General features: G+C 71.9%; 59 protein-coding genes (1 of these 59 running past the window's edge). 24 read left to right on the top strand and 35 right to left on the bottom strand.

What is annotated here, in order from left to right; genetic code table 11:
* A protein-coding gene (locus ACFYSC_RS32490; protein WP_389969232.1) for a sensor domain-containing protein crosses the window boundary here: on the bottom strand, window positions 1-1045 show its 5' portion. 188 nt of this gene lie to the left of the window's left edge; the window shows 1045 of its 1233 coding nt (coding positions 1-1045); it begins with the start codon at window positions 1043-1045; its stop codon lies beyond the left edge, outside the window.
* A 218-nt stretch (window positions 1046-1263) separates the two neighbouring features.
* Between ACFYSC_RS32490 and ACFYSC_RS32485 the strand changes: the two genes are divergently transcribed.
* Together ACFYSC_RS32485 and ACFYSC_RS32480 are read left to right on the top strand one after the other, a co-directional pair.
* Entirely contained in the window at window positions 1264-2733 is a 1470-nt protein-coding gene (locus tag ACFYSC_RS32485) for an alpha/beta fold hydrolase (RefSeq protein ID WP_389969230.1), read from the top strand.
* Between the two features lie 241 nt (window positions 2734-2974).
* A complete protein-coding gene (locus ACFYSC_RS32480) occupies window positions 2975-3304 on the top strand; it encodes a hypothetical protein (protein WP_389969228.1) in 330 nt (109 codons plus the stop codon).
* Between the two features lie 118 nt (window positions 3305-3422).
* Here ACFYSC_RS32480 and ACFYSC_RS32475 read toward each other — a convergent pair whose 3' ends face one another.
* The 4 genes from ACFYSC_RS32475 to ACFYSC_RS32460 all read right to left on the bottom strand — a co-directional run bounded on the left by ACFYSC_RS32475 (window position 3423) and on the right by ACFYSC_RS32460 (window position 6272).
* Window positions 3423-3884, bottom strand: a complete 462-nt coding sequence (locus ACFYSC_RS32475) for a GbsR/MarR family transcriptional regulator (RefSeq protein ID WP_389969226.1) — start codon at window positions 3882-3884, stop codon at window positions 3423-3425.
* Entirely contained in the window at window positions 3881-4690 is an 810-nt protein-coding gene (locus tag ACFYSC_RS32470) for an alpha/beta fold hydrolase (RefSeq protein ID WP_389969224.1), read from the bottom strand. The genes ACFYSC_RS32475 and ACFYSC_RS32470 overlap by 4 nt, the downstream gene beginning before the upstream one ends.
* Window positions 4691-4891: 201 nt before the next feature.
* A complete protein-coding gene (locus tag ACFYSC_RS32465; RefSeq protein WP_389969222.1) occupies window positions 4892-5614 on the bottom strand; it encodes a hypothetical protein in 723 nt (240 codons plus the stop codon).
* Between the two features lie 82 nt (window positions 5615-5696).
* Window positions 5697-6272 (bottom strand): TetR/AcrR family transcriptional regulator, encoded by a 576-nt coding sequence (locus ACFYSC_RS32460; RefSeq protein ID WP_362931742.1) that lies wholly within the window; start codon window positions 6270-6272, stop codon window positions 5697-5699.
* 136 nt (window positions 6273-6408) lie between these two features.
* Between ACFYSC_RS32460 and ACFYSC_RS32455 the strand changes: the two genes are divergently transcribed.
* Window positions 6409-6849 carry a VOC family protein gene (locus ACFYSC_RS32455; RefSeq protein ID WP_389969220.1) on the top strand — a complete coding sequence of 147 codons (441 nt, stop codon included), beginning with the start codon at window positions 6409-6411 and terminating at the stop codon, window positions 6847-6849.
* Window positions 6850-6953: 104 nt separating this feature from the next.
* Here ACFYSC_RS32455 and ACFYSC_RS32450 read toward each other — a convergent pair whose 3' ends face one another.
* The 4 genes from ACFYSC_RS32450 to ACFYSC_RS32435 form a co-directional block, all read right to left on the bottom strand.
* Window positions 6954-8186, bottom strand: coding sequence for a hypothetical protein (locus ACFYSC_RS32450; RefSeq protein WP_389969218.1), 1233 nt, complete (start codon window positions 8184-8186; stop codon window positions 6954-6956).
* Window positions 8187-8315: 129 nt separating this feature from the next.
* A complete protein-coding gene (locus ACFYSC_RS32445) occupies window positions 8316-8993 on the bottom strand; it encodes a DivIVA domain-containing protein (protein WP_389969217.1) in 678 nt (225 codons plus the stop codon).
* 182 nt (window positions 8994-9175) lie between these two features.
* Entirely contained in the window at window positions 9176-9361 is a 186-nt protein-coding gene (locus ACFYSC_RS32440) for a hypothetical protein (protein ID WP_389969216.1), read from the bottom strand.
* Between the two features lie 247 nt (window positions 9362-9608).
* On the bottom strand, window positions 9609-10016 hold the full coding sequence (locus tag ACFYSC_RS32435) for a hypothetical protein (RefSeq protein ID WP_389969215.1): 408 nt from the start codon (window positions 10014-10016) through the stop codon (window positions 9609-9611).
* 264 nt (window positions 10017-10280) lie between these two features.
* Here ACFYSC_RS32435 and ACFYSC_RS32430 point away from each other — a divergent pair, with 264 nt between their 5' ends.
* The 3 genes from ACFYSC_RS32430 to ACFYSC_RS32420 all read left to right on the top strand — a co-directional run bounded on the left by ACFYSC_RS32430 (window position 10281) and on the right by ACFYSC_RS32420 (window position 12413).
* On the top strand, window positions 10281-10658 hold the full coding sequence (locus tag ACFYSC_RS32430) for an ArsR/SmtB family transcription factor (RefSeq protein WP_389969213.1): 378 nt from the start codon (window positions 10281-10283) through the stop codon (window positions 10656-10658).
* The gene (locus tag ACFYSC_RS32425; protein WP_389969211.1) at window positions 10651-11727 is read left to right on the top strand and encodes a cation diffusion facilitator family transporter; all 1077 of its coding nucleotides are present in this window, start codon (window positions 10651-10653) and stop codon (window positions 11725-11727) included. Before ACFYSC_RS32430 ends, ACFYSC_RS32425 begins: the two co-directional genes overlap by 8 nt.
* 209 nt (window positions 11728-11936) lie before the next feature.
* Window positions 11937-12413 carry a hypothetical protein gene (locus tag ACFYSC_RS32420; RefSeq protein WP_389969209.1) on the top strand — a complete coding sequence of 159 codons (477 nt, stop codon included), beginning with the start codon at window positions 11937-11939 and terminating at the stop codon, window positions 12411-12413.
* A 69-nt stretch (window positions 12414-12482) separates the two neighbouring features.
* Here the strand turns inward: ACFYSC_RS32420 and ACFYSC_RS32415 are convergent, their stop codons facing one another.
* Both ACFYSC_RS32415 and ACFYSC_RS32410 read right to left on the bottom strand, forming a co-directional pair.
* A complete protein-coding gene (locus ACFYSC_RS32415) occupies window positions 12483-13040 on the bottom strand; it encodes an NADPH-dependent FMN reductase (RefSeq protein WP_389969207.1) in 558 nt (185 codons plus the stop codon).
* On the bottom strand, window positions 13037-13957 hold the full coding sequence (locus ACFYSC_RS32410) for an NADP-dependent oxidoreductase (RefSeq protein ID WP_389969205.1): 921 nt from the start codon (window positions 13955-13957) through the stop codon (window positions 13037-13039). Before ACFYSC_RS32410 ends, ACFYSC_RS32415 begins: the two co-directional genes overlap by 4 nt.
* A 167-nt stretch (window positions 13958-14124) precedes the next feature.
* Between ACFYSC_RS32410 and ACFYSC_RS32405 the strand changes: the two genes are divergently transcribed.
* Window positions 14125-15063 (top strand): AraC family transcriptional regulator, encoded by a 939-nt coding sequence (locus ACFYSC_RS32405; protein ID WP_389969203.1) that lies wholly within the window; start codon window positions 14125-14127, stop codon window positions 15061-15063.
* Between the two features lie 61 nt (window positions 15064-15124).
* Here the strand turns inward: ACFYSC_RS32405 and ACFYSC_RS32400 are convergent, their stop codons facing one another.
* Genes ACFYSC_RS32400 through ACFYSC_RS32385 form a run of 4 tightly spaced genes read right to left on the bottom strand, consistent with a single transcriptional unit; the run spans window position 15125 to window position 18016 of the window.
* Window positions 15125-15496, bottom strand: coding sequence for a DoxX family protein (locus tag ACFYSC_RS32400; RefSeq protein WP_389969201.1), 372 nt, complete (start codon window positions 15494-15496; stop codon window positions 15125-15127).
* A 51-nt stretch (window positions 15497-15547) separates the two neighbouring features.
* The gene (locus tag ACFYSC_RS32395) at window positions 15548-16345 is read right to left on the bottom strand and encodes an ABC transporter permease (RefSeq protein ID WP_389969199.1); all 798 of its coding nucleotides are present in this window, start codon (window positions 16343-16345) and stop codon (window positions 15548-15550) included.
* Complete coding sequence (locus tag ACFYSC_RS32390; RefSeq protein WP_389969197.1) at window positions 16342-17109, bottom strand: ABC transporter permease; 768 nt, start codon at window positions 17107-17109, stop codon at window positions 16342-16344. Before ACFYSC_RS32390 ends, ACFYSC_RS32395 begins: the two co-directional genes overlap by 4 nt.
* Window positions 17099-18016 carry an ATP-binding cassette domain-containing protein gene (locus tag ACFYSC_RS32385; RefSeq protein WP_389969195.1) on the bottom strand — a complete coding sequence of 306 codons (918 nt, stop codon included), beginning with the start codon at window positions 18014-18016 and terminating at the stop codon, window positions 17099-17101. Before ACFYSC_RS32385 ends, ACFYSC_RS32390 begins: the two co-directional genes overlap by 11 nt.
* Before the next feature lie 90 nt (window positions 18017-18106).
* Between ACFYSC_RS32385 and ACFYSC_RS32380 the strand changes: the two genes are divergently transcribed.
* A complete protein-coding gene (locus tag ACFYSC_RS32380) occupies window positions 18107-18748 on the top strand; it encodes a helix-turn-helix domain-containing protein (RefSeq protein ID WP_362931708.1) in 642 nt (213 codons plus the stop codon).
* Window positions 18749-18877: 129 nt separating this feature from the next.
* On the opposite strand, the gene ACFYSC_RS32375 is transcribed toward ACFYSC_RS32380, so the two are convergent.
* Window positions 18878-19621 (bottom strand): VOC family protein, encoded by a 744-nt coding sequence (locus tag ACFYSC_RS32375; protein ID WP_389969193.1) that lies wholly within the window; start codon window positions 19619-19621, stop codon window positions 18878-18880.
* A gap of 338 nt (window positions 19622-19959) precedes the next feature.
* On the opposite strand from ACFYSC_RS32375, the gene ACFYSC_RS32370 reads away from it, so the two are divergent.
* From ACFYSC_RS32370 to ACFYSC_RS32350, 5 genes are all read left to right on the top strand, one after another.
* Entirely contained in the window at window positions 19960-20307 is a 348-nt protein-coding gene (locus ACFYSC_RS32370) for a hypothetical protein (protein WP_389969191.1), read from the top strand.
* Window positions 20308-20324: 17 nt separating this feature from the next.
* Window positions 20325-20696: a rhodanese-like domain-containing protein gene (locus tag ACFYSC_RS32365; protein ID WP_389969189.1), complete on the top strand. Its 372-nt coding sequence runs from the start codon at window positions 20325-20327 to the stop codon at window positions 20694-20696.
* Window positions 20693-21163 carry a MerR family transcriptional regulator gene (locus tag ACFYSC_RS32360; RefSeq protein WP_389969187.1) on the top strand — a complete coding sequence of 157 codons (471 nt, stop codon included), beginning with the start codon at window positions 20693-20695 and terminating at the stop codon, window positions 21161-21163. Before ACFYSC_RS32365 ends, ACFYSC_RS32360 begins: the two co-directional genes overlap by 4 nt.
* Before the next feature lie 4 nt (window positions 21164-21167).
* Window positions 21168-21509, top strand: coding sequence for a hypothetical protein (locus ACFYSC_RS32355; RefSeq protein ID WP_389969185.1), 342 nt, complete (start codon window positions 21168-21170; stop codon window positions 21507-21509).
* An 85-nt stretch (window positions 21510-21594) separates the two neighbouring features.
* Complete coding sequence (locus ACFYSC_RS32350; RefSeq protein ID WP_389969183.1) at window positions 21595-21927, top strand: YnfA family protein; 333 nt, start codon at window positions 21595-21597, stop codon at window positions 21925-21927.
* A gap of 220 nt (window positions 21928-22147) precedes the next feature.
* On the opposite strand, the gene ACFYSC_RS32345 is transcribed toward ACFYSC_RS32350, so the two are convergent.
* Window positions 22148-23077 carry a tyrosine-type recombinase/integrase gene (locus ACFYSC_RS32345; protein ID WP_389969181.1) on the bottom strand — a complete coding sequence of 310 codons (930 nt, stop codon included), beginning with the start codon at window positions 23075-23077 and terminating at the stop codon, window positions 22148-22150.
* 278 nt (window positions 23078-23355) lie between these two features.
* Between ACFYSC_RS32345 and ACFYSC_RS32340 the strand changes: the two genes are divergently transcribed.
* Together ACFYSC_RS32340 and ACFYSC_RS32335 are read left to right on the top strand one after the other, a co-directional pair.
* Window positions 23356-23958: a superoxide dismutase gene (locus ACFYSC_RS32340; RefSeq protein ID WP_389969179.1), complete on the top strand. Its 603-nt coding sequence runs from the start codon at window positions 23356-23358 to the stop codon at window positions 23956-23958.
* A gap of 124 nt (window positions 23959-24082) precedes the next feature.
* Window positions 24083-24523, top strand: coding sequence for a GNAT family N-acetyltransferase (locus ACFYSC_RS32335; protein WP_389969177.1), 441 nt, complete (start codon window positions 24083-24085; stop codon window positions 24521-24523).
* Window positions 24524-24664: 141 nt separating this feature from the next.
* Here ACFYSC_RS32335 and ACFYSC_RS32330 read toward each other — a convergent pair whose 3' ends face one another.
* Window positions 24665-27763 (bottom strand): Tn3 family transposase, encoded by a 3099-nt coding sequence (locus tag ACFYSC_RS32330; RefSeq protein ID WP_389969175.1) that lies wholly within the window; start codon window positions 27761-27763, stop codon window positions 24665-24667.
* Between the two features lie 382 nt (window positions 27764-28145).
* On the opposite strand from ACFYSC_RS32330, the gene ACFYSC_RS32325 reads away from it, so the two are divergent.
* Window positions 28146-28577: an enediyne antibiotic chromoprotein gene (locus ACFYSC_RS32325; RefSeq protein ID WP_389969173.1), complete on the top strand. Its 432-nt coding sequence runs from the start codon at window positions 28146-28148 to the stop codon at window positions 28575-28577.
* 270 nt (window positions 28578-28847) lie between these two features.
* On the opposite strand, the gene ACFYSC_RS32320 is transcribed toward ACFYSC_RS32325, so the two are convergent.
* From ACFYSC_RS32320 to ACFYSC_RS32300, 5 genes are all read right to left on the bottom strand, one after another.
* Window positions 28848-29132 carry a hypothetical protein gene (locus tag ACFYSC_RS32320; protein ID WP_389969171.1) on the bottom strand — a complete coding sequence of 95 codons (285 nt, stop codon included), beginning with the start codon at window positions 29130-29132 and terminating at the stop codon, window positions 28848-28850.
* 129 nt (window positions 29133-29261) lie between these two features.
* Window positions 29262-30029 carry an NUDIX hydrolase gene (locus tag ACFYSC_RS32315; protein WP_389969169.1) on the bottom strand — a complete coding sequence of 256 codons (768 nt, stop codon included), beginning with the start codon at window positions 30027-30029 and terminating at the stop codon, window positions 29262-29264.
* Window positions 30030-30249: 220 nt separating this feature from the next.
* Entirely contained in the window at window positions 30250-31608 is a 1359-nt protein-coding gene (locus tag ACFYSC_RS32310; protein ID WP_389969167.1) for a serine hydrolase domain-containing protein, read from the bottom strand.
* Between the two features lie 114 nt (window positions 31609-31722).
* Window positions 31723-32709: a helix-turn-helix transcriptional regulator gene (locus tag ACFYSC_RS32305; RefSeq protein WP_389969165.1), complete on the bottom strand. Its 987-nt coding sequence runs from the start codon at window positions 32707-32709 to the stop codon at window positions 31723-31725.
* Window positions 32710-32838: 129 nt separating this feature from the next.
* Window positions 32839-33825 carry a GlxA family transcriptional regulator gene (locus ACFYSC_RS32300; protein WP_389969163.1) on the bottom strand — a complete coding sequence of 329 codons (987 nt, stop codon included), beginning with the start codon at window positions 33823-33825 and terminating at the stop codon, window positions 32839-32841.
* Window positions 33826-33877: 52 nt separating this feature from the next.
* On the opposite strand from ACFYSC_RS32300, the gene ACFYSC_RS32295 reads away from it, so the two are divergent.
* Window positions 33878-34372 carry a cupin domain-containing protein gene (locus ACFYSC_RS32295; RefSeq protein ID WP_389969161.1) on the top strand — a complete coding sequence of 165 codons (495 nt, stop codon included), beginning with the start codon at window positions 33878-33880 and terminating at the stop codon, window positions 34370-34372.
* Window positions 34373-34468: 96 nt separating this feature from the next.
* On the opposite strand, the gene ACFYSC_RS32290 is transcribed toward ACFYSC_RS32295, so the two are convergent.
* Window positions 34469-35038 (bottom strand): TetR/AcrR family transcriptional regulator, encoded by a 570-nt coding sequence (locus ACFYSC_RS32290; protein ID WP_389969159.1) that lies wholly within the window; start codon window positions 35036-35038, stop codon window positions 34469-34471.
* A gap of 75 nt (window positions 35039-35113) precedes the next feature.
* Here ACFYSC_RS32290 and ACFYSC_RS32285 point away from each other — a divergent pair, with 75 nt between their 5' ends.
* Entirely contained in the window at window positions 35114-36550 is a 1437-nt protein-coding gene (locus ACFYSC_RS32285) for a DHA2 family efflux MFS transporter permease subunit (protein WP_389969157.1), read from the top strand.
* Between the two features lie 118 nt (window positions 36551-36668).
* On the opposite strand, the gene ACFYSC_RS32280 is transcribed toward ACFYSC_RS32285, so the two are convergent.
* Window positions 36669-38966, bottom strand: a complete 2298-nt coding sequence (locus ACFYSC_RS32280; protein ID WP_389969155.1) for a HelD family protein — start codon at window positions 38964-38966, stop codon at window positions 36669-36671.
* Window positions 38967-39277: 311 nt separating this feature from the next.
* On the opposite strand from ACFYSC_RS32280, the gene ACFYSC_RS32275 reads away from it, so the two are divergent.
* On the top strand, window positions 39278-39685 hold the full coding sequence (locus tag ACFYSC_RS32275) for a PPOX class F420-dependent oxidoreductase (protein WP_389969153.1): 408 nt from the start codon (window positions 39278-39280) through the stop codon (window positions 39683-39685).
* Window positions 39686-39739: 54 nt separating this feature from the next.
* Here the strand turns inward: ACFYSC_RS32275 and ACFYSC_RS32270 are convergent, their stop codons facing one another.
* Window positions 39740-39982 (bottom strand): hypothetical protein, encoded by a 243-nt coding sequence (locus ACFYSC_RS32270; RefSeq protein ID WP_389969152.1) that lies wholly within the window; start codon window positions 39980-39982, stop codon window positions 39740-39742.
* A gap of 320 nt (window positions 39983-40302) precedes the next feature.
* Here ACFYSC_RS32270 and ACFYSC_RS32265 point away from each other — a divergent pair, with 320 nt between their 5' ends.
* A complete protein-coding gene (locus ACFYSC_RS32265; protein ID WP_389969150.1) occupies window positions 40303-41127 on the top strand; it encodes an SDR family oxidoreductase in 825 nt (274 codons plus the stop codon).
* Window positions 41128-41644: 517 nt separating this feature from the next.
* Window positions 41645-42490, top strand: coding sequence for an aldo/keto reductase (locus ACFYSC_RS32260; protein WP_389969148.1), 846 nt, complete (start codon window positions 41645-41647; stop codon window positions 42488-42490).
* 195 nt (window positions 42491-42685) lie between these two features.
* On the opposite strand, the gene ACFYSC_RS32255 is transcribed toward ACFYSC_RS32260, so the two are convergent.
* The 3 genes from ACFYSC_RS32255 to ACFYSC_RS32245 all read right to left on the bottom strand — a co-directional run bounded on the left by ACFYSC_RS32255 (window position 42686) and on the right by ACFYSC_RS32245 (window position 44886).
* Entirely contained in the window at window positions 42686-43576 is an 891-nt protein-coding gene (locus ACFYSC_RS32255) for a hypothetical protein (protein WP_389969146.1), read from the bottom strand.
* Between the two features lie 115 nt (window positions 43577-43691).
* Complete coding sequence (locus tag ACFYSC_RS32250) at window positions 43692-44381, bottom strand: helix-turn-helix domain-containing protein (RefSeq protein WP_389969144.1); 690 nt, start codon at window positions 44379-44381, stop codon at window positions 43692-43694.
* Window positions 44382-44541: 160 nt separating this feature from the next.
* Entirely contained in the window at window positions 44542-44886 is a 345-nt protein-coding gene (locus ACFYSC_RS32245) for a hypothetical protein (protein ID WP_389969142.1), read from the bottom strand.
* A gap of 150 nt (window positions 44887-45036) precedes the next feature.
* On the opposite strand from ACFYSC_RS32245, the gene ACFYSC_RS32240 reads away from it, so the two are divergent.
* Window positions 45037-45948: an aldo/keto reductase gene (locus ACFYSC_RS32240; RefSeq protein ID WP_389969140.1), complete on the top strand. Its 912-nt coding sequence runs from the start codon at window positions 45037-45039 to the stop codon at window positions 45946-45948.
* A 123-nt stretch (window positions 45949-46071) separates the two neighbouring features.
* Here the strand turns inward: ACFYSC_RS32240 and ACFYSC_RS32235 are convergent, their stop codons facing one another.
* The 4 genes from ACFYSC_RS32235 to ACFYSC_RS32220 all read right to left on the bottom strand — a co-directional run bounded on the left by ACFYSC_RS32235 (window position 46072) and on the right by ACFYSC_RS32220 (window position 49835).
* Complete coding sequence (locus tag ACFYSC_RS32235) at window positions 46072-46632, bottom strand: hypothetical protein (protein WP_389969138.1); 561 nt, start codon at window positions 46630-46632, stop codon at window positions 46072-46074.
* A 2-nt stretch (window positions 46633-46634) separates the two neighbouring features.
* Window positions 46635-48434, bottom strand: coding sequence for a DEAD/DEAH box helicase (locus ACFYSC_RS32230; RefSeq protein ID WP_389969136.1), 1800 nt, complete (start codon window positions 48432-48434; stop codon window positions 46635-46637).
* A gap of 4 nt (window positions 48435-48438) precedes the next feature.
* Entirely contained in the window at window positions 48439-48612 is a 174-nt protein-coding gene (locus tag ACFYSC_RS32225; RefSeq protein WP_389969134.1) for a hypothetical protein, read from the bottom strand.
* A 572-nt stretch (window positions 48613-49184) separates the two neighbouring features.
* On the bottom strand, window positions 49185-49835 hold the full coding sequence (locus ACFYSC_RS32220; RefSeq protein ID WP_389969132.1) for a DUF998 domain-containing protein: 651 nt from the start codon (window positions 49833-49835) through the stop codon (window positions 49185-49187).
* A 161-nt stretch (window positions 49836-49996) separates the two neighbouring features.
* Here ACFYSC_RS32220 and ACFYSC_RS32215 point away from each other — a divergent pair, with 161 nt between their 5' ends.
* Window positions 49997-50431 (top strand): hypothetical protein, encoded by a 435-nt coding sequence (locus ACFYSC_RS32215; RefSeq protein ID WP_389969130.1) that lies wholly within the window; start codon window positions 49997-49999, stop codon window positions 50429-50431.
* A gap of 245 nt (window positions 50432-50676) precedes the next feature.
* Here the strand turns inward: ACFYSC_RS32215 and ACFYSC_RS32210 are convergent, their stop codons facing one another.
* Both ACFYSC_RS32210 and ACFYSC_RS32205 read right to left on the bottom strand, forming a co-directional pair.
* Entirely contained in the window at window positions 50677-51216 is a 540-nt protein-coding gene (locus tag ACFYSC_RS32210) for a DUF1062 domain-containing protein (protein ID WP_389969128.1), read from the bottom strand.
* A 331-nt stretch (window positions 51217-51547) separates the two neighbouring features.
* Window positions 51548-52534, bottom strand: coding sequence for an ArsR/SmtB family transcription factor (locus ACFYSC_RS32205; protein ID WP_389969126.1), 987 nt, complete (start codon window positions 52532-52534; stop codon window positions 51548-51550).
* 136 nt (window positions 52535-52670) lie between these two features.
* Here ACFYSC_RS32205 and ACFYSC_RS32200 point away from each other — a divergent pair, with 136 nt between their 5' ends.
* Window positions 52671-53054, top strand: coding sequence for a YybH family protein (locus tag ACFYSC_RS32200; protein WP_389969124.1), 384 nt, complete (start codon window positions 52671-52673; stop codon window positions 53052-53054).
* Window positions 53055-53270 lie beyond the last annotated feature (216 nt).

Below are 53270 nucleotides of genomic sequence, written 5' to 3'. Positions count from 1 at the left end.
CGCCGAGTACGGCATGCCGGGCTCCGCTGTGCCTGGCCACGTTGGCGAGCAGTTCCGCGGCGCAGAAGTAGGCGACGGCCTCGATCGCCGGGTCGGGCCGTTCCGGCAGGTCGGCGTCGAACCGGACGGGGACCGGGCTGCGCGCGGCGAGCGTGGCCAGGGCGGTCTCCAGCCCCTCGCCGAGCGCGGACGGGTGGATGCCGCGGATCAGGTCGCGTAGCTCGGCCAGGGTCTCCTTGGCGTCGCGGTGCGCGTCCCCGACCAGGGCGCGGGCGCGGGCCGGACGCTCCGGCCGGTCGGCGCGCTCCAGCTCCTCCAGGGCCATGCCCAGCCTCATGGCCAGCGTGACCAGCCGCGCGGCCGTGCCGTCGTGCAGGTCGCGTTCGATCCGGCGCAGCTCGGCGGCCGCGCCGTCCACCGCCATCGCCCGCGCCCGCTCCAGCCTCCGGGTCCTGGCCTCGCCCGGAGCCGGTCCCAGCAGCGTCCGGGCGAGCAGCCGCTCGGGGGCCAGCGCGAGATGGACGCCCCACGGAGCCGACAGCAGCAGCGCCGCCCCGGCGGCACTCGCCGTCACCGCACCCGGCGGGCCGTCCGGAAGGACCGGCAGGGCGCCGGAGTGCCACAGGGGGTGGCAGAGCAGGGCCAGGCCGCCTCCCCACAGCCCGGCGGCCACGGCGAGGGCCAACAGGGCCGACGGCAGCCGGACCAGGCCGTGGATGACGGCGCGCCATCCCGTCAGGTCGCCGAGCGCTGCCACGAGCCGGTCCGCCAGGCCCGGACCGGACCGGAACGGGGCCGGATCGGCCACCCGCACCCCGGCCAGCGCGCGGGCCAGCCATCTGTTGGCCGTGCCGAGACGCCTGGCCGCCGGGACGCCCAGCGCCAGCAGCGGCACGCCGACGACGCCGGCCGCCGAGGCGACGCCCAACGCCACCACCACGGCGTAGACCAGGCCGATCACGGCCATCAGCGGCGCCACCAGCGCGTAGGCGAGCTCACGCCACGCCCGCGCCCACACCGGAGCCGCGACCATCGCGCGCCGCATGTCCGGGAGCCCATCTCCTGCCCGGCTCCCCATGCCCCTCGTCACCGTTCCTCCTCACCGCGCGGCGCCGCCGGCGGCCTCTTCGCGGTGGCGACGCCGTACAGCCTGGCGGACGTGCGGGCGCGGGCCCAGCCGGACGGCACCCGGGGGACATCCCGAACCCGGTACGGAGGACATCCCCGTGGCGGGCGCCCGCCCGGCCCGGCCACGGTGGAGTCATGACGACGACGAAGCGGCGACATTCCTTCGGCAAAACCGGATGGCTGGTCATCGGCATGGCCGCGGCGGCGCTGGCCGGGATGACCCCGGCGGCGTCGGCCGCCCGGGACGACGGGCCGACGTGGGGCGACTGCGCCGGGAAGGACGCGCCCCAGGACATGCGGTGCGCCGCGATCGAGGTGCCGGTGGACTGGTCCCGGACGGACGGGGCGAAGATCACGCTGAAGCTGGCCCGGCTGGCGGCCACCGAGCCCGCGCAGCGGATCGGCAGCGTGCTGGGCATCCCCGGCGGGCCCGGCAACAGCGGGATCGACGACCTGAAGCGCGCCGCCGCCGACCTCACCGACCTGCGGCGCAGGTTCGACATCGTCGCCTACGCCCCCAGGGTCACCGTGTGGCTCGGTCAGATGCCGCCGGTCTGCGGGCGCCCTGGGACGACGCTGCGCGAGCCCCGCGACCGCAAGGACTACACCGCGCTGACCACGGCGATGACCAAGGCGTTCAAGGCGTGCCGGGACGCGGACCGCACCGGGCTGTTCGAGCACCTGGACTCCCTGTCGGTGGCCAGGGACATGGAGGCGATCCGGAAGGCCCTGGGGGAGGAGCGGCTGAGTTTCATGGCCAATTCCTACGGCGGGGTCCCCGCCGCCGCCTACGCCCGGCTGTTCCCGCGGCGCATCCGGGCCATGTATCTCGACGGCACGATCAACCATATGAACGGCTGGACCGACCAGGCACTGCGGACATATCCCGTCGTAGAGAAGAAGTTCGCCGAGTTCACCCGCTGGTGCGCGGAGACCCCCGCCTGCGCGCTGCACGGGCAGGACGCCGGGAAGGTCTGGCGCCGGCTGGTCCGCGACGCCGACCGCAGGCCCATCCAGGTCACCTCCGCACAGTTCGGGAAGGGCGAGCTGACCGGCTGGCACCTGAAGATCTTCGGCTTCAGCGCAGACCCCGGGCCGGGGAACTCCCGCTGGCTGGCCTTCGCCGAAGCGGTGGACAAGGCCCGGCGCGGGGACGGGTCCGGCTTCGCCGACGTCGCCCTGGGCAACGCGCAGGTCTGGGCCATGCCCGGGGTGCCGGCGATGAGTTGCGGGGACGGCCGGGGATACGCCGGGTACACCGAGCTCCAGGCGCACCTCCGGAAGGTGCGGAAGGCCTCGCCGAACTTCGGGGCGGCCGGGTTCGACGAGCTGGCCTGCGCCGGGTGGCCGTTGCCGGTGGCCAACCCGTCCCGCCCGCTGCCGGTCCGCGGCCTGCCGCCGTTCCTGGGAGCGGGCAGCACGTGGGGCGACTACGCGTGGACCGAGAGCTTCACCCGGCTGGTGCCGGGGTCGGTCACCGTCGCCTACGACGGGCCCGGTCACGCCCTCTACCTGTCGGGGAAGAAGTGCCCGATCCGGCACGCCACCCGGTACCTGACCGACCTCACGCTGCCCGCGCCGGGCACGGTCTGCCCCGCGGAGTGACTCGTCCGGTGTCCGCCGGGCCACGGTGGGGGAGCGGGGCGCGGACCGGCACACCCGGCTTTTAATGAAATTTCCGAATATTTCGTCTCTCATCTAATATTTCCTTATTCGGGAAATTTTAGATGAGAGGGGGATGGAAAAAATCGAAGAAACGCCGAACCTCGGGAGCCGGAAGGCCATCTAAAAGGCCGTAGAGCGGAAGGGCGAGGCCCTTCCCCGGATTTACCGGAAAGGACGGCGAATGACTCACCGAAGGATTCGCAACGGCGCACTGGCCCTGTCCGCGGCGGCACTGCTGACCGTCGCCGCCGCAGGTCAGGCCGGCGCCGGCACCGCCGCGTCCACGTCCGTCGCGTCCGCGCGCGCCGCGAACTGCGTGCACGTCAGCCACTCGTCCGGCTACGTCACCCAGACCGTGAAGGTCACCAACGACTGCGCCTCCACCATCTCCTTCTCCGTCCGGCGGGTCGGGCCGGACAGTCCCTGCTTCATCGTCGGCCCGAACCGCTGGCGGTCGTACAAGTGGGGCAACGGGCTGAACTACCAGGGCATCAGGTGGAACTGCTCCTGAGCTCCGCTTGGCGGGCGTCCGCCGCCGCGGGCGCCCGCCACGCCGGAACGAGGCGGGCGCGAGAGGAGAGCCGTACGCGGGCCGGCCGGAGACCGGATGCGTCCTCGCCGGATCCGGGTCAGGTCCGGGCGGGCCCCGTCCCCCGGCGACGGTGTTCGGCGAGCATCCGGCCTCCGAGGTCGACATAGCCGGCGAAAAGGCCGATCACATCATGAAGCCGTTCCTGCGCCGGACCGCTCCGCACCAGTGACTCACCCTCCCGCAAGGCGGCGATCAGAGTCCTGGCCCGCGCCTGGCTGGCCTCAAGCAGCGACTCGATCCCTCCCGTGGCCTCGACCAGGAGCCGCCGGCTGCCAGGCTGCGGGATCACCCTGGCCAGCCCCCAGGAATCCAGCTGCCGTACCGCGGTGCTCACCGCCCCCTTGCTCAGTTCCAGCTCGGCGGCGATCATGTCGAGAGAGATCGGCTCCTCGCTGAGGAGCAGCAGGCCGTAGGCGCGCCCGGTCGCGTGCGGCAGGTTCCAGGAGGCCAGCAGGTCACCCACCGAGGTGATGAACGCCCGGCGCCCGTCCGCGCTCATCGCCGTGCTCCCTTCTCCGCCGGGACCGTACGCAGGAACGCGCCGATCGCCGCGTTGACCGCGTGGGGGTCGTCCTGGCCGGCGATGTGACCCGCGCCGGGGATGACGATCTCCTCGATCCCTTCGGCCTCGGCCCACCGGGGCATGGCCGAGGCGATGTTGCCGGTGCGGTCCCGCTCGCCACGGATCAGGCACAGGGGAACCGGCGTGCGATAGCCGGGGTCCGGGATGAGAAACCCGACGGTCGCCCGCCACACCTGGACGAACTCCTTCTTCGACAACTGGCCGAAGGCCCGCCGGGCATCCGCTCGCGCGGCCGGGGTGACCGCGGAGGCATCGGCCATCACCCGCGGGAAGGCCCTGGCCGGGATCATCGACAACATCGGCGCGGCCGACCGCAGCAGCAGGCGTTCGTTCCAGGACAGCGGCGCCGTGTTCGGCGTCGCGCCGATGACGACCAGGGCGCGGGCGAGATCGGGATGCCGCCGGACGACGGCCTGGCTGAGGTTGCCGCCGAGGGAGTGCCCCACGAGCACCGGCCGGTCCACCCTCAGGTGCCCGATCAGCGCGCACAGGTCCGCGATCGCCTCCTCGGCGGTGAACCGCACTTCGGAGGGGCGGGAGAGGCCGTGACCCCGCAGGTCCCAGGTGACGACGCGATGCCCCCGCTCCCGCAGGTACTCCCGCTGGGCGTCGAACATCACGTGGTCGGCTCCGGCCCCGTGGGTGAGCACCACCGGCACGCCGTCACCGCCGCTGTCGGCGTAACGCAGGTCGCAGCCGCGGAGGGGGAGGACGGACGTCATATTCACCATGGTCTAAATATAGTGAATATGGACCTCGTCCTTCGCCGCTCGCGCGAGTCGCGCGGGATCGGTCCCGTCCACCGGGATGCGCCTCATGCCCGTCCGGCTGAGCGGCCGTGGCGGCGCGCTCCTGGCGGAGCCCGCGCTCGAGCCCCTCGCCGCCCGCTGTGCCGGCGAGGCGTCACGAGGCGTTATGAGGTCTTATGAGACTCCACCGGATATCGGCCGCACCGCCGGGACGCCGCGCCCGCTGTCACCCGGCGGTCCCGCGGCGGGCTCGATCTCCGGCGGGGTGGCGGCGCCGCCGGAGACCTCGCGCAGCCGGGTGAGGGTGCGGTCGAGCTGGCTCGCCAGGTGGGGGATGGTCGCCGGCGGCAGGTACGCCTCCGCGCCGGCGTCCAGCATGCGCCGTACCGGGCCGTGGTAGTTGACCCCGAGTTCGTCGTCCTCGATCTCGGTGATGACGACGCGAGCCTTCGGATACATCGACCTGAGGCATGCGATCAGCTGGGGGCTGGACGGCGGCGCCAGCAGCACGTCGGTCGTCTTGGGGGCGGCGTGCATGTCGAGCACGACGTAGTCGGGGCCGAGCCGGTCGGACAGTGCCATCCGGGCCGACGCCGACAGCTTCATCGCCGTGGCGACGACCGTCACGCCGTCGTAGTCGGCCGCGGGCTCTTCACCCGCGTCCTCGACGGCCTCCTCCGCGGCGGGATCGACGACGGCGCCGTCGAGCACGCGCAGGGTGCTGGAGATCACCGCGATCGTCTCGCCGTCCCGTGTGACGGCCAGTTCCTCCCCGGGTTCGAGGGCGTCGACGAGCGCCAGGACGTCCTCGGGAAGGCGGGTGACGTCGATCGACCGGGCGGCCCGCGCGGCGCGCCTGCCCGCCATCAGGGCGGTGATGGACGGAAGCGTGGCCATGGCCCGGGATTCTTCCACATCGACCGGACGCTCTCCCGGATCCCGGACGGAAGGCGCGCCGCGCGCCCTCGCCGCAGCGGACCTAAGCGCGGAGGCCGCGCAGGACCCTTTCCACCGTGCGGGCGCAGAGCGCTCTGAAGTCCTTCTCGTCCATGCCGACGCGTCCGCCGAGATACAGCTGGACGAGGCCCTGGACGGACGAGGTCAGGGCCAGGGCGGTCTCCAGCGGGTCGTCGGGACGCAGCAGGCCCAGGCGCATACCCTCCTCGGCCAGTTCGACGACGCGGGCGAACGCCGGTGACCCGTTCCGCCGGAAGTCGTCGGGGAAGCGCCTGACCCTGTCGCGCCGATCGGTCATCAGGAACGTGTACAGATGTGGGCGGCCGAGGGCGAAGTCCAGGAAGTCCTCCAGCAGGCACCTCACGCGGGTCTCCCAGTCGCCGTCCGGGACCCTCGTTCCCCAGCCTTCGCCCAGTTCGTCGAAGGTACGGTCCGCCACCACGGCGAGGAGGGCCTCGCGGCTGGGGTAGTGCTTGTAGATCGCCATGGCGGTGACACCGACCATCTCCGCCACTCTGCGCATGGTGACCGCGTCGGCTCCTTCGCCGGCGAGGATCGTCCGCGCGGCCTCGGCGACCCGCTCCCTTGTCGCGTTCACGGTGTACAACATAAACGACGTGCGCCTTCGGAAGGTTCTCGAAGAGGCCGTCGCGGAGGATGTCGAGAACGGCTCGGCGGCTCCGTCCCAGGAGTGCACGCGGCCACCGTGGCCGTACCGGACCGGGGAGACCCGCATGACCATTCAGCGGATGGACAACGTCCTCATCGTCGTCGAAGACCTCGACGCCGTCATCGCGTTCTTCGTCGAACTCGGCATGGAACTGGAGGGCAGGGGGCCGATCGAGGGACGCTGGGTGGAGCGCGTCATCGGGATCGACGACGTCCGGCAGGACGTCGCGATGCTGCGGACCCCGGACGGCCACGGCCGGATCGAGCTGGCGATGTTCCACGCGCCGAAGGCGATCCGTCCCGAGCCGAAGGACGCGCCGGCGAACACGCTGGGAATTCGCCGCGTCATGTTCGCCGTCGACGACATCGAGGACGCCGTCGCCCGCCTGCGCGCCCACGGCGCCGAACTCGTCGGCGAGGTGATGCGGTACGAGGACGTCTACCTGCTCTGCTACGTCCGCGGCCCCGAGGGAATCGTCGTCGGACTGGCCGAGCAAATCGGCTGAAGGGGACCGCACGCCCGGACGGGGGACCTTCCGGGCCCCGGGCACGGGGTCGGGCGCCGTGCCCGGAGTGTCCTCCCGAGGAGGGGCCTCCGGTCGGGCCGGGCTCATCCCTCCGGGGCCGGCGGGGGATCGCGTCTTCGGGCGAGGGCGGCCAGCAGGGCTCGCCGTTGCCGTTCGGTGAGGTCGGCGACCCACTGCCGGCCGTCGAGTCCGGTACTCATCAGCAGGGTGTGGACGGTGACCGGGGTGGCGCCGGGCAGGGCGAGCAGGATCCGGCGGATCGGGGTACGGCGGGTGATCTCATCGTCGCGCCGGAAGACCTCGGCCAGGCCGATCCGCCCGGCGGTGAGCTCCTCGCGGAGCTGCGCCCTGCTGAGCGGGACGGCCGGCGCCGGGCCGCGCGGCGGCGGAGCCTGTGCGGGCGCGGGCAGGGTGGCGTCCGGCCCGGGGCGGGGGAGGCCGGCCGGGGGAGCAGCCGTCGGGGCGGGGTGGGACGCCTTGGCGGGGCCGTCGCCGCCGCCCAGGACGTTCGCGGTGACCAGCAGGACGCCCGCGCAGGCCGCCGCGGCGCCCGCGACGGCGATCTGCCGCCGGGACAGCCGGCCGCTCCGCTGCTTTCCGGCGGCGAGCTTCATCCCGACGATCGCGGTCCGGCACAGCACGCCCATGACCATGCTGAGCAGGATCGGCACCAGGGCGGCGGGCAACGGGCTGATGGTGGCGACCACGACTCCCGCGGCGGGGCTGAGGCAAGAGACGATCAGCCAGGGGGTCAGGCGCTGTTTGGCGATGTCCAGCAGCGCGGCCAGGGCGAGGCCCTCGCTGGCCGAGTGCACGACGAGCGCGATGATGACGACGACGGACGCGGTCAGTGCCAGGGCGGCGCCTTCGATGGCGCGGTGCAGGGTGAGCGCGGCGGCGGTGCCCATGCCGCCGAACACCGCCGCGTCCATCCCCTGCTTGATGCGGCGGTGCAGTCCGGGACCGTGCAGCGCGGTGCGGGCCGCGGCGTCCTCGGGGCAGGCGCAGCCGCGGCGGGTGAAGTAGGTGATGACCAGGAACCCGAACAGGGCGGCCAGCGCCAGGCCCCACAGCGGGACGCCGGTTTCCGCCGCTTCGCCCCAGGCGTCGGGCAGCAGGTCGACGAGCGCGGTGACCAGCATCATCGCCGAGGCGACGGCCAGCCACAGCGTCATCCGTTCCGAGTCGCGCCGGGCGAGGTAGGCGCCGACGAGGGTGGAGACGCAGACCAGGAGCACCGCGCCCCAGGCCGCCTGGCGGGGAGGTTGTGCCTGCAGGGCCGGCCCCATTGCCCAGACCAAGGCCGATGGTGGCATCGGTGAGCACCTCCTGATGATCTGAAGGGGTGGGTGAACACGGTGGAAGGAGAGCGGGAGGCGGGGGGACCGCGTGGCCGGAGGATCTGCCGTCCGCCCGCGGGAAGAGGGCGGAACAGCCGGTGGTCGTCAGTCGGTGGGCCGTTCGGGGGCGGCGTGCCGGGCGGACGGCGGGGCCTGTCCGGGCCGGGTGAGGTCCCGCAGTTCGTCGAGCAGGGTGTGCAGCCTGCTGATCTGGCCGTCGATCGCGTCCCTGAGGCCGCTGCCGGACGCGGCGACGGCGGTGTGCAGGCGCTGGATCCGCTCGTCCAGTGCCTCCGGGGAGACGGAGGGGCTCCGGGGGTGCCGGGCGGAGGCGTTGCGCCAGGCGGCGCGTTCCAGCTGCTCGGCCGTACGGCGGGCCTGTTCCAGGATCGCCCGGGCCTCCTGGTGGGCCAGGGCGAGGGTGCGGTCGGCCGCCCGCCGGGCGATGCCGGAGACGCGCTCGTCCTCACCGCCGCCCGCCCGTCCGCCGTCCCCGTCCGCCGCGCGGGCCCGCAGGTCCGCGTTGTCGCACAGCACCCTGATCAGGGTGGTCTCGACCTGCCCGAGGAACTGGTCGACCTCGGCCAGGTCGTAGCCCTCGCGCAGCCGGACGACGGTGAACACCTGGTTGCGCACCGCGGCGGGGGTCAGCAGTCCCGCGGCCGCGGGCGGGTCGGGGAGCGCCGGCGCGGCCGGCGGGCCGTCCTGTCCGGCGTGCTCGCCCTGTCCGGCGTGCTCGTCCTGCCCGGCGGATCCGTGTCCGTGTCCGTGTTCTTCGCCCATGGGCGTCTTCACCGTTCTTTCGCCGTTTCGGGGTTCTGAGATTCCGAGGTGAGCGGGAAGGAGCAGAAGGGGGCGGGCGCAGGTTTCACCGGCCGCGAGTTCGCAGGTTTCCGCCGGAGGTTCGTCATCGGGTTCTCCTCGCAGAGAGGCGGTGAGAGCCCGATGACGAGCGGCGCCGGTGGTCAGTCGTCGTGATGGCAGGGGCAGGCGTCGCCGCCGTGACCGTCGTCTTCGTGGTCGTCACCGTCGTGGGGGTGGGAGCGCTGGCCGTCCCACTGCGGATGAGCGGCGTGCTGGTCTGCTGGAACGTCACAGCCGGTGCCGGCGCACTGCGGGCCCTGAGCCGGGGTGCCAGGTTCGTCTGTCATGGAAACGCCTCCGGTGTGTCCTGTTCACTGAGGTCGCAATCGGGTCGATGGAGTCGCCATGGAAGACCGCGGCGTGGAACACGATTCCGGGCGCGATACGGCCTTTGCCGCCAGGAGCGACTCGGCGTCCGCGGCGGGGCCGATGGTGCCTGTCCCGCCGCGGAGGCGCGGGTTTTCGCCTACGGCACGGGATCGGCCGTGCACGAGAGGCGGTGCCGGCCGTACCGGGCGGATGCCGTCGGCCGGATCACCTCCCGTCTACCCGGCGCAGGTAGTAGCCGTAGGACCAGCCGGACCTGCCGGTGGGGGCCTTGACGGAGATCCAGCCGCGGCGGGAGGTGCAGGAGCCGTAGACGCGGCCGTCGGCCACCCGCAGCCGTCCGATGGGCCGGTAGCGCAGCCCCGGTCCGGAGCGGATGCGCAGGAAGCTGCCGCGCCGTACATGGACGACCCGGTAGGCGCAGGTGCGTGCCGCGGAGGTGGCCCAGGCGGCAGGGACGTTGACGCCGGTTGGGCGGGGGACGGCGACGGGGGTGCTGACGCCGCTGGGCCGGGGAGTGCTGGAGTCGGCCTGCGCGGGTGCGACGCCGATCGCGAGCAGGCCGGCCGCGGCGCATGCGGCCAGTGCGGGGAGGATCCGCTGGATGTTTCGCATGGGACTTTTCCTTCCTGTGAGCATCGCCGTAACCGGTTGAGCGCCGGGGGCCGGACGGGTCTAATGGGGGTCGACCTGCGATGTTCACTCTTCGTGGTTACCCGACTACTGAAGCATCACACAATTGAGCAACCATGCAAGTAAAGTTTTGCTCCCCTCGGCGCGGAGCCGGCGGCCCACCGGGCAGGGTCACCGCCGGACGTGTTGACGTACGGCGACGGAGTCTCCACACTTGCACAAGTGAACAGTCATTCAGTTGTTTCCTTGCGACCCGACCGCGACTGCTCGGTCACGGTGGTCGACGCCGAACGGGTGGCCGGCGTCCGGGACGCGCTGCCCGCGGACGAGTCCATCGAGGAACTGGCCCAGATCTTCGGGCTGCTGGCCGACCCCCGGCGGCTGCGGCTGATCGCCGCCCTGCTCGAAGGCGGCGAGATGTGCGTGTGCGACCTGACCGCGCTCACCGGGCACAGCATGTCGGCCGCCTCGCACGCGTTGCGGCTGCTGCGCGCCAAACGGGTGGTGAAGGTGCGCCGCAGCGGCCGGATGGCCTACTACCGGCTCGCCGACTCCCACGTGCGGATGCTGCTGGACGTGGCCCTCGCCCACATCAGGCACGAGCGGGGAGAGCGCGATGACTGACCTGCACACCCCCGGCGTGCACGACGCCGGCGAGCCCGGCCCCTCCGCTCCCCGCGGTCGCGGACATGGACACGGTCACGGCCACGGGCACGCCGTCAGCGCCCAGGCCGACCGCCGCTACCTGACCGGCGCGCTCGCCCTGATCGTCGTCTTCATGGCGGCCGAGGTGGTCGTCGGCGTCATCGCCCGTTCCCTCGCGCTGATCTCCGACGCCGGGCACATGCTGACCGACGCCTTCGCCATCGTCTTCGCCCTGGTGGCGATGCGGATCGCCGCCCGCCCGCCGCAGGGCGGCTTCACCTACGGCCTCAAACGCGCCGAGATCGTCTCCGCCCAGCTCAACGGCATCACCCTGCTGCTGCTGGCCGCCTACTTCGTCTACGAGGGCGTCCATCGCCTCATCGACCCGCCGCAGGTCGCCGGCGGCTACATGCTGGCCACCGGACTGGCCGGCATCGCCGTCAACCTCGCCGCGGCCTGGCTGCTGCGCAGGGCCGACCGCTCCAGCCTCAACGTCGAAGGCGCCTTCCAGCACATCCTCAACGACCTGTACGCCTTCATCGCCACCACCGCCGCCGGGGCGGTCATCATGGCCACGGGCTGGGCGCGGGCCGACGCCGTCGCCGCGCTGGTCGTGGCCGCCCTGATGCTCAAGGCCGGCTGGGGTCTGGTGCGCGACGCCGGCCGCGTCTTCATGGAGGCCGCCCCCGTCGGCGTCAGCCCCGCCGAGATCGGCCGGAGGACCGCCGCCCTGCCCCACGTCGTCGAGGTCCACGACCTGCACGTGTGGGAGGTCACCTCCGGCTATCCGGCGATGTCGGCCCACATCCTGGTCGTCCCGGGGGCCGACTGCCACGCCGTACGGCAGGCCGTCGAGCGTCTCCTGCACGACGACTACGGCATCGGGCACACCACCCTGCAGGTCGACCACGCCACCTCCGAGCCGCACGCCGACGACCCCGGCGCGTTCCACTGCGCGGATCCGCACGGACCCTCCCACCGCTCCGACGGCCCGCCGTCTCCCGAGACTCCGCCGAGCGCACCGGGCGGGGTCCCCGCCTCCGGATGAGCGGAACCCGGCGCGGCGTTCCTCCCCGGCGTACGTCTACAGGGCACGCCCGGCCCGCCGAGGTCACCGAGGTAGGACGTCCTCCCGGGTCGCGGCCTCGGAGACGACCGGATGCGAGGGCCACGGCCGCGCGTCCGCCGCGCGACTCCGACGCCGTACTCGGCGAGATCGCCGCACGCACGGCAATGCGTCAGGATATCCTGACGTTCATGACATTCAAGAGCCCGGACATCCCCGGCCACGAGGGCTTCGCCGCCCCGGTGCTCCCCAATGGGGATCTGGCCTCATCCGCCGGCGCCTTCACCAGGACCTTCGTCGGCTACCAGGCCGGATGTTCCTGCGGATGGACAGACCAGCGCCGGTTCCCGCCCACGGAGGAGGGGACCAAGGAGACGGAGTACCGCTGGTGGAGCAGGCACGCCGCTCCGCTGCTCGCCGCCGCGCCCCCCGGCGAGCTGGTGACCACGTCGAATCTCCTGTGCGAGCGGATCGTCAAGCTCGCCGCCGAACGTCCTCTCGCCGCCCTCACACTACTGTCCCAGGTGGAGAGCTGGCACCGCACCCTGCTCGACCAGGTCGTCGCCGGCGCCCGGGAGACCGGCGCCTCCTGGGCTCAGGTGGGGGAGGCGATGGGAATCTCCAAGCAGAGCGCCCACGAACGGTTCAGGGCACACGTCAGCACGTGACGCGACCCGTCGGGCGCCTTCCCTGTGCCGGCCGGGGCGGCGTGGCCGGCACCGAGGCGTCGCGCGCTCTCAAACCCTGAGCGGGCGCAACGCCGTGCTCCAGGAGACGACCTGGTCGAGCAGCCCGTCCAGCGCGTCCTCCTGGTGCGCGGCGGGCTTGAAGACGGTGAAGTCCTCGAAGTCGCTGCGCAGCAGCAGCTCCACGGCCATCTGGACGTCGGCCACCTTGACCTGGCCGAGCACCTGCCGGAGGTGCTCGGCCGCCCGCACGCCGCCACTGACGCCGTAGCCGACCACGCCCGCGGCCTTGTCGTGCCACTCGGCGAACAGGAAGTCGATGGCGGTTTTGAGCACGCCGGTGGTCGAATGGTTGTACTCGGGGGTGACGAAGACGAAGCCGTCGAAGCCCGCGACGGTGTCGGACCACGCCTTGGTGTGCGGGTGCTCATAGACCCCGCCGGCCGCGGGGAGCGGCTCGTCGAGGTGGGGAAGGTCGTAGTCCTTCAGGTCGACCAGCTCGTAGTGCGCGTCGCCGCGCCTGACCGCGCGGTCGTGGACCCAGCGGGCGACGGCCTCGCCGTTGCGTCCCGGCCGCGTGCTGCCGATGATGATGCCGATCCTGATCACTTCTCCACCTTCAGTACGATTTTTCCGCGGATGTCGCCGCGCTCCGCGGCTCGGTGCAGGTCCGCCAGGGACTCCAGCGGACGGACGTCCGCCCTGACGTCCACCACGCCCTCATCGATCAGCGCCACCAGCTCGGAGAGCTGTCCCGGATCGTTGCGGGTCACGAACCGGACGGCGCGCGGATGCTCGATCGGCTCGGTCACCGAGACGAACTCCCCGGCCAGCTCCGTCACCGAGCCGGGCACGCCGGGCACCAGGTTGATCAGCACGTCGTTGCCGCCCGGCAGGGGATCGGCGGTGTAGTCGACGATCTCGTCGGCGCCCAGCGCCCGCACGGCGGCGGCGCTGCGCGCACTGGCGGTCGCCACCACGTGCGCGCCCGCGTGCTTGGCCAGCTGTACGGCGAACAGCCCGACGCCGCCGCCGGCCCCGTTGATCAGCACCCGGGTGCCGGGGTGGACGCGGGCGTGCTCGAAGACCGCCTGCCACGCGGTGAGCCCGGCCACCGGCACGGCGGCCGCGTCCGTCAGTGGGATCCGCTCCGGCGCCCTGGTCAGCACGCTCGCCCTCACGACCGCGTACCCGGCCGCCGCCCCCTCGATGAGCCCGATCACCCGGTCGCCGGGGGCGAGGCCGTCCGCCCCGGTGACCACGGTGCCCGCGACGTCCGCGCCGAGCGTGTACGGGAGCGTGACGCCGAGCACGTCGTGCAGCAGGCCCCTCCGCAGGCCCACCTCCGAGGGGTTGAACGACGTCGCGACGACCCTGATGAGCACCTCGCCCGGCCCTGGCCTCGGCACCGGCACCTCGTCCAGCGAGATCACCGAGGCGTCGCCGTACTCGTGGATGCGGGCGGCCCGCATGGTGCCGGGAAGGTCCGCGGCGTGTTCGCCCGCCCGCGTCTCGGACTCGCTCAAGGGTGCTCCGACGGCTTTTCGGCTCACCGGGGGACGACCGGTCGCACCGGCTGCCCCATCGACCGGGGATTCTGTCATGCCGTCAACCATAGGAGCCGTGACAGAGGCACCCAATGCGCTGCTGTCTGTGATTCATACGCGATCGTCTTGCTGATTAGACTCATGTCATGGACGTGCTGAGCGACGTGGTCGCCTCCATGCGCATGGGCGTGCCGCGCTCGGCACGCGTCGAGTGGGCGGCGCCGTGGGGGCAGCGGTTCCCGTCGGTGCCCGGTTCGGCGGGTTTCCAGGTGGTGCTGCGGGGTTCGTGCTGGGCGATCCCGCCGGAGGGCGAGCCGATTCCGGTCGCGCCGGGCGACGTGCTGTTCTTCCCCCACGGGCACGGCTACGCGCTGGCGGACTCGCCCGCCACCCCCGTCGCGGAGCCCGACTGCGACCCCCACGCTCCCGCCGGACTGTTCGCCTCGGCCTCCATGGAGGGTGCCGGGCCCGTCACCGTGACGCTCTGCGGCGGTTACCGGCTCGACCCGAACCGGGCGCATCCGCTGCTCACGGGGCTGCCCGAGATGATCCACCTGCCCGCCAGGCTGGGGCACGACACCGAGCTGCGCGCCGCCGTCGAGCTGCTCGGCAAGGAGATCGAAGCCCCGCGGCCGGGCGCGGACCTGGTGGTGCCGGCGCTGCTGGACACGCTGCTGCTGTACATCCTGCGCGCCTGGTTCGACGCCTCGGTGGAGCACTGCAGGGCCGACGGCTGGGCCGCCGCGCTGGCCGACCCGGCCGTCGGCGCCGCGCTCGACGGCATCCACCGCGACCCCGCCCACCCGTGGACGGTCGAGTCGCTCGGCCGCCGCGCCGGGCTGTCCCGCGCGGCGTTCTCCCAGAGGTTCACCCGGTTCGTCGGGCAGCCGCCGCTGACCTATCTGACCTGGTGGCGGCTGGGTACGGCCGCGCGCATGCTGCGCGACTCCGACGCCTCGCTGAGCGAGATCGCCGCCGTCGTCGGCTACGGCTCGGAGTTCGCCTTCGCGAACGCCTTCAAGCGCGAGTACGGCATGGCCCCCGGCAGGTACCGCCGCCTGGGCTGCCCCTCGCCCACGGGCTGAGCGGCACCCGGCGTCCTTCCGGTCCCGGGGCCCGCGGTGACGGCCGCCGAGGCGTCCGCCGTCAGAGGGCGTAGGGGCCGAAGCGGCCCCACGCGATGACCGCGGCCAGTGCGAGCAGCACCACGTTGACGGCGATGGCCGCCGGCTCCCCGCGGCGGGCGTGGGTGGCGGCGGCGGCGAGCATGGTGACGGCCAGGCCGGTGGCGGCCAGCGGGGTCAGGATCGGGGCGATGCCGGTGACGGCGGGCAGGATCAGGCCGAGGGCGCCGAGGAGTTCGGCCGCGCCGATCAGGCGGATCCGGGTGAGGGTGAAGTCCTCCACCCACGGCGCCATGGGGCGCAGTCCCTCCTTGGACCGGGTGGCGTGCATGATCCCGGCCAGGCCGAAGACGGCGGCCAGGAGGGCCTGCAGTACCCACAGGAACACGTTCACGTCGATTGCTCTCTTTCCTTCAGGTTCTTGGCCTGGTGGCGGGTTCGCGGGTCAGTAGCGGCCGAGGGTGCCGCGGCGCCGGGCGAGGTCTTCGAGCCGGTCGAACAGGACCACCCCGCCCACCGTGATGAGCAGCGGCTGGGCCAGCAGCCAGCCGAGACCCCATCCGGTGGGGAGGGCGGCCAGGGAGTGCCCGCCGAGCAGGATGTCGCGCATCGCCTCGATACCGGGCGCGATGGGGACGACGAGCCGGCTGAGGAAGGCGACCGGGTCGGGCATGGCTGCCAGGGGGACCAGGGTGCCGCCCGCGATGGCGTAGACGGCCACGGACAGCTGAGTGATGATCTCGATGCGTTTGAACACCAGGGTCAGGCCGCACAGGATGAGCGCGAGCCCGCAGGTGCCCAGCACGATGGCGGCCAGCGGCACGACCACCTGCGCGTCGAAGGGCGGTCGCCCGCCCTGGAGGATGATCGCGGTGGCGCCGGTGGCCAGGACGGCCAGCGCGGTGGGCACGGCCGCGATCACGGCGGCGACCTGGCGGCCGAGGACGCGCGCGGCCGAGGGCAGCGGGGTCAGATAGGTCTGTTCCAGCACGCCGGACTGGATGTCGCCCAGGTAGCTCCAGAACACCCGGTTGACCTGCTCGTGGATGAAGGTCAGAGCCACCATGCCGAGAAGCACCGGCGGCAGCAGATCCGCACGCAGCTGCCCGCGCCCCATGAACAGCACGATGAGCAGGTAGAACAGTGGAAACGTGATCATTTCCATCAGGGTTTCGCGCCACCCGGCGAGCAGGTTGAGCAGGCCCTTGCGGACCTCGGCGGCGAATCCGCGGACGAACGTCATGACGACTCCAGGGCTCGTCGGTGGTTGCGGGCGAACAGCAGGCCGGCGACGGCGACGAGGGCGAGGGTGTGGGCCAGCAGCCAGGGCAGTGCGCCGCCGGCCCAGACCTCGGCCAAGGTGCGGTCCTCGAACAGCGTCTGGGTGAGCGCCTCGACGCCCAGCGTGGTGGGCAGGAGCCTGGCCGTCGCGGCCAGCCAGTCCGGATACAGGTTCAGCGGCAGGAACGAGCCGTTGAGCAGCAGCACCAGCGAGGTGAACAGCGACTGCAGGGCACCGATCATCGGGGAGACCAGGGCGAGGGCCGCCAGCAGGAAGGTGAAGGCCAGCGCGTTGATCATCAGAAGTACGGCGGGCAGGAGCGCCGCCCAGCGCAGGGGGACGGCGATCCGGGCCAGGAGCATCGGGACGAGGGCGGCGACGGCGGCCACGGCCAGCCCGAACAACGAGGCGGTGATCAGCCGGCCGAGCATCGGCAGCCACGGGGGCGCCGGGCTCATCCGGGACTGGGCGAAGGTGCCCGCGCGTTTCTCCTCGATGAGGTCGGCCACCATCACCAGGCCGGCATACTGCAGGAACCAGTAACCGCCGATCGCGACCAGGGTCGGCGGCAGCAGGTCCTGGCGCAGTTCGCCCTGGCCCAGGACGAACTGCAGGCCGAGGTACATCACGGTGCTGATCAGCAGCGTGACGACGTGCCCGATCGGGTGGGCGAGCTGGACGCGCAGACCCTTGCCGATCTCCGCGCGCAGAACGTCAGCCGGCATGGGAGGGCTCGTTCACCAGGGCGAGGAACACGTCCTCCAGGCCGGGCTGGATCTGGGTCAGCGACTCCAGTACGGCTCCGTGCGCGCGCAGCCGCTCGACCACCTCGTACACCTCGCGCGGATCGCTCACCCGCACGCTGATGACGGTGACGCCGTCACGGGTCACGGTGTCGAGGCCGGGCGGGGCCGTGCCCTCGACGCGGATCTCGTACCGGTCGCGTTCGCGGAAGCGCGCCAGCAGCTCGCGGGTGGGCAGGTCGGCCACGAGCCGTCCCTGCCGCATGACGGCCACCCGGTCGCACAGCTCCTGGGCCACGTCGAGCTGGTGGGTGGTGAGCAGGACGGTGGTGCCGAGCTCGCGGGCCTGCTCGGCGATCCGGTTCTTGACGGTACGGGTGGCCTCGACGTCCAGGCCGAGCGTCGGCTCGTCCAGCAGCACGATCGGCGGGTCGGCGATCAAAGCCGCGGCGATCGCGACCTTCTGCTGCATGCCCCGGGAGAAGCCGCCGACCTTGTCGTGCCGGCGTTCCCACAGGCCCAGATCGGCCAGCAGGTCCTGTGCGCGCTCGGCGACCCGGGCCTTGCGCAGGCCCTTCAACCGGCCGAAGTACATCAGGTTCTGCCAGGCGGACAAGCTCCAGTAGACGTTGCGGGAGCCTTCCAGCACGGCGCCGAACTGCGCCATCGCGGACGAACGCTGCCGGGCCACGTCGAAGCCGCCCAGCCGGACCCGGCCGGAGGTGGGCGTCAGCAGGCCGGCCAGCATCTTGATGGTCGTGGTCTTGCCGGCGCCGTTGGGGCCCAGGAAGCCGAAGACCGATCCGGCCGGAACGCTCAGGGACACCTCGTCGACCGCCCGGACCCGCGCCGAGCCGTACACCTTGGTCAACGCGTCGACCTCGATCATGTCATTCCCCGGGGGAGGGAGGGTCGTCGTCACTGGTCCTCATCTCTAGAGTTGACTTCTAGCGAACGAATCTAGAGATAGACTCTAGCCATGAGCGGTGTCAAGCAACCCGGCAAGCGGGCGCAGAAGGCCCAGGAGACCCGGCGGCGCATCCTGTCGGCGGCTCTAGAGCTGTTCGTGCAGGACGGATACGGTGCGACGAACCTTCAGGACGTCGCCGACAAGGCCGGGGTCGCGGTGCAGACGATCTACTTCGTCTTCGGCAACAAACGCGTCCTGCTGAAAGAGCTGGTCGACGTGACGATCGCGGGCGATGACGAGCCGGTGGCCACCATGGACCGGCCCTGGTACGTCGACGCGCTGGCCGCCGGCACCGCCCACGACATGCTGTGCGCCTACGTCGCGGGCACGACCTCGATCTTGGAGCGGGCGGCGCCGATCGGCAGGGTCCTGGACGGAGCGTGCGCGAGCGATCCCGAGGTCGCCGCGCTGTGGCCCCGCGACGTCGATCCGCGGTACGTCGTTCACGAGAGGGCGGCCAGGGCGCTCGTCGGCAAGCCCGGCGCACGGGCGGAGGTGCCGGCGGAGGAGGCCGCCGACCTGCTCTACGGGCTGCTCAGCCCCGAGCTGTACCTGTTGTTCGTGCACACGCGCGGCTGGCCGCGCGAGCGCTGGGAGCGATGGGCTCTCCGGACCCTGCGCGCCCAGCTCTGCTCGGATCAGGGCCGCTGACGGCGCGGCCGGGGGCCGTGTCCCGGCCGCGCCCGGCCCGTGCGCGCCCGATCCGTGCGCGCCCGATCCGCGCGCGGCCGATCCGGGCGCGGCCGGGACGGACGGCGCGCGGGCGGGGGAGGCTCCGCGTCAGGCCCTGCGGCGGAGGACGCAGAACTCGTTGCCCTCCGGGTCGGCGAGGACGACCCACGGGACGTCGCCCTGTCCGACGTCGGCGGGCGTCGCGCCGAGGGCCCGCAGCCGGGCCACCTCCGCCGCCTGGTCGTCACCGGGGTACGGCAGCAGGTCGACATGGACGCGGTTCCACGCGGTCTTCCCGCCGGGCGTCACGCGGAGGAACTCCAGATACGGCCCGACGCCCCTGGAGGAGCGGAGCCTCGCGTGGTCGTCGGTGACCTCGTGCAGCGTCCAGTCCACCGCCCGGTCCCAGAACCTGGCCATGGCCCGCGGGTCCGCGCAGTCGACCACCACCGCGGCGATCGGGCCGGTGTCCCGGTAGATCTCCCGGGGCTCCAGCACGCAGAACACGTTGCCCTCCGGGTCGGCCAGAACCGTCCACGGGACGTCACCCTGGCCCACGTCCGCGGGCGTCGCGCCGAGTTCCTTCAGCCGCGCCACCAACTCGGCCTGATGGGCCGCGGAGGTGGTGGCGAGATCGAGGTGCACGCGGTACTTCACCGTCTCGGGGTCCGGGACGGCGACGAGGTCGATGTAGAAGGCGGCGGGATCCGGCCAGGTGAAGCCCAGGGGTTCGAGGTTGGTCACGCCGGGCCCCTCGCTGGAGACGCCCCAGCCGAGCGCCTCCGCCCAGAACCGGCCGAGCGCCGCGTCGTCCCGGGCCTTGAAGTTCACCTGGATGAGATTCAGTGCCATGCCGGCCACCTATTCCGGGGTACCACCGGAATACGGCAGAAACAGGCCACGGGTTGCGTTAGGAGCTGGCCAGCGGCGGTCGCGGCGTCGTCGTGCTGCGCGAATCTCGGCGTCGGCGATGTCGTCGTTCAAGAGCGTGTAGAGCTGGGTGGTCTCGGTAGAGGCCCTCCGCTCCCGAAGATGTCCCGAGCCCCAAAGTAGGTTGATCGCGCCTGTCAGCCGAGTCCGGTGAGTCGGCAGAGTGCGGTGAAGCCGTCGTCGTTGCCGGGCCAGTTCGGATGGTGTCCACGGATCTTGGCCTTGCACTCGGTACCTAAGTACAGGTTTACCGTCGAGGTATGACACAGCACGTTGGTCTTGACCTGGGGTGGGCCCCCTCTGCCTGCACGCTGCCCACCGCCGAGCAGCCGCTTCGCGTGGCCGAATTCGATGCCTTGTTCACCGAGACGGTGCAGGGCGTGACGCGGCCGGAGCACACCCGGCTGCGCCTGGAGCTCGTCTTCAGCCGGGACAACGCCGCCCGGGCGGCAGAGCTGGCCGCGCGGGAGAACGGCTGCTGCTCCTTCTTCACCTTCACCCTCACCATCGCCGACGGCACCCTGGCGCTGGAGGTGACGGTGCCGACCGAGCACGTCGACGTGCTGGACGCGCTGCAGGACCGCGCGGACGCCACGGCCGCGCGTTGAGCCGGGAGACGATGGCGATGGACCGAATCAGCCGCGAGGACCTGTTCGCACTCCTGCAGGACGGGGCCGTGCAACTGGTGGAGGCGCTGCCGGTCGAGGCCTTCGCCGCCGAGCACCTGCCCGGCGCGCGCAACGTGCCCGGCCAGGTGTCGGCCGAGCTGGCAGCACAGGTCGCCCCCGATCGGGCGGCCACGGTGGTGGTCTACTGCTCGGGCCGGTACTGCAACAGGTCCGAGATCGCCGCTGCGGCGTTCGCCCGGCTGGGTTACGCCGACGTGCGCGTGTACGTCGGCGGCAAGCAGGACTGGGCCGAGGCGGGGCTGGCGTTCGAGGGCCACCGCGCGGGCGCGACGACAGGCGCGGGTGCCGCAGCGGGGCGGCCGTGGTGAAGCAGGACATCGCGCTGGGTGAGTGCGGGCCGTACTTGCGCAGCGGCCAGGTCGCCGAGCGGGCCGGGGTCAACCTGCAGACGTTGCGCTATTACGAACGCCGCGGGCTGATCGCCGAACCGGCGCGCAGCCCCGGCGGGCACCGCGCCTATCCGCCCGAGACCGTCACCCTGCTGACGGTGATCAAAGCCGCTCAGCGGCTCGGCTTCACGCTGGAGGAGGTGGCCGAGCTGATCGACACCGGGCGGCGCGGGCACCCCACCCCGGACCTGCGAGCCCGCGCCCAGGCCAAGATCGCCGAGGTGGACGCGCGAATTGCCGACCTGGCCACCATCCGCGCCGCGCTCACCGCAGTGGTCAGCGCGGGCTGCGACAGCCTGACCCACTGCACCTGCCCCGACTGTCCGTTGCCGTTCGCTGACCTGGCCGCCGACCACGCCACTGACCGCATCCCCGAGGAGAACTGATCACGTGAGTGCCGAGCACGACCACCGCGCACCGACCGCTCTTCCCCTGATCACCTCCGGTAGCGGACCGGGCGAGCCCGCCACGACCGGCGGGCTGCCGCTACGCAGCAAGGCCGCCGCCGCCCTGGCGGTGCTGGCGTGCGCGGCCTGCTGCGCCCTTCCGCTGCTGATCGGGGCCGGGCTGCTCACCGGCGCCGGAGCCGCGCTGGCCGAACAGACCCTGCTGGCGATCGCCGGCGTGCTGCTCGCCGCCGCGGCGCTCATATGGTGGTTGTACCGGCGCGCCTCGCGCCGGCGCTCCGTAGCTGCGGGAAGCTGCGGCTGCGGCGGAGGGTGCGGATGCTGAGCACCCGCCCCATCGTGCCACCTGCAGCGACCCCGCCGGGCCCCTGTGGGTCGGGCGGCCTGCGGGATGCGCTGTTCTACCTGCCATGACGATCATCCGCTCACTGCTGTTGTTCGCCCTGGCCGCGCTCGCCGAGATCGGCGGCGCGTGGCTGGTCTGGCAGGGCGTGCGTGAGCAGCGCGGCCTGGCCTGGATCGGCGCCGGCGTCATCGCCCTGGGCCTGTACGGCTTCGTCGCCACCCTGCAGCCGGACGCCAACTTCGGCCGCATCCTGGCCGCCTACGGCGGCGTCTTCGTCGCCGGATCGCTGGCGTGGGACATGGTCGTCGACGGGTTCCGGCCCGATCGCTGGGACGTCATCGGCGCGCTGGTCTGCCTGGCAGGAGTCGCCGTGATCATGTACGCGCCGCGCGGCTGAACCGCGCCAGCCACAACTCCATCGAAAGGGTGTCGGGTTTAGGTGATTTCCCGACACCCCCGCAAGCGCAGCTCACGGCCGCCCGAAAACCGGACATCGGGGGATGGAATACCTCGTCGGGCGGGTGATTCCAAGCTGAAATTGACGACAGGATTTCCCGACAGGTAGGGGTACCACCGCAATACGGCAGAAACAGGCCACGGGTTGCGTTAGGAGCTGGTCAGCGGCGGTCGCGGCGTCGTCGTGCTGCGCGAATCTCGGCGTCGGCGATGTCGTCGTTCAAGAGCGTGTAGAGCTGGGTGGTCTCGGTAGAGGCGTGACCGAGACGTCGTCGGACGGCTTCGATGGAGACGCCAGCGTTGATGAGTTCGGTGGCGTGCGCGTGACGGAGTTGGTGGATGTCGATCTCGACCCCGGCCGCTTCGCAGTAGTTCTCCCACCGATGGTGGGCGGCGTCGTAGGACAGGGACCCGCCGGAGCCGTTGATGCTGGCGCGGAACGCGGGCCCGTACCGGTAGCTGGCGCGGGTCAGGTAGAGCTTGAGGAGGACGACGTAGCCGCGGTCGTCCAGGAGCACGGTGCGGACGGTTCCGCCTTTGCCGTGGATGCGGACGTGTTCGTCGTCTTGGCGCAGGTCGAAGTCGTCGATGTCCAGGCCGCACGCTTCGGCGGCACGGGATCCGCACACGTAGATCGTCTCGAACAGCACGCGGTCACGGAGACGGTCGAGCGGCAGGTCCTTGCGCGGCCGGCGGCTGCAGATCGAGTTGAGCACCTTGGCGACGTCGGCGGCCGCGGCGGGCCGGGGCAGGGTCTTGTGCACCTTGATGGTGTCGATCTTGTCCATGGGGTTGGTGTCGAGGCGGTCCTGGCGCACAGCCCACCGGCAAAAGGAGGAGACCGCGGCCCGCTTGCGTTTGCGGGTGGAGGCCGACAGGGCGCCGATGTCGGCGAGGAACGCCCGGATGGGTGCGGCGGAGATGTCAGAGACCTGGCCGTCGTGGTGGGCGGTGAACTGCAGGAGGTCTCCGCGGTAAGCGCGCAGGGTCTGCGGCGAGGCGTTGGCGTTCTTCAGGTCGGTGAGGAAGTCGTTCAAGTGGATGGCGAGGGGATGGTCGCGGCCGAGCTGTTCGACGATCACCGGATCCATGCCGCGCCTCATTCGCCGAGTTGCCAGATAACCGGGAATCGAGCGGTCCGCGCCAGGCGGACCGCTCCTAGCTCACGATAGGCGTGCGATCTTGTTCTTGCCGGATAACCAAAGTTATCCCGCAACCATCATGGCCTCTCACCCGAGTCGGTGCCACCAGCCGCAAAGTAACTCTGCGTAATGACAGCGCCGGTGTGCGGTTCACAGATGGCTGTCTTGCATGATTATTGTTGTTGCACATAGATCGCGATAAGGTCTGGCACGACAAGGAGATCACCATGGGTCAGTACACCCTTCCGGATATGCCCTACGACTACGCGGCCTTGGAGCCGGCGATCACCGGGGAGATCTTGGAGCTGCACCACGCCAAGCACCACGCCGCCTACGTCAAGGGCGCCAACGACACCCTGGAGAAGCTGGCCGAGGCACGCGACAAGAGCGAGTTCGGCGGCCTGGTCGGGCTGGAGAAGACCTTCGCCTTCAACCTGTCCGGGCACGTGCTGCACTCGATCTTCTGGCAGAACCTCTCCCCCGACGGCGGCGACCGTCCCGACGGCGAGTTGGGCGAGGCGATCGTCGAGCACTTCGGCTCGTTCGAGGCTTTCCAAAAGCAGCTCAGCACCGCCACCGCGACCGTGCAGGGCTCGGGCTGGGGCATCCTGGCGTGGGAGCCGCTGGGCCGCCGCCTGGTCGTCGAGCAGGTCTACGACCACCACGGCAACGTCGGCATGAACACCACCCCGCTGCTGGTCTTCGACGCCTGGGAGCACGCCTACTACCTGCAGTACCGCAACGTGCGCCCCGACTACGTGCAGAAGCTGTGGTCGCTGATCAACTGGAACGACGTCATCGCCCGCTTCGACGCGGCCAAGGGCGCCTGACCTCATGACCGCGGCGCCCGCCGTCCGTCCTTCCTTGATGAATGGTCCAACCGGACGGCCGGGCGTCGCCTCCTTCCACATCCAGATAGTCGGCCCGAAGGCCGCTCGCCGGTTTCTCGTGGCCGTGGCCGATGTGGGTGAGGAGGTCTTCACCCGGCCGCCCTGGTGCGAGCCGGCCGCCCACGCCCGCGGCGTCGCGGCGCGCCTGCTCGCCGACAGCCGCCGCCCCGGCTTCGTCCTGGCCCTGGCCGGCGAGGGGGAGGAGGTGTACGGCTTCGCCTACGGACACCGCTGCTCGACACTCACCAGGCTGGCCTCACGCCCGGCCGCCGACGTCTTCACCCTCAAGGAACTCGCCGTCCTGCCCGGCCTGCGCGGCCGCGGGATCGGCGCCGCCCTCCACGACACCCTCCTGGACGCCGCGGGCGACGGACCACGATGGCTGGCCACCCACCCCGCCGCGACAGCGGCACTCGGTCTCTACCGCAGTAGAGGATGGCGAGTGATAGCCCTGCACAACGCCTGCGGACAGACCCGTCTGATCATGCGCAAAGCCAGAGGTTAGCGCTGTCCTCGTTCGACGAGACGTTTACCCCGATCACCATTCGCAGAACTCCTCTCACGGCCGGAACGTTCTGACATACGGTGCTGATCTGCGCAAACACTCTGCTTTGTGGCCAGTGACACGGACCCGAGCGACGAGCCCTCACGGGGCGAAAAGAACGCGGGATTCCAGATCGAGGTGCGTGGTGGGGGCGGCGGCCGGCGGAGTGAGGTTGAGGATCCAATTACCGAACCGGCGGATGACATGGGTGATGTAGGGCGAGATGGTGGCCAGGTCGTCGGGGTCGATGGGGCGACCTTCAGCGGCGATGGCGTTGGCGGCGTCGGTGATGTCGCAGGCGGTGGAGTAGATCACGCAGTTGGCCAGCAGCTCGTTGAACTTGATGATCTTCTCGTGGTAGTCAGGGTCGTTGTGGCCGATGAGCTTACCGCCGAACATGAGCCAGTCGGCGAAGCCGTGGAAGGCCTCGTTGCGGTTGGTGACCTGGGTGATCTGCTCGCGCAGGTCCGGGTCGGATAGATAACGCAGCAACGTGATGGTGCGCACGGCGCGGCCGAGTTCGCGGAAGGCGCGGTAGAGGCGGTTCTTGCGCGAATGGTTGCCCAGGCGCCGCAGCAGGGTGACCGAGGAGATCCGGTTCTGCCGGATAGAGATCGCGGTGCGCAGCAGGTCGCTCCAGTGGGTCTCGATCAGAGCCCAGTCGATCGCCTCGTCGCCGAACAGCGAGTCGATGTGCTGGTAGGTGGCCTGCGGGGTAGGCCGGTAGAAGATCAGGTCGTGCCAGTTGCGGATGCGCGGCAGCAGGTCGAATCCCAAGAGGGCGGCGAGCCCGAAGACGGGCAGCGATTGGCCTTGGGTATCGGCGTGGATGGTGTCGGGCTGAATCTCCGAGGCGTTCTTCAGCAGGCCCTCGATGATGTAGACCGCCTCCCACACCCCGCACGGGATGAAGTGGGAGAACAAGGCGACATAGGTGTTGGAGATGTGCCGGTAGGCCAGGCCCCCATAACCGCCGTAGCGGATGTGGGATTCGGCGAGCAGGTTGTTCTCCCACGTCTCGACCTGAGAGCCGTCGGCGGCCACCGTCTTGCCATCGCCCCACACCGAGGTGATGTCGAGCCGGTTGAACGCGTTGATCACCGTGGAGGACGCTTTGGCGACCTTCTCGCTGGTCGCGTGCTGATTCGCCCCCCGGGCGAGTTCGGCGGCGCTGACCTTGCCGCGCATGTGCGCGGCGACCTGGGCCGGACCGAGCAGCGTGCCGTAGGTGAACACCGTCAGCACATACCGGCCAAGCGCTTCGGAGATCTTCGGGTCGGAGCCGGAGGCGGGCCCGAAGTGGTGGTGCCAGCCCAGCTGGTAGGCGGTGCGGGTGAGGATGTCCAGCAGGTCCCGCTGCGGCAGCCGGTCATGCACGGCCTCCTCCAGCTTGAGCGCCTCCTTGCTCCGCTCGGTCCCCTTGCGGCGGCGCAGAACGGGACGCCCGCCCTCCAAAACGAGATCGGTGTTGCCCGGGTAGCCGGCGTCCACCGCCGCGGCGGTCTCGGCCAAGAGCTTCTTGTAGTGGCCGGTCAACTCAGCCGCGTCGGCCGGGAGACCGGCCTCGGCGCAGAACTCCTCCACCAGCGGCGCGCACTCCTGCCAGGGCATGAGCTGGTCTTGCAGGTTGGCGTAGGAGTCCGACCCGGCCACCGCGATATCCCCCGACCGCAGCTCCGCCGCAAGGTAGGAGAACACACACACCTCCAAGTGGCGGCGCACCAGCATCCCCGGCAGGGCCGGGTCTTTGAGGATCTTCCGCCACATCGCCGAGGCGAACGCCTCCACCTGCACCGACAACGTCACCGTCTCCGCGGCGCCGTCCAGGCCCTCCCGCTCCACCGTGATCCGATCGGGGACGAACGCGGCGCGGGCGTTGCGCTGGGCTTGCAGATACTCCACCGCGTCCAAGACGCTGCGATCGGCGTTGGTCGACTCCAACTCGATCGACTCCACCAGGGTGAACAGCGCCGAGCGGTGCGAACGGTAATGCGCCTCCAGCAGCGGCAGGTAGTTGTTGCCGTGATGCGCCGACACCGCCTCATGCGCGGCCGCCAGCGCCTCCAGACCGCCCGCCTGCTCCAGAGCTTTTAACACCAGCCGCCCGGCCCGCTCGGCCACCGCCTCCCGGACTCCGCCGCCTTCCACCACGCCTATGACCGAGTTACTGAGCTGCTGCTCAGCGGGCGCGACGGCCTCCCGGACACCGTCCAGGACATCACCGAACACGCCCAGGAGTCGCTCGGACTCCGCGCGATGGATCTCCCGCAGCGCCTCCAGCTGATCGCGGCCCTTCTTGTGGATCGCCGCGATCCGCTTGCAGAACATCGTCACCACGTCGTCTCGCACCCCGGTCCGCACCGTGTGCAGCAGACTGACGATCAGCGTGAGCCGCTTGTCCTCATCGGCCACCTTGCGCAGATCCGCGACGTCGGTCACCCGCGCCTCACCCGCGAAATGCGCGACCTTGCCCGGCGGGACCCCCTCCAGCCAGACCTCCGTGGGGCCGAGCGCGTCCAGGTCCCGCAGGAACGCCAGACGGCCCTTGAACTTGCCCAGCGACGCGGCCTGCGCCACATCCTTCAACCCGTCGTACTCGCTGCGCCGGGTGACCGGATTGACCACCAGCAGCCGACCCAGCCTCGCCCGACCGGCCGCGTCGACCCGACCGGACACCAGCGAGAAGAACCCGCGGTTCACCTCCGTGCGGATCTTCTTGGTTAGCTCGTCCAGCGTCGTGTAGCCGGGCAGCTCGCACCGCGCGCGGACCAACTCGTCCAACGCCACGTTGATCAAGTCAGCCGGGTTATCCTTCGCCTGCGCCGCCTTGCGGATCGCCTCGGCCGCCACCGCCCGTACCCCGGCCGCGTCGTAGGCGACGCCCATCCGAGTGCGCACGTAGCTCCGGTGCCGCGTGGCCGACCGCTCCGCGGCCTCGGCCAGCACCACACCCTCCGGCAAGCCGACCACATCGCGGATGTGCTCGGCGACCACCGTCGGCACCTCGGCCAACTTCGGGAAGTACCCCAGCCTCTGGTAGGCCTTCAACCACACCAGCAAGGCCAACAGAGGCTGATCATCGTGTGTCTTGCCGCGGGCCCACTCCACCTCGCCGTCCGACGGAGTGAACACCTCCGCCAGCTCCCGCGCCGACACCGCACGTGTGAACCTCGGGTACGCCGTCCGGTCGATCGATGCCACCCGAACCCCCGGAAACCGCCACCAACCAGCGCGAACCCCAGGATTCTAACGACCAATGATCAACCCTGTGGCCTGTTTCTGCCGTATTCCGGTGGCACCCCATTCCGGGCGGAAGGCCGGGCTCTCCGCGAAGCCGTACGGTCCCCGCGCGGCGCGCACCCCCCAACCTGTACGGCCCGCAGCCCGGGTGCGCCCCTTACTTCCCTCTCGCCCGCGATGCAACTCCGGCGTTGACAGGATGTTGATATTCACGGGCAACTTGCTGACTCGGCTTTTTCTGGAATGTCCGCAGTGAATGGCGCAAAGTTGTTCTTGTAAGGGCGAGCGATCGCCGGAGAAGAACAGAGAAAAGCCAGAGAAGGCAAGAGAGAAGGAGCAAGGAATGCAGAAGACCGGTCTTTTCGCCAAGCTGGGTGTCGCCGCCGCCGTCGCGATGGGCGGCCTGGCCCTGGTGTCGCAGCCGGCGGCCTTCGCCGCCGCCGCCCCGGCTTTCTCGGTGACGCCGGCCACCGGCCTGTCGGACGGCGCCTCGGTCACCGCCTCCGCCACCGGAGCCGCGGCCGGGGAGCAGATCACCATCCTGCAGTGCGCCACCGTGAAGGACCAGCTGGCCTGCAACCCGGCGACGGTGAAGACGGTGGCCGCGGACGCCGCCGGCTCGGCGAGCACCTCGTTCGTGGTCAACAAGGGCTTCCAGGCCGTCACGCCCGACGGGGCGGCCGTGGGCTCCGTGGACTGCGCGGTCACGGCCTGCTACGTCAGCGCCGGGAGCCCGAACGGCCTCCTGGGGTCCACGCAGCTGTCCTTCCGCTGACCTCCACCCATCCGGATCGGGGAATCCTCCTCCGGCCGGCCGGGAAAAGGGACGCACATTGAAACGGCACTTGACTGAATAAGTAAATATTTCACGAAATGAGCGAGAAAGGAGTCCGAGTGCGAAAGCGCGGCCGCCGGGAGAGTCCCCGGCGGCCGCCGGCGCGCGGCCGTCCGGACGACCGCGCGGGTGCCGCTCCCAGCCGGGAGCGGCGGCCGTCGGACACGTCGGACACCGGGCCCGTCCGGCCGGCCGGCTCGGCGGCCCCCGTCAGGCGGTGAGGCCGGGGGACCCCTCCCGGCCGAAAGCGATCACGATGTCCCTACCGTTGGCGTAGCTGACCACGGGCCTGCCCAGCGCGTCTCCCACCCTGCGGGCCACGCGCTGGAACAGCTCCACCATGTCCGGGGTCTCGGCGGTCACCCGGAACCGCCCGCTCGCCAGGAGGTGCTCGGTGACGAGCGGGGAGAAGGCCGCCTCGCTCCGGGCCATCTCGTCCGCGTCGAGCGGAGTGTGCCGGGGCACTGGCTGTGTGGCGGGGGAGTGGGGGGTCATCGGTTCTCTCCTCGTGGTCGACGTCACCCCAGGATGCCACCCGGATCACCGCCCCGGGCCGCCGGGGAATCGGCGGCCACCCGGGACCTCCGGCCACGGGCACGGCGCCGGCCCGGGAGGCGCCGCCGTCTAGGCGGGATCACCGCCGCGCCGGGGCATCGTCCCGGCGTACCGGCGGACGATCGGCTCCAGATAGTCCACCCGCGGCCCGCCGAGACCGGCCAGCTCGGCCGGGGAGCGGACCAGGGCGATGCGGTCCAGCTCCGGCACCCGGCCCAGCGCCCTCTCCGAGGCCACCACCGCCGCGAACCGCTCACGCAACAGCGGCTCCGGCCGGGGCGGCGCGAGGAACAGGACGCCGGCACCGCCGTCTCCGCTGCGGATGACGGACCACAGTGTCAGTTCGTCCGGCGCCGTGTCCAGGCCCGTCTCCTCGGCCAGCTCCCGGACGGCGTGCCGGGTGAGCGCGGCCAGGTCGAGGGGCTCGGCGTCCCCGGGCGGCTCGGCCGATCCGCCCGGCGGCTGCCAGCGGCCGGGCGCGGCGGTCGACGACGACATCCGCCCCACCAGCAGCCGGCCGTCGTCGGTCGGCTGCGCGACGGTGACGAAGAGGGGCGGCAGCCGTGCGGTGGCGCCCGGGACCCGGCGCAGGGCGTTGCGCCGGTAGGTGATCCTCGCCCAGGTCAGGACCACGTTGCGCGGCCCCTCCCACGTGAGCCCCGTCAGGGCCGCCACCGGCCCGTCGAAGAAACTCGGGTTGGCCCGGACCGCCTCGTCCCAGGCGCGGTCCATGGCCGCCCGCTCCCCGGGCGGCACCGGGGGCGCGGGGATCTCGACCAGACGGATACGGTGCACGTCCAGGAGCGCGGCGCCGCGCCGCGGCGATGACTCGGTCACCGCACAATGCTGGCACACGAGGTTTCACCTCTCCTGCGGCTCGGCGCGGGACGGGGCGGCCTTCCGAGGACGTCACCGTCCTCGGAAGGCCGCCCCGTGGCGGAGCACGGCCCCGGGTCGCGATCGCCGCGGGGCGTGACCGGTCCGGCCCCGGCCGCGGCCCGGCGCGCCGGTCGCCCGTGGCGGTGACGACTCCGGCGGGCGAGGGCCCGCCCGGGTGTCAGGCGCGCCAGCCGCCCTCGTCCACCCCGCCCGGCACCCCGGCAGCCGGGTCGTAGGGGGTGCGGGTGAAGACGAAGGTGTTCAGATCGAGGTGGCTGACCGTGCCGTCCGCGCGGCGCACCAGCCGCAGCGTCTCCCCGGCGTAGTAGCCGTCCAGGCCGATCCAGGTGCCGTCGGCGCGGGCGGTGAACCGCGAGGCCCGGCCGGGGCCGCCGACCGGCGACAGCGACAGGTCCCGTCCGCCCAGCAGGCGCAGCGCGTAGGCGGCCGGCCCCCAGTACCACGGACCGGTCAGCTCCAGCAGGGCGGGATCGGCGGCCGCCGGCTCCCACTCGGCGGGCAGGCGCGGCTCGTGCTCGTCGAGGATGGCCAGCAGGTCCGTCGTCAGGGCCCGGCTGGCCCCGGAGGTGGCGTTGGTCAGGAACAGCACACCGGTCGCGTCACCGGGATCGGCCCACACCGAGGCCAGGAAGCCCGGCATGGAGCCGCCGTGACCGGCCAGGCGGCGGCCGCCCGCGCGGGCCAGCTGCAGGCCCAGGCCGAAGCCGCCGGTCCAGGCGTCACCGTCGTCGACGGTCGCCGGCTCGCGCATCTCGGCCAGGGTGTCGGCGCTCAGCACGTCACCGGTGTCGCCGGCCAGGAACGCCGCCCACCGGGCGAGGTCGGCGGGGGAGGACCACATCTGCCCGGCCGGGGCCAGGGCCCCCGCGTCGTGCTCGGGCTCGGGCAGCAGCACGTCGGCCCACGGGTGGACGGCGAAGCCGGTCGCGTGCGGGGCGCGGGGCCGGGGTGTGGTGTCGCGCATGCCCAGCGGCTCCAGCACCTCCTCCCGCACGGCCCGCGCCCAGTCCGTCCCCCGGTGACGGGCGACCATCTCGCCCAGCAGGGCGAAGCCGAGGTTGGAGTAGTGGAAGCGGCGGCCGGGACGGTGCCGGGCGGTCTCCGGGCCGAGCACGGCCAGCAGCTCCTCCACCGGCATTCCCGGGGTGCGCTCCCACCACTGACCCGGTGGCTCGGCGGTCAGCCCCGCGGTGTGCGACAGCAGCTGGGCGATGCTCACCTCGCCCACCGGCGTGCCGGGGACGTGCTTGCCGATCGGGTCGAGCAGGGCGATCCGGCCCTCGTCACGCAACCGCATGACGACGACGGCGACCATGCTCTTGGTGATGGAGCCGATGCGGTACTGGGTGGCCTCTGTGGGCGCGGCGCCGTCCACCCGGCCGCGGAAGCCGAACCAGGCCGGCCTCCCGTCGCGCACCACGGCGGCCGCCAGAGACGGCAGCCGCGAGTCGGCCTGCTCCTGCGCGATCCTGTGCAGCAGGGCGCGGGCCGTACCCTCCAGAACCGGTGCCACCATCTGCTCCCTTCCACGTCCTGACACTGATGAGGTCCCAGGCTAGGCCATGCGCGCCCGCCTGAGCGGCCGGGATCTCCAGGCCGGGACGCGGCGGGTGACGGCGTTTCCCGGATGTCACGCTTCGGCGAAGCGCCGGGCCAGGCGGGCGAAGGCGTCCCTGAGCTCGGCCGGGCCGACGACCTCGACGTCGGCGTCGAACCTGCCGATGGCGGAGGCCAGGGCGATCCACGACCACGACCCCAGGACGAGACGGCAGCGGCCGGGGCCGAGCTCCTCGACGACTCCGTCCCGGATATGGCGGGACACGGCGGCGGCGGGCAGATCGAGGATCACCTCACCGCGGCACGGCCAGTCGGCGGAGACGTCGTCCGAACCCCTGAACCTGGCGGTCACGAAGGCGGACACCGTGCCCCCGGGCGGCTCGCGGGGCGTGAAGCGGGGCCCGGCAGGGGTGCGCGGGGTGATCCGGTCGACGCGGAAGATGCGCCAGTCCTCGCGGTCGAGGTCCCAGGCGACGAGGTACCAGCGCCCGCCCCGGGTGACGAGGTGATGGGGCTGCGTCCGCCGCGGCGGCGCCGGCGGGCCGCCGTCGTCGCCCGCTCCTGAGGCGTAGTCGAAGCGCAGCTCCTCGCGGGCGTGGACGGCGGCGCCGAGCGCCATGAGCACGTCGCCGCCGGCCTGCGGTTCCGGCCGGGGCTCCGGCCGCTCGGCGGCGGTGACCCGGAGGGCGTCGACGCGGTGGCGCAGCCGTGCGGGCATGAGCCGGCGGACGGTGTGCAGGGCGCGTGCCGCACCCTCCTCGATGCCGGCGCCGGCGCCGGCGCCGCCGGTGGCGGCGAGCCGGAGGGCGATGGCCAGGGCGACGGCCTGCTCGTCATCGAACAGCATCGGGGGCAGCTCTGCGCCGGCGTCGAGCCGGTACCCGCCGTCGGGCCCCCGGAAGGTCGTGATGGGGTAGCCGAGCTCGCGCAGGCGGTCGACGTCACGGCGTACGGTGCGGGGGCTGACGTCCAGCCGCTCGGCCAGCAGCCCTCCCGGCCAGTCCCTGCGGGTCTGGAGCAGTGAGAGCAGCGCCAGCAGCCGCGCTGAGGTCTTCGGCACATCATCCATCCTGCCGGACGAAGAGGACACGACCTGTCCGCTTCTCCCGCGGCCGTCTTCCCCGGCCGGGGAGGTCCGCGACCGGTGGTGCCGATCCCGTGGTGGGGCGGCGGTTCCCGCCGCTCCGGCTCAGGAGGTCAGCCGGAACCGCCTGCGGTAGGCGGTGGGGGTCAGTCCGGTGCGCCGCCGCAGCTGGGCCCGCAGGTTCGCCGCCGTCCCCAGGCCGCTGTCCCGCGCCACCGCCTCCATCCGCTGCTCGCCGCGTTCGATCAGCCGGCACGCCAGCGTGACGCGCTCGGCGGTGAGCCAGGCCAGGGGAGTGGTGCCGAGCTCGGCCTGGAACCGCCGGTGCAGGGTGGCCGGGCTGACCGCGGCGCGCCCGGCCAGATCGGTCACGGTCAGCGGCCGGTCCAGGTGCCGCCGTGCCCAGGCCAGCACCGGAGCCAGGGAGGCGTCCGGTACGGCGGGCACGGGCCGTTCGACGAACTGCCGCTGGCCGCCGTCGCGGTGGGCGGCGAAGACCAGTCGCCGGCTCACCGCGTTGGCCACCTCCGCGCCGTGGTCGCGGCGGATCAGGTGCAGGCCGAGGTCGAGCGCGGCGGCGCTGCCGGCCGCGGTCAGCACGTCGCCGTCGTCGACGAACAGCACCTCCGGTTCCAGGCGGACGGCGGGATGGCGGGCGGCGAACTCCCCGGCCCAGCGCCAGTGCGTGGTGGCCCGCCGCCCGTCGAGCACGCCGGCGGCGGCCAGGGTGAAGGCGCCGGTGCAGAAGCTCACCAGGCGGGCGCCGCGCGCCGCGGCCCGCCGTACGGTCTCCAGCACCGCCGGGTCCTGCCCGGCCAGCGGGTCGGGCCGGTTGGGCACGATCAGGGTGTCGGCGCCGTCGGCGGCGGCGAGCCCGGGGATCTCCGACAGCGTGAAGAACCCGTTGTGCATCGGCACGGCCGGCGTCGCGGCGCACAGGGTGAAGTCGTACCAGAGCCGCTCCAGCTCCGGCCGGCGCAGCCCGAACAGTTCGGTGGCCACGCCCATCTCGAACGGGTTGGACCCAGCATCGACGATCATGACCACCCGGTGCGGCCGTCCGGCCGGGCCGTGCGAGGATTCATGCGGCATATGCGATTCCTAGCACTCGCCGTCGCGGGTCGCCACCGGCCACGATGGCCGCATGACACGTGAACCCATCGACCTGGGGGCCGCGCTGGCCTCCTTCGACCGTCTGTGGAGCCCCCGGATCGTCACCCGGGTCAACGACTACGACGTGCGGGTGGCCAAGGTGGCCGGTGAGCACGTCTGGCACGCCCACGACGACACCGACGAGTTCTTCCTGGTCCTCGCGGGGGAGCTGCGCATCGCCCTGCGCGACGGCGGGCCCGCCCCGGAGGGCTCCGGCTCGGACGGTCCCGGTTCGGACGGCTCAGGGGTGGGCGGCTCAGGGGTGGGCGGCTCAGGGGTGGGCGGCTCAGGGGTGGGCGGCGAGCGCGTCGTGGTCCTGCCCAGGGGCTCGGTGTTCGTCGTCCCGCGCGGCGTCGAGCACCGGCCGTCCTCCGACGGCGGCGCCTCGATCCTGATGTTCGAGCCGTCGGGCACCTCGAGCGTCGGGGACCGGCACGAGGAGGTTCCCGCCCACGTCGACGCCACCACCGGTCACGCTCTCGGCTGACGCCGCGCCGTTCCGGACGCCCTGGGCGCGCAGCCCGCCGGCGGCGGGCTGCGGGCGGCGGGCGGCGGCTGTCGTTCCACGGCGCGACGGACCGGATCAGGCGAGCAACCGGCCGACCAACCCGTCGAGGTAGTCAGGGGTGAGGGGGCCCAGGCCGAACAGGACGCGCATGTAGATCGGCGCCAGGAGGTGGTCCAGCACCTCCAGCGCGGCGGGCGGGTCCTCGCCACGGTCGCGGGCGCGGTCGAGCATGGCCTGCAACTGCCTGGTGCGGTCGGCCAGGAGGTCGTCGCGCACCTGAAGGCCCGGCTGACCCTCGCCTGACAGCGCGATGGTCAGCCGCACCACCGCCAGGCCGTCGGGTCCGGTGACCTCGCGGGCCACGGCGGCGGCGTAGGCGCGCAGGTCGCCGGCCAGGCTGCCGGTGTCAGGCATCGGTGACCGCGCGTTGAGCCGGGTCAGCAGCACATCGCCGAGCAGGGCCTGGAGGTTGCCCCACCGGCGGTAGAGGCTGGTGTCGGCCACGCCCGCGCGGGCCGCGATGTCGCCGACGGTGAAGTTTCCGTAGCCGCGCTCGCCGACCAGTTCGGTGACGGCCTGGTGCACCGCCGCGCGGACCCGGGCACTGCGCCCGCCGGGCCGTCTGCCCCGCCCCTGCTCATCCATACCCTCACCCTAACGCAGTCCAGACTTGCGTTAGAGTCTCTGCTAACGCAGCCAATGACTGCTTTTAGGAGAGATGTGCGGAAAGCTCTACTCACCCTGACCTGCGCGGGTCAGTTCATGGTGCTGCTCGACAACACGATCGTCGGCGCCGCCCTGCCCGACATGCAGCAGCGGCTCCACACCGGGCTGACCGGCCTGCAGTGGATCGTCGACGCCTACGTGCTGCTGGTGGCCATGCTGCTGCTGTCGGGCGGCGTCTTCGCCGACCGGTTCGGCCGCAGGCGGGTGTTCCTGACCGGGGTGGTGGTGTTCACGGCCGCGTCGGTGGTGTGCTCGCTCGCGCCCTCGATCGGCTGGCTGATCGCCGGACGGGTGCTGCAGGGCGTCGGGGCCGCGGCGCTGAGCCCCGCCTCACTGGCGCTGCTCACCGCCGCGTATCCCGCCCCGAAGGAGCGCGTCAGAGCGATCGGGTCGTGGGCCGGGTTCAGCGGCATCGGCCTGGCCGGCGGACCGCTGGCGGGCGGGATCCTGGTGGAGGCCTTCGGCTGGCCCGCCATCTTCCTGGTCAACGTGCCCATCGGGGCGGTCCTGCTGCTGGCCGGGCTGCGCGTGCTGGGGGAGTCCCGCAACCCGGGCGCGCCTCCGATCGACGTCCCCGGCACGGTTCTGTCCGCCGCGGGCGTGGGCGCCGTGACCTACGGCCTGATCGAGGGCGGTTCCCGAGGGTGGACCTCGCCGGTGATCCTGGGCGGCTTCGCCGCCGGGCTGGTGCTCCTGGCCGCGTTCGTCGTGGTCGAGAGTCGTGTGCCGACGCCGATGCTGCCGCTGCGGCTGTTCCGTCAGCGGCTGTTCACGGTGTCCAACACGGCGATGGTCGTGGTCGGGTTCGCCCTGATGGGGTCGTCGTTCTTCTTCTCCCAGTTCTTCGTCCACGTCCAGGGCACCTCGATCCTGGTCGCCGGGCTGCGTACCCTGCCCACCTCGCTGGCCATGGTGATCGCCAGCCCGTACGCGGGCCGGCTCGCGGCCAGGTACGGCTTCCGCGTCGTCGTCACCGCCGGCCTGGCGCTGGCCGGGCTGGGACTGCTGGCGCTGGGCTTCGTCCACGCCGATACCGGCTACGGAAACGTGTGGTGGCGGCTGGCGGTCGTCGGCATCGGGTTCGCTCTCACCATGTCGCCGCTGACCGGGGCCTCCGTCCAGGCGGTCAGCCCGCAGGAGGGCGGCCTCGCCTCGGGCGTCAGCAGCACCACCCGGCAGATCGGCGCGGTGCTCGGCGTGGCGGTGCTCGGGGCGATCGTCCACACGCGGGAGTCCGGCGGCGCCTCCTTCGAATCCGGCCTCGACAGCGCCTTCCTCACGGCGGGAGCCGTGACGCTGGCCTGCGCCGTGTTCACCGGCCTGTGGCTGACCGCGGCCCGGACGCCGGGGGACGTCCGGGCCGGACGTTCAGGAGGCCGAGCGGTCGGCGAGCCGCCGCTGACGACTCCTGCCGGCCGGCTCACGTCCTGAACCGCTCGGCGTAGGCCCGCCGGGCCGGCTCCGCCCCGGTCCCGCAGCGCCATGGGGCGGCATTCCTTTCCCCGGCGGAAACCGGCGGCGGAGACGGGGGCGGGGGCGAGGGCGGGCGTCAGCGGCGCAGGCGCGACAGCATCGGCGGCAGCTCGCCGCGGCAGGTGACGGCCAGGCGCCGGGTCGCCCGGGTGATCGCCACGTACAGGTCGTTGCCGCCCGTCGGGGACCGGGTGAGGATCTCACCGGGCTCGACGACCACCACGGCGTCGAACTCCAGCCCCTTGGCGGCGGTGACGGTCAGGACCGCGACGGGGGAGTCCAGGACGTCGCCCTCGCGGGGGAAGAGCCCGGCGAGGGCCTCCTGGCGGTCGTCGGGGACGATGACGGCCAGGCGGCCCTCACCGATCGCGGCGAGTTCCTCACGCACCAGGGCGGTCAGGGCGGCGCGACCGGCGGGAAGACCGGGGTCGAGGCGTACGGCGCGCGGGGGAGCGCCGCCGTCGCGCACCGACTCCGGCGGCTCGGCGCCGGGGGAGACCGCCGCGAGGACGTCGGCGGCCACCTCCATGATCTCCGCCGGGGTGCGGTAGTTGACCCGCAGCCGCTCGGTGCGCAGGCGGCCCCGGAGGTAGGGGTCGAGCATCTCGCCCCACGAGCGGGCCCCGGCCGGTGAGCCGGTCTGGGCGAGGTCGCCCACGATGGTCAGCGAGCGGGCCGGGACGCGGCGCATCACGGTGCGCCAGGCCATCGCCGACAGCTCCTGCGCCTCGTCCACGATGACGTGACCGTAGGCCCAGCGGCGGTCGGCGGCGGCCCGCTCGGCGGTGGTGGTCTCCGGTCCCGGCGCGCGGTGGCGGCCGGCCAGCGCGGCGGCCTCCATCATGCCGTCCTCGAACAGGCCGGTGTACTCCAGCACGCCCAGCGCGTACCGCTCGTCGTCCTCGCGTTCGGCCCGCTCGCGCTCGGCGCGGGAGAACGTCCCGGCCGCCTCGGCGTCGCCGACGTCCTCGCCCAGCAGCTCGGCCGCCTCGTCCAGCAACGGGACGTCGTCCGTCGTCCACGGCGCGCCGTACGGCCGCAGCAGCGCGGCGCGCTCGGCCGGGGTCAGGCCGGGCGCGGCCGACTCCAGCGCGGCCGGGTCGGACAGCAGGCCGGCGACCAGCTCCTCGGGGGTCAGCGGCGGCCACAGCGCGTCCAGCGCCCGGCGGACCGGCTCCTGGGCCCACAGCGCCCGGCGGGCGTGACGCAGATCCTCCTCGTCCTCCGGGGCGTCCAGCCGCCGGGCCTCGTCCAGGGCCAGCGCCCTGAGCATGTCCATCACGAACAGCTTGCGGGCGGCGTTGTGCGGCAGGCGGGCGCGGGCGGCCCGGTCGCGGGCGCGCACGCAGACGTCATGGCCGGCCCGCAGCGTCATCCACTGCACGACCACCTCCACGCCGTCGCGCAGCGAGGTGCGCACCGGGACGTCCACCTCCAGATCGCCTTCGGGGACGCGCCGGCGGTCGCGCAGCGCCGCGGCGAGCACCTCTGCCATGCCCGGGCCGCCCTTGAGCGCGGCGGCCGCCGGGGGGTCGGCGGCGACGGCGTGCACGCCCGGGTACAGCTGCCCGACCGACGACAGCACCACGTCGGTCTCACCCAGCGACGGCAGCACCTGGCCGATGTAACGGGAGAAGACGGCGTTGGGACCCACGATGAGGATGCCGCGCCGTTCCAGCACGTCGCGGTGGGTGTAGAGCAGGAAGGCCGCCCGGTGCAGGGCGGCGACGGTCTTGCCGGTCCCGGGCCCGCCCTGCACCACCAGCGCCCCCGCCAGGCCGGAGCGGATCACCCGGTCCTGCTCGCGCTGGATGGTGGCGACCACCTCGCCCATCCGCCCGGTACGGCCGCGCCGCAGGGCCGCCAGCAGCGCCGCCTCGCCGACGAGCGTACGGCGCTCGCCCTCGCCGAGGTGTTCCAGGTCGAACACCTCGTCGTCGAGACCGACCACGACGCGGTCGCGGGTGTGCAGGTGACGGCGGCGCACGAGCGCGCCGGGATCGCCGGGGGTGGCGGTGTAGAAGGGGCGGGCGGCCGGAGCCCGCCAGTCGGTCAGGATGATCTCGCCGTCGGCGTCGCGCAGCCCGGCGCGGCCGATGTAGCGGGTGTCGCCGTCGGTGTCGTCGATCCGGCCGAAGCACAGGCCGCGCTCGACCGCCTCCAGGCGGGCCAGGCGGCGGGCGTGCTCGTCCGCGCTGACCTCGCGTTCGTAGCGGGCCTGGTGCAGGCCGCCGGTCTCGCGCCCGTAGGCCTCCTCCAGCGCGGCGCGGGTGTGCCGCCGGACGGCGTCCAGCCGCTCGTAGGTCCGGGTGACGTGGGCTTGCTCGACGCGCAGCGCGGCGGCGAGAGCGGATTCGTGTTGACGGAGTTCCATCTCTCTGATAAACTCCTATTGAGGGATTCTAATCTTTTCCGAGGAGAAGGATCGAGCATAACGCTCTCGTTCTCCCGTGTCATCCTCTGTCCTTCTTTTTCTGCCGCCCTCTGGATCGCCTGCTCCCCGACGTGTCCTTGACGAGCCACTGACAGGCCCGCTGCGCCGGGCGCCGACGGGTCCTCGGCCACCGCACCACGGACGTCACCGGGACCGGCGGCACCTGATCGACGCCCTTGTCACCACGATGGGCGACCGCTGGGTCCGGCGCTCAGGTGGACGAACATTCCGGGGCCCGTAAGCTTTCGATCATGGACGTTACCCTCAGCGACTCCGTACGGCGGATCCTCGACGCCCCCAACATCGGCGTCCTCGCCACCCTCAACCCCGACGGCGGCCCGCAGACCTCGGTCGTCTGGGTCGGCACCGACGGTGACGACGTGGTGATCTCCTCCCAGGCCGGAAGGCGCAAGGTCCTGAACCTGGAACGGGATCCGCGCGCCAGCCTCAGCGTGTTCGACCTTTCGGATCCCGAGAGGTACGTCGAGATCCGCGGGCTCGCGACGGTCGCCGAGGACGAGGGAAGGCGGCTGGCGGTGAGGCTGGCGGAGAAGTACGAGGGCGCCGGCGCCGGGGAGGAGTACCTCCGGCTTCCCCCGGAGAACGTGCGGGTGGTGATCCGGATCACGCCGGGACGCGTTCTGGGCAACGCGACGTGACGGGCCCGCAGGGCCGAGGCCGAGCGTGAGGGAAGGCGAGGCGGGACGGGGTTCTCAGGGGCGCAGCGCCAGCTTGCCGACGGTCGCCCGGCTCTCCGGTTCGGCCAGCGCCTTCGGGCCGTCGGCCAGGTCGTACACCGCGGGCCGGCCGGGGTGGAGCACCCCGGCGGCGATCGTGCCCAGGCTGTCCACGGTCGGTGCGCCCGCCAAGGTCGTGACGGCCGGGCTCAGCGATGGTGCGCCGCAGCGCCGCGTGGGGTATGTGACCACGCCGGAGCCGGCCGGATCGGCGATCATCCGCGATCTGCTCGGCGAGTTGCGGGCGATGAAGGGCGTGCCCTGCCCCGCCGGCGGTTGAACCGGCGGGCGGCCGCAGGAGTGAGCGTCATCTCGCGGCAGAGTGGGCAGCTCGATCCAGAGCGTGCCCGGCCGGTGAACGGCCGGCATCGGGACGTTGGGCGTCTTGGCGAGCGCGGCACGAGGCGCAAACGGGCGGCATGGCGCTGGAGGCCCTCCACTCAGGTACTGCGATACGGGGAAATATAACTGATGGTTACGTATGGATCGCTACGTGGTGGGCCTTGGCATACGTTATCCATGCGAATATTGTTATCCAAATGGATAACAAACTCGCCGGCCGTGGTGCCGGTCCTGGTGAGTCGCCAGTAATCGCCGGGCGGACATACGTCGTCACCGGCTCGGCATCCGGCATCGGCGCCGCCACCGCGGCGCTGCTCCGCGAACGCGGCGCCAAGGTCATCGGCTGCGACCTCGGCGACGCCGACATCCAGGCCGATCTGTCCACCCCTGACGGACGACGGTCGCTGGTCGACCAGGTGACCGAATACGGGCCCATCGACGCGGTGCTCGCCATCGCGGGAGGCGGCAAGACCGGTCTCCTCGAGACCAACTACTTCGGCACCGTCGCGACCCTTGAAGGGCTGCGGCCGCTGCTGGCGCAGAGCGAGGCGCCCCGCGCCGTGGCCGTGTCGTCGACCTCCTCTCTCGCCCCCGCGAACGAGCGCGTGCTGCAGGCATGCCTCGACGGCGACGAAGCCGCCGCCGTCGCCCACATCAACGCGGATCCGTCCCTGGCCGGTGCCGCGGGTGCGTACGGCCTCGCCAAGCGGGCGCTGAATCGATGGGCCCGCAGAGTCGCCCCGACCCCCGAATGGGCCGGAGCCGGCATCGCCCTCAACGTCGTCGCACCCGGCATCGTCGACACCCCCGCAGCCTCGTGGATCTTCGCGAGCGAAGACGTACGCACCGCCGTCGAGAGCGCCTCGCCCCAACCCTTCGGCGGATTTCCAGGACGGCCCGAGTGGATCGCCGAACTCATCTGCTGGCTCGGCGGCACGGACAACCGCTTCGTCACCGGTCAGGTCATCTTCGCCGACGGAGGCGCGGAAGCCGCGACGATCGGAGATCTTCACTGGCGCTGAGGACCGCTGACACACGGCCGGGCTTTCGAAGCGGTGTGTCCCCTGATCGGCTCGGACGGCCGGTGACGGAAACCCGGCGGGTCTCCGGCCCGCCGACGTCACCGGCCGTTCCGTTGCCGCTCAAGGCCCGCGGCGCTCGCGGGAGGCCGACCAGCGGCCATCCCACCCGCGACCCGGTGGACGCCGGTCACTGAGGGGTGGCGCCCCTTGTCCTTGCCTTCGGGGATGACCGGCTTGCGGGCGACCTCGGGCACCGGCACGCCCCGGGCGCGGAGCGTTCGGGGCGTAGGCCGCCATGTCGTCGTCGAACACCTTGGGCCGTCCGCCGTGCCGGCCGCGTTCGCGAGCCGAGGCATGCCCTTCGAGGATTTCTCCCGGATGTAGCAGGAGGTTCTGAGGATGACGGGGTCGGGGCGAAACCCCCCGGCCCGCACGGCCTCGCCCGCCGTACGCGCCCGAGCATGGGCCGGCACCGCCGGGGCCCGTTCACCTGGGATTTCGTGGGTACGTTGAAGGAATGGTTCCAACGATCACCCTCAATGACAGGACACGGATCCCGCAGCTGGGATTCGGCACCTATCTCATCCCGCCCGAGGAGACCGCCGGCATCGTCGGCCAGGCCCTGCAGGTCGGCTACCGCCACATCGACACCGCCCAGATGTACGGCAACGAGGAGGGCGTCGGCGCGGCCATCGCGGCCTCCGGCGTTCCCCGTGAGGAGCTGTACGTCACCAGCAAGCTCAACAACGGCAACCACCGACCCGACGACGTGCGGCGCTCCTTCGACGAGACGATGAACCGGCTCGGCCTGGAGCGGCTCGACCTGTTCCTGATGCACTGGCCGCTGCCCACCCTCTACGACGGCGACTACGTCTCGACCTGGAAGGCCATCACCGGCCTGGTCGCCGACGGCAGGCTGCGCACCGCGGGCGTGTCGAACTTCCAGCCCGGCCACCTCGACCGGATCATCACCGAGACGGGGGTGGTGCCCGCGGTGAACCAGATCGAGGCTCACCCCTACTTCGCCAACGACGCCGCGCGCGAGGCCTCCCACCGTCACGGCATCGCCGTGGAGGCGTGGAGCCCGCTCGGGCAGGGCGGCGCCGTCCTCGCGGACGAGAAGATCACCGAGATCGCCGCCGCCCACGGCAGGACCACCTCACAGGTCATCCTGCGCTGGCACATCCAGCGTGGCGACATCGTCTTCCCCAAGACGACGCGGCGCGAGCGGATGGTGGAGAACTTCGGCCTGTTCGACTTCTCCCTCACCCCGCAGCAGGTCGAAGCGATCAGCGCGCTCGACAAGGGTGAGCGGGGACGGGTCGGACCGCACCCGGACACCTTCGACTACGTACCGGACTGACCTCGGCCCGCCCGGCCCCGCGCGGGCCGGGTCAGCCCCGGGTGGCGCTGCCGCAACAAATCCGGCGCTTGCTGCGGTAAACCTCGGGAAACGCGAGCGTCACAGATCGCAGCGGCGATCACCGACAGCTACTTGTGAAGACCGCCGCTGGAGGACAGAGCCGAATCGCGCTCTGTGGCCCAGAGCGAGCCGGGGTCAGCGTCCGTTCATACGCAGCACAGTGACGGCGCCGACCGTCGCATAGCCCCGCCATTCGAGTGATGCGGCGGTCGAATGGCTGGTGAAGTCAACCACCCACCCGCCGTCCTGTCGCTGCCCGAGTTCCAGGCGGTCGAGGTCGTCCGACACGGCTTCGGGGTCGAGCAGGCCGCGGATCGATCGCCCGGGCTCGGGCGCGTAGTCGAGAGGATGAAGCGTCTCACCCTCGGCCCCGCCGGCCACGGCGAATGCCCCGTTCTTCGGGACGAACCGTCCGAGGCGGTCGAGCAGGTCACGCGCCTCCGGGTGGGTGTCGGCTGCGATGTCGAGGAACTGGAGCGCGAAGGACAGCACGTACGCGAAGGGCGCTTCGTCGATCCCACGGATCGCGTCGAAGCAGTACCGCGTCGCCGTTGCCAGCCATGGATGGTCTCGTACGGCTTCATCCCAACGCGCGGCGCGATACGCCTGCGTCGCCACCGCGGCCGTGATCTGCAGCGATGGCTCCGAGGGATCCGCCTGCACCCAGAACGGGGCGCACGCCGAGGGGTCGCTGATCGGAAGCGCGAACGGCAGCCCGCCATCGGGAAGAGCCACGGAGCCCAGCCAGTCGAGGAGGGCCGCGGTGTGCGGCGAAGTCGCGGGGCCGGCGTCAGCGAGCGCCTCCAGCGCGTGCTGGGCGCCTCCCGGCTGGCTCTCCGGTGCACGAAGGTCCGGTTCGAGTCCCCACCCGTAGCCGCCGTCGGGGTTTCGGTAGGCGTCGAGTCCGTGGATGACGGCCTGACGAGCAGCGTCGCTGCCGGTGGTGATGGCCTCGAAGCGCTGCCGATCGAGAACTCGCGCGTGCGAGGCCATGAACGCTCTCGCGCGACCCAGGTTGATGCTCATACGAGAACGCTGTCATCCGTCGGCTACGTCAGGCTTGGACGAAACGGCCAGCCGGGGAAACGAACCCGAAGCAAGAACAGACGGGCATTTGAGAGAGTGTCATCCTGGTGAAAAGCTAAGCGACGCGTGTGAGCGTGGCGGGTGTCTGGCCGGTGAGCCGTTTACTCTCCCTGTTGAAGTGGGCTTGGTCGGCGTAGCCGGCTGCCGCCGCGGCATCACTCAACGGCAGGCCTGCTCGCGCCAGGTGGAGTGCGTGCTGGAAACGGTGAATCCGCATGAGCGTCTTGGGGCCGTAGCCGAAGAGCCGGTTGCTGAGCCGACGCAATGATCGCTCCGACAGGTCGTGGAGCTCTGCTGTCTCACGCACGCTCAGACCTTCGCGAGCGGCGCGGTCGAGAGAGGCCGCCATACGAAGGACGAAGCGTTCCGGGTCCGCCCGCGTCCACAGGGCGATGAAAACCCGTTCGAGCGCGTCGATCGCGTCGTCCTCGAACGACCAGCCGTCATGCCTGGGGAGCGCGACGAGTTCCGACAACTCGACGCGCCGCTCCGTCAGTTCGTGTGCGGGCACACCGAGAAGTGTGTACGCCACGCCCGGAGCGAGTTGGAGACCCCAGGTCACCTTGCCGGCATGCGTCGGCACGATGACCGTCCGAGTGTCGGGGCCTGCCACGACGAGACGGTCCTGGAACCACATCAGATCCATCACGCCGTCGGGGGCGATGCGCTTCTCGGGGCCATCCGAGAGCGCCCGCCACATCGTCGCGCCGGTTCGGACGCCTCGTCGTGTCGCATAGCTCCCCATGTATCGTCCACCCCCGCACCACGCACACAACTGCGGCCGACTGTAGTGCCCACGACTTCGGAATATACGAGGTTCGCAGGCCCGGACCCCGCTACCGCTGTCCGCTGCACCGCTGACCCTCATGGCGACCGCCCGACATGACGTCACGGAACGGTACACGTCACCTGGCTATGGCCAAGCCATCCGGGGCCAGGATTTCTGACACCAGCTCGATTCCCCCGACACGCTCGGCGTGCGCTGTCGGGCCGGTCAGGCGACCCGGCCCGAAGCCCGCTGCGGTCGGGTCCTCCTCGCGGAGCGGAACAATCGAGAAGTGCCGGTTCGCCGTGTACGAAAGCTCATGTCCGCGCACTCCGGGGATGTGCCGAGCGGCCTCGTACGGGCCGATGTCGGGGCCCTTCACGAAGGTCGTGATGACGTGGCGGCCGAACAGGTCCTCCAGTTCCGGCTCGTTGCCGGACAGCCCGGAACGGGCCCGGACCTGCGATATGATCTCCGTTGACATCTGAGCCTCCCCGGTACGGACCCCGGTCCACCGAGGAGGCTCTTTTGCGTGCCCGGGGGCGGTCACGTCCCCGCTACGGCCGGTCGCCGCGCCTGGCCGACGGCCCGGACGCAGGGCCCCCGCCGTCCACCGTCCTCACCAAGGAGACTCATGTCGGATTCGTACGCGCCCACCGTCACCGCGGCGGCCGCGGGCACCTGGAAGCTCGGTGACCTCACGGTCAACCGCGTCGGGCTCGGCGCGATGCGCCTGACCGGCAGCGCCGCCTTCGACCTGGGCGTGCCGAGCGACCGGGAGCGGTCGATCACCGTGCTGCGGCGCGCGATCGAGCTGGGGGTGAACCACATCGACACCGCCGCGTTCTACTTCTCCTCGCTGCGCTCGGCCAACGAGCTGATCAACCGGGCTCTGGCCCCGTACCCGGACGACCTGGTCATCACCACCAAGGTCTGGCCGGGCCGGGACTCCTCGGGGGAGTGGTGGTGGGCCACTCCGCGGCAGCTGCGCGGCCAGGTGGAGGAGAACCTGCGCCAGCTGGGGCGCGACCACCTGGACGTGGTGAACCTCCGCGTCCCGCCGAACAACAGGACCGGCTCGATCGCCGAGCACTTCGGCGCGCTGGCCGAACTGCGCGACGCCGGGCTCATCCGGCACCTGGGCGTGTCCAACGTCACGCCCGGCCATCTGGCCGAGGCCCAGGCCATCGCGCCGGTGGTGTGCGTGCAGAACTCCTACGGTCTCGGCGCGCCGGCCGCCGAGCGGGAGTTCCTGCGGGCCTGCGGCGCTCAGGGCATCGCCTTCGTGCCGTTCTTCGCGATCGCCGGCGCCGGCCGCGAGGCGGGCGCGGTCGGGACCGACGACGAGACGGTGCTCGCCGTGGCGCGCGCGCACGACGCGACGCCCGCGCAGGTACGGCTGGCGTGGACCCTCCAGCAGGGGCCGCATGTGCTGGCCATCCCGGGAACCGGTGACCCCGGCCACCTGGCCGCCAATGTGGCCGCCGGCGCGCTGCGGCTCTCCGCGGAGGAGATGACGGCCCTCTCGGCCGTCGGCGGCGAGTAGGACGGATCCGCGTGAGGACCCCGGCGGACCCCGGCGGGGCCCGGCGGGGCCCGGCGGGGCCTCCGCCGGGACACGCCGGGGTCCTCACGCCGGACGAGTGCGGGGCCCGTCAGGCCGGTCGTGTCACCCGGCCGCGGTGAAGTAGGCGGCCGGATCAAGGGAGTTGAGCGCGATCCAGCGCTGCGCCGTCGCTTCGGCGGGCGCTCGGCCGCCGCCCGCCGAAGCGCGGAAGAAGCCCTGCACGTCGAGGGCGATGCGGGGATCGTCGTCGATGCGCCGCGCCATGTCGTAGTAGACGGCCAGTTCGTGGGCGCACCGCGGGGCGCCGGCCGGGCAGGAGCAGCCGACGCTGTCGAGGACCGGCGCGGGCGGATGGCCCGCGTCGGCGATCGCGCGGTACAGATCGTCGGTGAGCAGGGGCTGGATGCCGCTCAGCCGGCGGGAGATCTCGGCCGTCGCCTCCGGGGACATCGGCGCGACCTCGATCGTGACCGTCGAGGTGCCGCGGCCTCGGTGCACGACGGCGCGCACGGTCCGGTCGTCGAACGTGATCTGCACCTTCCCGTCGCGCGCCATGCGCCGCGCGCCCGGCAGCCGGGGATCGGGACGGGTCTGGCGCAACGACTCGGCGAACCGGACCCAGTCCCCGCCCCACGTCGTGTAACCGTAGTCGTGGTCGGCCATGGTCAGTTGACCCGCTTCCGGCGCAGGACCTCGATGAGACGGTCGTCGTCCAGGCGGGTCAGCTCGGCGACGCTTGACATGTCGGTGACGTCCGACAGTGCGGACTTGCGGTCGTGCATGGCCGCGATGTGCTCCTCGACGGTGGTTCCGGTGGTCAGGGTGGTGACGGTGACCGTGCGGGTCTGACCGATCCGGTGGACCCGGTCGGACGCCTGGGCCTCCACGGCCGGGTTCCACCACCGGTCGAAGTGGATGACGTCGGCCGCGCGCGTGAGTGTGAGCCCGGTGCCCCCGGCCTTCAGGCTGAGGACGAGGACCTTCGGGCCGTCGCCGGACTGGAACCGGCGGACGATGCCGGCCCGCTGCTCCTGGTTCAGGCCGCCGTGGAAGAACGGCGTACTCACCCCGAACCGTTCGGCGAAGTGCCGGACCAGCAGCTCACCGGTCCGCCGGTACTGGGTGAAGACGAGGGTCGGAGCGTCGTTCTCCAGGTTGCCGGCCACGATGTCGGTGCACAGGTCGAGCTTTCCCGATCTGCCCGGCAGCTCACCGAGGTCGTCCGTGATCAGGCCCGGATGGTTGCAGACCTGCTTGAGCGAGGTCAGGACGGCGAGGACCCTGGTCTGCCGCCGGGCTCCAATGCCGAAGCCGTCGTCGATGACCTGCTCCAGCAGCCGGTCGTACAGCCTCTCCTGCTCCTCGGTGAGGTCGCAGATGAGATCGGCGTGGATCTTGGGCGGGAGCGACGCCGCGACCTGCGCCTTCTTCCGCATCAGCACGACCGGTTCGATGGCCCCGCGCAGCCGGGCGGAAGCGGCCGGGGAGCCGGCCGCGATCTGCCGCACGAAACGACGGCGGAACCGCGTCCGGTTCCCGAACAGGTGCGGTGCGACCAGATCGAGCAGGGTCCACAGCTCGTCGAGGTGATTCTCGACGGGCGTCCCGGTCAGGGCGATCCGCGCGTCGGCCGCGATGGTGCGCGCGGCCTTCGACACCTGCGTACGGGGGTTCTTCAGGGCCTGCGCCTCGTCGAAGACCGCGGTGCTCCACCGGATCCCCGCCAGGGCCGGGCCGTGCGTGCGCAGCGTGGGATAGCCGGTGAGCACCACCGTGCCGCCGTTCACCGGGGACAGCGGCCCGCCGCGCCAGATCACGGTCCGCAGGCCGGGCGCGAACCGTGCGATCTCGTGTGCCCAGTTCCCCACCAACGACGTGGGACAGACCACCAGCTGCGGCCCCTTCCCGGCGCGTCCGGCGACACAGCCGATGGTCTGCAGGGTCTTGCCGAGTCCCATCTCGTCGGCCAGCACCGCGCCGCCGTGCGTGTCGACGGTCTCGCGCAGCCAGCTCACCCCGCGCACCTGATACGGGCGCAGCTCGGCGGTGAGCGCCGTGCGCATCTCGGCCCCCACCGCGGTGGTGCGGCGGAAGACGCCGCTCGCGTGTTCCGCCGTCGTGACGGCGACCCCCGTGGCGTCGGGGACCGCGTGCGCGGCGATCGGCAGGGCCGGTTCGCCGCCCGCGCTCCACGACCGCCAGACGTCCACCGACCGGCCGGGCGAGTCGAGGGGCACGGCCGCGAGCCGGTCCGGCTCGATCAGCACGCAGTCGACGTCGGACACCTTGAGCCCGCCGAGGTCCGGCGTCGGGACGACCAGGGGGACGGTCTGGACGTCACCGACCGGCGGGGGCGCCCCCACGGTGCCGTCGGCCCAGGTCCACAGGGCGAACATGTGCCGGTCGGGCAGGTACGTGGCCTGACCGACCGGCCGCGTCCCGGGGAGTTCCTTCCTGGTTCCCATGGCGTCAGCGGGCACCCGCGCCGGCGCCCTCGCGGACGGTCGGATCCTCCGCGCCGGCCCGGGGGGTTCCCAGGGTGGTGCCCAGGGCGGTGTCGTCCAGCCGGGCCGGCAGCGAACACGCCGGGAGAATGGCGAGCACCGACTGCTGCCCGGACTCCGGCGACATGGATTCAGTCATCAACACCTTCGGATGCGGTCCGGAAAAGCGACAAGCGGACCATAGGCAACCGTCGGGCTTATGTCAATTCCTGAACGACCGGTGACGGCCGGCGATTCCCCGGCGCCCCCAAGGGCACAATCCCAAAGGTTCTGTCAATTCTTGAAGATGTGAACGGACCGGCGGTTCGGCGCGCTTCCGAGGGCATACCGCCAAGCGTCCCGTCAATCTCTGATCCCGTTGTTCGACCCGGCGCGGATTCCGTGCCCTGCCCCGTGTCCCGCCTTCTGCCCCGCCCCGCGCCGGCGACGGGCCGATGGCGAGCGCCACCGTCGGGCGGCCGCTCCCGGAGCTCGCCCTGAAGCCTCCGGGAACGGCGGAGCGCCCCGTGCGGACGGCTTTTCCCGTCCTGCCGTTCCGGCGGGCCGGACATTCTTCCCGGCGTATTCTTCGAATGGTGTCATCGGAATTCAGCCGGGTCGGTGGAACGGAAAATCGGAGCATCATCGGAAGGGCGGGGGTTAACCTTAATGGCCGTTGACGAAGCGAGAGCGGAAGTCACGCATCGGACATTCGGGAAAGCGTATGCGGGGTCAGGCGGAACGGCGCAGGGACAGGGCGAGGACGGTCGTCCAGGTGAAGGCGACCAGGCCGTTGACGGCGATTTGGACGCTCATGTGCTCCGGCGACATGGGCAGCAGCAGGACGAGCCCGGCGGCGCCGTTGCCGATGGCCGTGTATACGGCCCGGCGACGAGCGCACCGGACGGCCAGCACGACGGCGGCGACGGCCAGCGCGGTGAAGGAGACAGTGGCCGCGGCCGGGTGCGCGACGGCGTGCCAGGACATCTGCGCCGCCGGCCCGTCGGGGGTTCCGGCGGGGAAGCCGTTCTCCGGGTCCATGGTGAACAGGCCGGCTGCGATCATCCCGGCCCCGAAGATCCCGACGAGGATGGGCAGCGCCCGCCGGCCGGCCCCCTCGGTGACGGTACGCCTGACACCGCCGGCCAGCGCCAGGCCGCCCAGGCCGGCGAGCACGAACGTGGCGATCTGGATCCAGCCGAGATCACCGGCGGAGAGCTGGCTGATCGGGTGGCGGGTGATGTCGAAGCCTTCGCGGGTGAGCATCTGCACGATCGCCGAGGCGAAGAACACCGGCCCGGCCAGGGCTCCGGCGAGCAGCAGGTGGGCCGCCGGGCGGCGGACGCCGGCGGTGGACAGGGGTCCGGCTGCGGTGGTGGTCATGACTTCCTCCTTGAGGGTGGGTTCCTGCCGCCACCTCGGATCCGGCCCCTGGCTCTCGACACGGCCACGATGTGATCTGAAACACATCCGGCTCGTGTCGAAGCACGCGGGCGGGCTCCGAGGTACCGGCGAACAGTCACCGAGACCACAAGGAGAATGAGATGTCCGAGACGACGGAGACCTGCCTGCCGAGCGCCGATCTGAAGGCCCTGGACCGCCTGACCGGCACCTGGGCGGTCACCGGCGGCGCCGAGGGAACCGTGCGGTACGAGTGGATGCCCGGCGGCTTCTTCCTGCTCCAGCACGTCGAGCTCACCCAGTTCGGCCAGGCCGTCACCGGCCTGGAGGTGATCGGCAACCTGCGCCCGTTCGGTGAACCGGCCGGCGCCGACGTGGTGTCACGCTTCTACGACTCGACCGGCAACACGCTCGACTACGTGTACGAGCTGACCGGCGACAAGCTGATCATCTGGGGCGGCGCCAAGGGCGGTCCCGCCTACTACGAGGGCACGTTCAGCGCCGACGGCTCCACCGTCGCCGGCGCCTGGGTCTACCCCGGGGGCGGCGGCTACGAGTCCACCATGACCCGGATCTGACCCCGGCTCATCGCACCCGCCAGGGTCCTCGGCGGGCGGGATGAGCCGGGTTCTCCGGCCCCGGCCGGGAGTCGCGCGATCACGCGCTGAGCCCGCCATCGGGCATGACCCGAAGGCGGGCTCAACGTGTGGTGATCATCGCACCGGTTCCAGGACGGGACGCGGTCCGCCGGGGCGGTCCCGGACGGCGCCGATCCCGCCGGGACCCGTGCCCGGACCGATCGCGTGCGGCGGCCGCGTTCCGGTCAGTCCCCGGCCATCACGGTGAAGGCGAACCCGGTGCTCGTCGAACGGCACAGTGGAATGTCGCACTTGACCCGGCGCAGCACCTCGTTCCTGCTGAGGCCGAGCCCTCGCGCGATGAGCCGATCCACGCGCACCGGCACCGGATCCTCGAAGACGACCTCCACCCGGACCGGCCACGCCTCGTCGAGGCGTGGCGGAGGGGTGTCCAGCCGCCAGGCGCCCCTCCAGTCCAGAGCGAAGCGGTTGCGCCGGGCGAGCAGCGGATCCAGCAGTGTGGACGCCACCAGTTCCGGATCGTTGGCGTGGTAGCCGTCGAGCTCGGCCGGATCGAAGGATCTGACCGGCGCCCGCTCGTGCACGGTGAGTTTGCTCGTCCGGCCGCAGGACGTGCAGCGGACCAGCAGCCACACGTCCAGCAGTTTGCCGTTGGCGTTGACGCGGAACCTGCCCTCGCCCGTGGTGGCCGACTCCGAGCGGCAGTCCACGCACCGCAACGACAGCAGAGGCAGCCTGGTCCGGCGAACGACCCAGGGCAGCACGATATGAGGTTGTGAAGACATGATCTCTCTAGACCTGACACGAGGCCGATTGCGCGCGGCCTCAAACGCCGTATGACCGGGCGCACGCGGGCAGCCCGGCGGAACCGACGGCAGCGTCGGCTACAGGTGAGCGGAAGAAGGTGTCAGGTCAGAAAGCAGGCGGGGTCACGCGGTTTTGTCCTCTGTCTTCACCGTGGCGGGACTGTCTTCACTGTGGCGGGGCCGCGAGCACCCTACGGAGGACACGGGGGAAGGTTCAAGCGGTTTTCCGGCGAGGGGTCCCGGAGCCCGGCGATCGCGCGCACGATCGCCACGGGGCGGACCGGGCCGGTCAGGGCTCCGGGTGCGGGCCGGCCAGCCGGTCGCCGAGCCGGCTGCGCCGGTACAGCACCCGCCGCCCGTCGCGGGCCCGGGTGACCAGGCCCGTGCCGTACAGCACGCGCAGGTGCTGGGAGACCGCGCTCGGGGTCACCCCGAGGCGGCGGGCGAGCTCGGCCGTGGGCAGCGGCTCGGCCAGGAGGGTGAGCAGCCTGGCCCGGGGCGCGCCGATGAGGGACACGAGCGCCGCCGAACCGGCGGCCGGCGCCGGGCTCCACAGCGTCGCCGTCCCGCGGCTCGGGTAGATCAGCAGCGGCGGCTCCTCCGGCCGGAGCGGGGGAGTGGGCCGGTGGGCGAACACCGACGGCACCAGCAGCAGCCCCCGGCCGGAGGCCTCGACGCGGTGCCGGCCGACGATCCTGTCGATGTGCAGCACGCCGTCGCGCCATCGCAGGTCGGGGTGCATGTCGGCGAACAGCAGGCGGGCGCCGCCCACGGCCAGCCGCCGCGCGCGGTAGGTCATGTCGGCCTCCAGCAGCAGCCGTATCCGGGGCCACATCGGCCTGATCGCGACATCCCAGTAGCGCCGCAGGGCCTCGCAGGCGGCGTCACGGAAGGCGGCGGCGGAGCCGTCGCCGGCGACGGCGGCGCGCAGGGCCTCCGGGAGCCGCCCCGGGGCGTGGGCGGCCCGCAGGTCACGCCGGACCAGTGCGGGTGTGGTCCGGCCGACCGTGGCCAGTTCCTCCTCGAAGGCCGGGGCGAAGCCGGCGGGCCGGGGGGTGAGGAAGTCGGGGATGGCCAGGCCCGTCCCGACCAGGGAGCCCAGCAGGACGGCGTCGGAGGCGGCGAGCCGGGGGAGGACGGAGGCGCGCCAGGCCGGATGCGGCTGCGGCAGCCGCGGATCGCGCAGCACCCGCAGGCTGACCACGGTCTCGTGCAGGGGCGAGAGCGCGAACCGGGTGTCGGCGAGATCCTCGACGCCGAGCACGAAGCTGGTCATCGCCCCGTACGCTACCCCAGGTCGCGCCGGGCCCGGGTGATGCGGCTCCGCTTCCCGGGAGGGACAGGCCCCTTCCGTGGACGCGGGTCCCAGGCCGGCGTCACCGCGCCCGACGGGACCGGACATAATCACGCGTATGGATCATGTCGCGGTGCGGAAGTTCGTGGACGGCTGGGCGGCGGCGTGGAACGCCCATGACCTGGACGCGTTGCTGGCTCATTTCGCGGAGGACGTGACGTTCCGTTCGCCGGTCGCGGCGCAGCTCCTCGGCGGCGACGGGGTCATCCGGGGCAAGGCGGCGCTGCGCGCCTACTGGGCAGAAGGGCTGCGGCGCATCCCCGACCTGCGCTTCGAGGTCGTCGGCTCCTACATCGGCGTCGACTGCCTGGTCATCAACTACCGCAACCAGAAGGGCGCCCTGGTCAGCGAGGTACTGATCTTCGACGGTCCGCTGGTGACCGAAGGGTACGGGACGTATCCCGCCGGCGACGCGAACCCCGCCGGTGCGACAGCGGGCTGAACACACCGGCGATCAGGTCCTTGAACGACCCGCGCCCATCGGCACCCGGCCCGCGCGGGCCCGGCCGTACCCGGCGCCGCACCGCGGCATCGGCGGCGGACGTCGCCGACGCCGCGGAACACCTAGTAGTGCTTTGTTAGGTGGTTAGGGCGGCCGTCTGCGGCAGGTCGGGCATCGGCCTGTCCAGGCTGCCAGCAGGGCCTGCAGCTCCTTGAG

The sequence above is a fragment of the Streptosporangium sp. NPDC004379 genome (assembly GCF_042873875.1).
Taxonomy (GTDB): Bacteria; Actinomycetota; Actinomycetes; order Streptosporangiales; family Streptosporangiaceae; genus Streptosporangium.
This window is presented reverse-complemented; position numbering and strand designations above follow the sequence as displayed.

Bases quoted from the DNA above. Each gene is read 5' to 3' on its own strand.
- ACFYSC_RS32445 (WP_389969217.1), bottom strand. From the start codon at position 8,993: ATGGGCGAAGAACACGGACACGGACACGGATCCGCCGGGCAGGACGAG.
- ACFYSC_RS32455 (WP_389969220.1), top strand. From the start codon at position 6,409: ATGACCATTCAGCGGATGGACAACGTCCTCATCGTCGTCGAAGACCTC.
- ACFYSC_RS32375 (WP_389969193.1), bottom strand. From the start codon at position 19,621: ATGGCACTGAATCTCATCCAGGTGAACTTCAAGGCCCGGGACGACGCG.
- ACFYSC_RS32370 (WP_389969191.1), top strand. From the start codon at position 19,960: ATGACACAGCACGTTGGTCTTGACCTGGGGTGGGCCCCCTCTGCCTGC.
- ACFYSC_RS32215 (WP_389969130.1), top strand. From the start codon at position 49,997: ATGTCCGAGACGACGGAGACCTGCCTGCCGAGCGCCGATCTGAAGGCC.
- ACFYSC_RS32250 (WP_389969144.1), bottom strand. From the start codon at position 44,381: ATGGGGAGCTATGCGACACGACGAGGCGTCCGAACCGGCGCGACGATG.
- ACFYSC_RS32465 (WP_389969222.1), bottom strand. From the start codon at position 5,614: ATGGCCACGCTTCCGTCCATCACCGCCCTGATGGCGGGCAGGCGCGCC.
- ACFYSC_RS32390 (WP_389969197.1), bottom strand. From the start codon at position 17,109: ATGCCGGCTGACGTTCTGCGCGCGGAGATCGGCAAGGGTCTGCGCGTC.
- ACFYSC_RS32295 (WP_389969161.1), top strand. From the start codon at position 33,878: ATGACACGTGAACCCATCGACCTGGGGGCCGCGCTGGCCTCCTTCGAC.
- ACFYSC_RS32275 (WP_389969153.1), top strand. From the start codon at position 39,278: ATGGACGTTACCCTCAGCGACTCCGTACGGCGGATCCTCGACGCCCCC.
- ACFYSC_RS32240 (WP_389969140.1), top strand. From the start codon at position 45,037: ATGTCGGATTCGTACGCGCCCACCGTCACCGCGGCGGCCGCGGGCACC.
- ACFYSC_RS32470 (WP_389969224.1), bottom strand. From the start codon at position 4,690: ATGACGTCCGTCCTCCCCCTCCGCGGCTGCGACCTGCGTTACGCCGAC.
- ACFYSC_RS32290 (WP_389969159.1), bottom strand. From the start codon at position 35,038: ATGGATGAGCAGGGGCGGGGCAGACGGCCCGGCGGGCGCAGTGCCCGG.
- ACFYSC_RS32320 (WP_389969171.1), bottom strand. From the start codon at position 29,132: ATGACCCCCCACTCCCCCGCCACACAGCCAGTGCCCCGGCACACTCCG.
- ACFYSC_RS32475 (WP_389969226.1), bottom strand. From the start codon at position 3,884: ATGAGCGCGGACGGGCGCCGGGCGTTCATCACCTCGGTGGGTGACCTG.
- ACFYSC_RS32260 (WP_389969148.1), top strand. From the start codon at position 41,645: ATGGTTCCAACGATCACCCTCAATGACAGGACACGGATCCCGCAGCTG.
- ACFYSC_RS32480 (WP_389969228.1), top strand. From the start codon at position 2,975: ATGACTCACCGAAGGATTCGCAACGGCGCACTGGCCCTGTCCGCGGCG.
- ACFYSC_RS32440 (WP_389969216.1), bottom strand. From the start codon at position 9,361: ATGACAGACGAACCTGGCACCCCGGCTCAGGGCCCGCAGTGCGCCGGC.
- ACFYSC_RS32245 (WP_389969142.1), bottom strand. From the start codon at position 44,886: ATGTCAACGGAGATCATATCGCAGGTCCGGGCCCGTTCCGGGCTGTCC.
- ACFYSC_RS32270 (WP_389969152.1), bottom strand. From the start codon at position 39,982: ATGATCGCCGATCCGGCCGGCTCCGGCGTGGTCACATACCCCACGCGG.
- ACFYSC_RS32220 (WP_389969132.1), bottom strand. From the start codon at position 49,835: ATGACCACCACCGCAGCCGGACCCCTGTCCACCGCCGGCGTCCGCCGC.
- ACFYSC_RS32485 (WP_389969230.1), top strand. From the start codon at position 1,264: ATGACGACGACGAAGCGGCGACATTCCTTCGGCAAAACCGGATGGCTG.
- ACFYSC_RS32450 (WP_389969218.1), bottom strand. From the start codon at position 8,186: ATGCCACCATCGGCCTTGGTCTGGGCAATGGGGCCGGCCCTGCAGGCA.
- ACFYSC_RS32230 (WP_389969136.1), bottom strand. From the start codon at position 48,434: ATGGGAACCAGGAAGGAACTCCCCGGGACGCGGCCGGTCGGTCAGGCC.
- ACFYSC_RS32200 (WP_389969124.1), top strand. From the start codon at position 52,671: ATGGATCATGTCGCGGTGCGGAAGTTCGTGGACGGCTGGGCGGCGGCG.
- ACFYSC_RS32435 (WP_389969215.1), bottom strand. From the start codon at position 10,016: ATGCGAAACATCCAGCGGATCCTCCCCGCACTGGCCGCATGCGCCGCG.
- ACFYSC_RS32350 (WP_389969183.1), top strand. From the start codon at position 21,595: ATGACGATCATCCGCTCACTGCTGTTGTTCGCCCTGGCCGCGCTCGCC.
- ACFYSC_RS32300 (WP_389969163.1), bottom strand. From the start codon at position 33,825: ATGCCGCATGAATCCTCGCACGGCCCGGCCGGACGGCCGCACCGGGTG.
- ACFYSC_RS32265 (WP_389969150.1), top strand. From the start codon at position 40,303: ATGGATAACAAACTCGCCGGCCGTGGTGCCGGTCCTGGTGAGTCGCCA.
- ACFYSC_RS32255 (WP_389969146.1), bottom strand. From the start codon at position 43,576: ATGAGCATCAACCTGGGTCGCGCGAGAGCGTTCATGGCCTCGCACGCG.
- ACFYSC_RS32395 (WP_389969199.1), bottom strand. From the start codon at position 16,345: ATGACGTTCGTCCGCGGATTCGCCGCCGAGGTCCGCAAGGGCCTGCTC.
- ACFYSC_RS32380 (WP_362931708.1), top strand. From the start codon at position 18,107: ATGAGCGGTGTCAAGCAACCCGGCAAGCGGGCGCAGAAGGCCCAGGAG.
- ACFYSC_RS32225 (WP_389969134.1), bottom strand. From the start codon at position 48,612: ATGACTGAATCCATGTCGCCGGAGTCCGGGCAGCAGTCGGTGCTCGCC.
- ACFYSC_RS32365 (WP_389969189.1), top strand. From the start codon at position 20,325: ATGGACCGAATCAGCCGCGAGGACCTGTTCGCACTCCTGCAGGACGGG.
- ACFYSC_RS32235 (WP_389969138.1), bottom strand. From the start codon at position 46,632: ATGGCCGACCACGACTACGGTTACACGACGTGGGGCGGGGACTGGGTC.
- ACFYSC_RS32280 (WP_389969155.1), bottom strand. From the start codon at position 38,966: ATGGAACTCCGTCAACACGAATCCGCTCTCGCCGCCGCGCTGCGCGTC.
- ACFYSC_RS32345 (WP_389969181.1), bottom strand. From the start codon at position 23,077: ATGGATCCGGTGATCGTCGAACAGCTCGGCCGCGACCATCCCCTCGCC.
- ACFYSC_RS32325 (WP_389969173.1), top strand. From the start codon at position 28,146: ATGCAGAAGACCGGTCTTTTCGCCAAGCTGGGTGTCGCCGCCGCCGTC.
- ACFYSC_RS32420 (WP_389969209.1), top strand. From the start codon at position 11,937: ATGACATTCAAGAGCCCGGACATCCCCGGCCACGAGGGCTTCGCCGCC.
- ACFYSC_RS32205 (WP_389969126.1), bottom strand. From the start codon at position 52,534: ATGACCAGCTTCGTGCTCGGCGTCGAGGATCTCGCCGACACCCGGTTC.
- ACFYSC_RS32405 (WP_389969203.1), top strand. From the start codon at position 14,125: ATGGACGTGCTGAGCGACGTGGTCGCCTCCATGCGCATGGGCGTGCCG.
- ACFYSC_RS32310 (WP_389969167.1), bottom strand. From the start codon at position 31,608: ATGGTGGCACCGGTTCTGGAGGGTACGGCCCGCGCCCTGCTGCACAGG.
- ACFYSC_RS32425 (WP_389969211.1), top strand. From the start codon at position 10,651: ATGACTGACCTGCACACCCCCGGCGTGCACGACGCCGGCGAGCCCGGC.
- ACFYSC_RS32340 (WP_389969179.1), top strand. From the start codon at position 23,356: ATGGGTCAGTACACCCTTCCGGATATGCCCTACGACTACGCGGCCTTG.
- ACFYSC_RS32385 (WP_389969195.1), bottom strand. From the start codon at position 18,016: ATGATCGAGGTCGACGCGTTGACCAAGGTGTACGGCTCGGCGCGGGTC.